Here is a 57,671-nt window from a genome sequence, read left to right as displayed (position 1 = left end):
GCCCCTCCATCAGGATGCGCAGGCACCGCCGGAACTCGTCGTCGACCTGGCGCTTCTTCACGAACGCCACCGAGGCGGGCTCGGCGTAGGCGCCCTTCACCAGGCGGACCCGGCTGCCCGGGTGGGCGAGCCGCCGACAGTCCTCCGCCGTGCGCCGCAGGCACGCCTGGAGGGCGACGCCGACCCACGGGAACTCCGCCCGCAGGTCGCCGAGCAGGGAGAGGGTCGCGTCGACGGTGGTGTGGTCCTCCATGTCGATGGTGACGCCTGAGCCGACGGCCGCGGCGGCGGCGCAGACGTCGCGGATGAGCCGCAGGGCGTGCCCGTACCCGTCAGCCGGCAACGACCCACCGAACGCCGAGACCTTCAGTGAGACCTCGGAGGACGCGGCCAGGTCCGCGGCGTGCAGCGACCACAGCAGCGCGAGGTACGTGTCACGGGTGGCCTCGGCCTGCGCGAGCGCCCTCGTCCCCTCGCCGAGGTGGTCGATCGTGACCTGGAGACCCACCCCGGCGAGCCGCCGTGCCACGCCGACCACCTCACGAGCCTCCTCGCCCGCGACGAAGCGGTGGACGATCCCGCGGGTCAGGGACGATCGCGAGACCAGTGCGCGCATGCGGTCGTTCTCCGCGGCCAGGAGCAGGAGCTTGTTCGGCATGGAACGCCTTTCCGGAGAGCCGAGTCACGAGGCCGTCGCCCGACGGCGGCGGACGGGGTTGGTGCCGCCGGGAGCGCGTCCGCACGCGCCCCCGGCGGACGGGTCACGGGCGGGCCGTGGGGTCCGCGTAGAGCGGGTGCCGGTCGGCGAGGCGGCGGACCCGCGCCCGCAGTTCCTCGTCGCCCTCGGCGGTCGTCAACGCGGTGGCGACGATGTCGGCGACCTCGGCGAAGTCGGCGTCGTCGAAGCCCCGGGTGGCCAGCCCCGGCGTGCCGATCCTCAGTCCCGAGGTCACCATCGGCGGACGGGGGTCGAACGGTACGGCGTTGCGGTTGACGGTGATGTCGATGCTCTGGAGCAGCCGCTCCGCTTGGCGGCCGTCCAGCTTCGCCGCGCGTAGGTCGACCAGCACCAGGTGCACGTCGGTGCCGCCGCCGACCACCCGGATGCCGGCGTCGTGCGCGTCGGCGGCGCCCAGGCGCCCGGCGACGATCCGCGCTCCGCGCAGGGCGCGGCGCTGCTGGTCGCGGAACTCCTCGCCGGCGGCGATGCGGAACGCCACCGCCTTGCCGGCGACGGCGTGTTCCAGCGGGCCGCCCTGCTGGCCGGGGAAGACCGCCGAGTCGAGACGCCGGGCCAGGTCGGTGTCCGCGCTGAGGATGGCGCCGCCACGCGGGCCACCGAGCGTCTTGTGGGTGGTCAGGGTGACCACGTGGGCGTGCGGCACCGGGTTGGGATGCAGCCCGGCGGCGACCAGCCCGGCGAAGTGCGCCATGTCGACCAGCAGGTACGCCCCGACGGCGTCGGCGATGCGGCGGAACCGCGCGAAGTCCAGGGTCCTCGGGTACGCCGACCAGCCCGCCACCAGCATTTTCGGTCGGTGCTCGTGCGCCAGCCGCTCGACGGCGTCCATGTCGACGAGGAGGCTCTCGGCGTCCACTCGGTAGCCCACCGCCCGGTACAACCGGCCCGAGAAGTTGATCCGCATCCCGTGGGTCAGGTGGCCGCCGTGCGCGAGGTCGAGGCCCAGGATGGTGTCCCCGGGGTCGAGCAGGGCCGCCATCACCGCGGCGTTGGCCTGGCTGCCGGAGTGCGGTTGCACGTTGGCGTACGCGGCGCCGAAGAGCCGCCTCGCCCGCTCGACCGCCAGGCGCTCGACGGTGTCGACGTGCTCGCAGCCGCCGTAGTACCGCCGGCCGGGGTAGCCCTCGGCGTACTTGTTGGTGAGGACCGAGCCCTGCGCCTGTAGGACCGCCCGGGGCGCGTGGTTCTCCGAGGCGATCATGCCGAGGGTCCGCCGCTGCCGGTCCAGCTCGGCGGCGACCGCCTCGGCGATCTCCGGGTCGACGTCGATCAGTTCACGGTCGAGCAGGCTCATGCCGCACCCGCCGCGTCGGCGTCGGCCAGGTAGGCGCGGTACTCGTCGGCGGTCATCAGCGCCGGCGCGTCGGTCAGGCGCACCCGCACCAGCCAGCCCGCCCCGTACGGGTCGGTGCCGATCAGGTCCGGGTCGGCGACGACCGCCTCGTTGGTGGCGACGATCTCGCCGCTCACCGGCAGGTACAGCTCGGCCACCGACTTGGTGGACTCCACCTCGCCGCAGACCTCGCCCGCGCTCAAGTGGGTGCCGGGCTCGGGCAGTTCGGCGTGGATGATGTCGCCGAGGGCGGCGGCGGCGAACGCGGTGATACCCACGGCCGCCGGTTCGGCCGTGTCGTCGATCCATTCGTGGTTGCGGCTGTAGCGCAGACGCGCGGGTACGTCCATGGTCGTCACTCCTGGGAAGATGGGCCGGTGCGCGTCAGCGCGGACGGCGGTAGAACGGCAGCGGGGTGGTCCGCACCGGCTCGGTGGTTCCTCGGACGACGACGCCCAGCCGGGACCGGGCCTCGATCGCGTCGGCGTGGACGTGAGCCATCGCAACGGGCCGGTCGAGTGCCGGTGACAGCGCGCCGCTGGTGACCACGCCGACGGGTCGTGCCGGTACGCCGTCTGTCAGCGCGACCACCGGATGGCCGGTCCTCGGTACGCGTCGCCCGGTTCCGGTCAGTCCCACGAGGACGGTGGTGGTCCCGGCGTCCCGGCGCTCGGCCAACGCGGCCCGGCCGACGAAGTCGCCCGGCTTGGCGAAGGACACCACCCGTCCCAGGCCCGCCTCGAAGGGAGTGACGCCCTGGTGCAGCTCGCAACCGTACAGCGGCATCCCGGCCTCGATGCGCAGCGTGTCCCGGCAGGCCAGCCCGGCCGGCGTCAGCCCGTGCCCGGCGCCGGCGGCGAGCAGCGCGCGCCAGACGTCTTCGGCGTCCGAGGCCCGGAGGAAGAACTCGAAGCCGTCCTCGCCGGTGTATCCGGTGCGGGCGACGAGCGCCGGCCGTCCGCCGAGGTCCACGGCGGTGGCGGTGTAGTAGCGGAGTCGGGTCGGCTCCGCGCCGACCACGGCCCGCACCGTGTCGGCCGCACGCGGGCCCTGCACGGCGATGATGGCCCGCTCGGCGGTGTGGTCGGCGACGGTCGCCGCGTGTCCGGCGCAGCGTAGGTGCAACGCGGCCAGCGCGGTGCGGGTGTTGACGGCGTTGGTCACCAGCAGGTACCGGTCGGCGGCGAGCCGGTAGGCGACCAGGTCGTCGAGCACGCCGCCGGTCTCGTCGCAGAGCATGGTGTAGCGGGCACCGCCGACCGGCACCGCCGACAGGTGCCCGACCAGCGCGTGGTCCAGCGCCGCGGCGGCGTGCGGCCCGGACACCTCGAGCTGCCCCATGTGGCTGAGGTCGAAGAGGCCCGCGCGTTCGCGTACCGCGCGGTGCTCGGCGGTCTCGCTGCCGTAGCGCAGCGGCATCGACCAGCCGGCGAAGCCGGTGAACCGGGCGCCGAGTTCGGCGTGCACGGCGTGCAGGGGTGGGTGGAGCAGGGTCGTCGGACCTTGATGCACGGAGGCCTCCCTCGTTCCGACGCGGTCGCGTCGTACGGTCGGTTGCCTCCCGCTCTGTCATCGACCTGAGAGCTTCACCGCCGGTTGGCGGCTTGCACCGTGGGTGAGACGAATGATCGTCTGCTTTCCAGAGTTCGCCTCACCCGAGCGGTAACGGGGCCTGAGAGTTTCTTGGGAGTTTGCTCCTTCGGCGCCCCGACGGACGGTCGGGATCTCTCCCGCGCGGGTTCGAACGGCGTCTATGTAGTTGTGGGTTGCCCGCAGACCGTAGGCGACCCGCCGAGCGACTGTCAACGGCAACGCACCGTAGTCGGATCGTCACGCACATCGATCGCGAGCGATTTCTTTACACGATGTGTGATGTGTGCCATTGTACTGGCCACCCACAGCGCGGACCCCACCTGATCGACGGGAATCGACGCCGCAGCCACTCCGCACCGCCACCCACCCGCCGGCGACCCGGCCGGACCACGAACGCCAGGAGGCGACCCGTGAGAACCACGAGAACACGAAACCGACGCGGCTGGCCCGCCGTCCCCCTCGCACTGGTGCTGGCGCTCGGGCTGGCCCCGACGACCTCCTCCGGCACCGCGCACGCGGCGCCACCGCCCAGGCCGACAGGCGCCGCCCCGAGCGACGCCGGCCTCGGCTCCGGCGCCGGTGACGCCCACGTCCGGCGGGCGCCGCTGCCGCTGAGCGAGCGGGCCCCGCTTCCCTCGTCCCGTGCGGAACTGCGCCGCGACTACGACCGGCCCGACGACGGGGGACGGCGCAACCCCCCGTCGGCGCGCGGGGCGGTCGCCGCGCCCTGCGCGGTCGGCGACTTCACGAGCCGGACCGGCAGCGCCCTGGTGCAGCAGATCAGGGCGTCCACCACCGACTGCGTGAACACCCTCTTCAGCCTCTCCGGAAGCGACGCCTCCCAGGCCTTCCGCGAGGCGCAGATGACAAGCGTGGCGTACGGGCTGCGGGACAACGCCGCCTCCTACGACGGCACCAACGCCACGGGTACCGCCCAGCTCGTGCTGTACCTGCGGGCCGGGTACTACGTGCAGTGGAACCACCCCGCCACCGTGGGCCCGTACGGCTCCGGCCTGCGCACCGCCATCCGCGCCGGGCTGGACACGTTCTTCGCCAACAGCCGCTCCGGCGACGTCAACGACGTCAACGGCGAGGTGCTGGCCGAGGCGGTCACGCTCATCGACAGCGCGGAGGAGAACGCCCGCTACCTGTACGTGGTGAAGCGGCTGCTGACCCGCTACGACAGCTCGTACGACTCGTCGTGGTGGATGCTGAACGCGGTCAACAACGTCTACACCGTGCTGTTCCGGGGCCACCAGGTGCCCGAGTTCGTCAGCACCGTCACCGCCGACCCGAGCGTGCTGGACACGCTGTACGCCTTCGCCACCGGCAAACGGGCCCTGCTCGGCACCGACCGGGGCTACCTGGTCGCCAACGCCGGCCGCGAACTGGGCCGCTTCCTCCAGCACACCGCCCTGCGCTCGAAGGTGCGACCGCTGGCCCGGGGCCTGCTCGACCTGAGCGCGATGACCGGCTCCACCGCCACCCTCTGGGTCGGCGTCGCGGAGATGACCGACTACTACGACAAGGCGAACTGCGCCTACTACGACACCTGCGACCTCCAGGCACGCCTGGCCGCGGCGATCCTGCCGGTCACCTTCGCCTGCGGCAGCACCATCCGCATCCGCGCCCAGCAGATGACCTCCGCCCAACTCGACTGGGCCTGTGCGAGCATGCGCAACCAGGACGCCTACTTCCACTCCGTGGCGGCCGACGAGGGCCCGGTCGCGAACGACCGCAACACGACAATCGAGGTCGTGGTCTACGACTCCAGCGCCGACTACCAGACGTACGGCGGGCCGATGTTCGGCATCGACACGAACAACGGCGGCATGTACCTCGAAGGCGACCCGGCGGTCGCCGGGAACCAGCCGCGGTTCATCGCCTACGAGGCGGAGTGGCTGCGCCCCACCTTCGAGATCTGGAACCTCAACCACGAGTACACCCACTACCTCGACGGCCGCTTCAACCTGTACGGCGACTTCACCGACAACATCGCCACCCCCACCATCTGGTGGATCGAGGGCTTCGCCGAGTACGTGTCGTACTCGTACCGGGAGTTGACCTACGGCGCCGCGATCACCGAGGCCGGAAAGAAGACCTACTCCCTGCGTACGCTCTTCGACACCACGTACAGCCACGACACCAACCGCGTCTACCGGTGGGGCTACCTGGCGGTGCGGTACATGCTCCAGTCGCACCGGAGTGACGTCGCCACGCTGCTCGGGCACTACCGCACGGGCAACTGGAACGCCGCCCGCACGCTGTTGACCGGAACCATCGGCAGCCGCTACGACGCCGACTGGTACGCCTGGCTGGACGCCTGCTCGGCCGGCAACTGCGGCGGCGCCACCAACCCGCCCGCGAACCAGGCCCCGGTCGCGGCGTTCACGTCCACCACCACCGGGCTGAGCGCCACCTTCACCGACCAGTCCACCGACGGCGACGGCAGCATCGCCGCCCGGTCCTGGGCCTTCGGCGACGGCACCACCTCGACGGCGACCAACCCCACGAAGACCTACCGCGCCGCCGGCACGTACCCGGTCACGCTGACCGTCACCGACGACAAGGGCGCCACCGCCAGGACCTCCCGGAACGTCACCGTCACCGGCGGCCCCGCCCCGCTGCCCGAGTGCACCGGCGGCGACGTCCGGACGCTGGGCCGCAACTGCCAGCGCGGCAACCTCCAGGCCACCGCGGGGAACCTGCACTACCTCTACCTCCAGGTCCCGGCCGGCACCGCCAGCCTGAAGATCACCTCGGCCGGTGGCACCGGCGACGCCGACCTGTACTACAGCCCCAGCAGCTGGGCCACCACGAGCATGTACACCCAGCGGTCGGTCACCAGCGGCAACGGTGAGACGATCACGATCAACAACCCGGCCCCCGGCTACCACTACGTGAGCCTGCACGCCAAGCAGGCGTTCAGCGGGGTCACCGTGCGGTCGCAGTACTGAGGACCCGCGCCACGCCGGACGGGTGTGGCCGCCAGCGCTCGCGCGGCGGCCACACCCGCAGGTCGCGCGAGCGGCCGGGCTCGGCCCGGCTCCGAGGAGGCGTCGCCGGTCGCCATGTGACCGGCGACGCCGCGTGGCTCTCACTGTTCGGCGGCGAGTTCGCCGAGCGTGACCGGCTGCGCCAGCGGACGGGACGCGTAGCCGGCCAGGTCGGCCGCACCGGGTGTCCGGCCCACCTCGCGCGCCACCAGGCAGGCGGTCGCGTAGCCGCAGACCCGGCCCTGGCACCAGCCCATGCCGGCCCGGGTCAACAATTTCGCGCCCCGGCCGTCGGTGGCGGACAGCTCCCGCACCGCCCGCCGGACCGCTCCGGCGGGCACCTCCTCGCACCGGCAGACGAGCGTGTCGTCGGCGCACCAGTCCGGCCAGCCGGCTGGCACGGGGTGGACCGCGTGCAGCGCCGCCGCGAACCGGCGCAGCCGACGCCGCGCCCGCAGCAGGCGGTCGTGCCGACGGGCCGACCAGGGCGGCGGACGGCCGAGAGAGAGCGCGGCGGCGCCCCCGGCCAGCTGCCCCTCCACCAGCGCCAGGGCGGCACCGCCGACGCCGGTGACCTCACCGGCGGCGTACACCCCCGGCACCGAGGCCGCCTGGGCGGCGTCGACGGCCAGCACCAGGCATCCGTCGGAGTCCAGCCGGGTCGCGCAGCCCAGGGCCACGGCCAACTCCAGCTGCGGGGTGAACCCGAAGCCCACTGCGAGGCCGTCGCACGCCACCTGAGTGCCGGTGCCGGGCAGCACGGTGCCGCCGGGACCGACCCGGGCGACGGTCACCCCGGTCACGTGGTCGGTGCCGTGCACGGCCACCACCGCCGTCCGGCGGTGGTAGGGCACCGTGTGCCGGAGCATCCGCCAGCCGTACCGGCCGGCCTCGACGAGCTTGCCGGCCGCCCCGGCGACCGCACGCAGTTGGCGGGCGTACCCCGCCGGGTCGTTCGCCTCGTAGACGCCGACGACGGTGCCGCCCGCCTCGGCGAGGCCGGTCGCGACCGGCAGCAGGAACGGTCCCGTCCCCGCCACCACGATCCGCCGCGCGAAGGTCACCCCCTGGCCCTTGAGCAGGGCCTGGGCACCGCCGGCAGTCACCACCCCGGGCAGGTCCCAGCCCGGGAACGGCACGACCCGGTCGTGGGCGCCGGTCGCGACGACCAGCCGGCGCCCGTGCACCGCCCCCGACCGGGTCTGCACCGTGAACTCCGGATCGGCGCGACCCGCCGTGGCCCGGCGGGACTCGACGAACCAGACGGCGGCGTCGGCGCGGTGGTCGACCCGGCCGAGTTGCTCGCGCAGCCGGGCGAACGTCGACCAGTCGGGGTGGCCGCTGCCGTCCGCGTCGGGTTGGTGCCGCCAGAACTGCCCGCCCGGCCGTGGCCCGGCGTCCAGCACCGCCACCCGGCAGCCCGCCCGCGCCGCCGTGGCCGCCGCGGCCAACCCGGCCGGTCCGGCGCCGATCACCACCACGTCGTACGCGGTCACGACCGCGGCCCGTCGTCGTGGGTCTCGACCACGTCCCCCGGGCGGGCGACGACCAGGCAGGCGCGCTGTGCCGACGCCCCGTTGACGCGGACCAGGCAGTCGAAGCAGATCCCGATCCCGCAGAAGACCCCCCGGGGCCGGTCGCCGACCCGGGTCCGCCGCCACGAGCGGACGCCTGCGGCGAGCAGTGCGGCGGCGATCGTCCGTCGCCCGTCGGTGGGGACGGGACGGCCGTCAAAGGTGAACGTCATGGCGCTCCGGGGCGAATGGTCGTAGGTCCACGTCCGGGCGGCGCCCGGTCAGCAGTGCGGCGACGGCGTGCCCGGTGGCCGGGGCGAGACCGATCCCGGCGCCCTCGTGTCCGGCGGCGTGGTAGAGGCCCGGCACCCGGGGGTCGGCGCCGATCGTCGGCAGGTGGTCGGGGCTGTAGGGCCGGAACCCCCGGTAGGCGCGGATCGCCGACACCCGGCCGAGGACCGGGAAGAGCCGGACAGCTCCCGCCGCCAGCCGGCGCAGCGCCGGCAGCGGGAAGGTCGGATCGAATCCCACCCGTTCCCGGGTGGAGCCGATCAGGATCGTGCCCGCCCTCGTGCCCTCCACCACCGGCGACACCTCCAGGTCGCCCGTGCTGCGGCCGACGTTGGCGACGTAGCCGGCCGCGTACACCTTGTGCCGGACCAGTGGTGGCAGCGCCTCGGTGACGAGGATGAAGCCGCGCCGGGGCAGGATCGGCAGCTCGACGCCGGCCAGGGCGGCGACCTCGCCGGCCCAGACGCCGGCGGCGTTGACCACCGCCGTCGTCGGCAGCGTGCCCCGGTCGGTCACCACGCCCCGGACCGCTCCTGCGGCGTCGCGGCGCACCCCGACGACGGTGGTCCCGGTGAGCAACCGCACCCCGACGGCACGCAGCAGGTGGGCGGCGGCCAGCATCGGCTGCACCTGCGTGTCCTGCGGATAGTGCACGCCGCCGGTGAGGTCCCGGGCCAGGTGCGGCTCGAACCCGGGCAACGCGTCGGCGGCCACCTCGTACGCCTCGACCCCGACGGCGCGCTGGCTCGCGGCGAACGCCCGCAGCGCGGCGTGTTCGGCCGGCGAGGCGGCCACCACCAGTCCGCCCTTGTGTTCCAGCTCGATCCGTTCCGCGCCCAGGGTCTCCCCGAGTTCCCGCCACAGGGAGACGGAGTGGCGGGCCAGCGCCAGCTCCGGCCCGGGCGGTTTGTCGGAGACGAGGATGTTGCCCTCGCCGGCGCCGGTGGTGCCGGCGGCCACCCCGCCCCGGTCGACCACGGTGACGGTCAGTCCGGCGCGGGCGGCGTAGTAGGCGCAGGCGACGCCGACCATGCCCGCCCCGATGACGACGACGTCCGGGCTGGCGGTGGTCATGAAGCGATACGGTGCATCCACGCCTCGACGTCGTCCGCGCGGCGGGGCAGGTCGTCGGAGAGCACGCGGTAGCCGTCGTCGGTGATCAGCACGTCCTCCTCGATGCGCATGCCCAACCCGCGCAACTCGGCGGGGATGAGTTCGTCGTCCGGCTGGAAGTACAGTCCCGGCTCCACGGTCAGCACGTGACCGGCCGCAAGCCGGCCGTCCAGGTAGGTGTCGGACCGGGCGGCGGCGCAGTCGTGCACGTCCAGGCCGAGCATGTGGCCGGAGCCGCAGAGGGTCCACCGACGGTGCAGGCCGCAGTCCTCCGCCAACGACTGCTCCGGCGTGCAGGGCAGTACCCCGAGATCCGCCAGCCCGTGCACCAGCACGGTCATCGCCGCCTCGTGGAACGCCCGGAACCGCGCGCCCGGCCGCAGGCACTCCAGCGCGGCGTCGTTGGCCCGCCGGCACAGCTCGTACAGGTCGCGCTGCAAGGGGCTGAACCGGCCGGAGACCGGCAGCACCCGGGTGATGTCGGCGGTGTACAGCGACCGGGTCTCCGCACCGGCGTCGAGCAGCAGCAGGTCGCCGTCGCGGACCGGCCCGTCGTTGTCGTTCCAGTGCAGGGTCGCCGCGTGCGCGCCGGCGGCCACGATGGAGTGGTAGCCGACGTCGTTGCCCTCCAGGCGGGCCCGCTGCCAGAACACCCCCTCCAGGTACCGCTCGGACGTACGCATCGCCATCGGCAGCGCCCGCACCACGTCCTCGAAGCCACGGGTCGTGGTGGCCACCGCCTGCTCCAACTGGGCGATCTCCCAGGGATCCTTGACCAGGCGCAGCTCGGCCAGCACGGCGGCGAACTCGGCGTCGCCGGCCGTGGGCCCGCCGCCGAGCAGCGCGTCGACGCCTCGGTCGACGCCGCGCAGCACCCGGGTCGGCGTGTGCGCACCGGCCAGCGCCGGCGCCAGTTCGGCGACGTGGCGGGTCGGCAGGGCCAGCCGGCGGCTGCTCTCGCCCAGCGTGGGGCGCCGGCCGGCCCACAGCTCGCCGTAGACCCGGTCGCGGAAGAACTCGCCGTCCTTGCGCCCGGAGCGGGGGCGCAGGAACAGCGTGACCTCCCCGTCGGGCTCGACCACCAGGACGCCGTCGGAGGACTGGTCGCCGGTCAGCCAGGTGTACGCCGAGTGGGGCCGGAAGGGGTAGTTCTGGTCGTTGGAGCGCTGCTGGTAGCCGCCGGCCGGTACCACCAGGCGCTGGCCGGCGAACAGTTCGTGCAGCCGTGCGCGTCGCCGCGCCGCCCAGCCGGCGACCTCGTCGACCGGCAGGTCGTACTGCTCGGTGTCCGTCCAGCCGGACGACATGAACTCCTCGAGCGCGGGGCTGACCGGCAGGTCGTGGCTGCCGGTACGCAGGTCGGCGCGGGTCACAGCGGCTCCTTGACGGGGATGGTGGGTGGATCGGGTCAGCTGGGTCGCGGCGGTGCCGCGAAGGTGACGGTGCGGACCGAGGTGTAGAAGTGCAGGGCGGCGGTGCCCTGTTCGCGCGGCCCGTAGCTGGAGGCCTTCTCGCCGCCGAACGGCGCGTGGAAGTCCACTCCGGTCGTCGGCGCGTTGACCCGGATCAGGCCGGTGTCGATCCGCCGGGTGGCGTCGAGCAGCGCTCCGACGTCGCGGCCGTGCACGGAGGTGACGAGCCCGTAGCGCACGTCGTTGACCAGGTCGATGGCGCCGGCCAGGTCTGGCACGGCCAGGATGGTGGCCAGCGGTCCGAAGGTCTCCTCCCTGGCCACGGGGTGGGCCGGGTCGAGCCCGTCGATCAGCACCGGCGCGACGTACCAGCCGTCGTCGGCGGCGGTCGGGCCGCCCGTACCGCCGGTGAGCAGCCGCGCCCCGCTGGCCCGCGCGGCCTCGGCGGCGTCGAGAACCCGGCTGCGCGCCGCCGCGTCGATCACCGGGCCGGCGACCACGGTCGCCTCGGCCGGGTCGCCGAACCGCAACGACGCCACCGCGGCCACCAGCGCCTCGGTGAACTCCCGCGCGTCGCCCACCACGACGATCCGCCGGGTCGCGGTGCACTTCTGCCCGGCGTACCCCATCGCGGCGTTGGCCAGCAGCGCGGCGGTCTGCCCGAGGTCCGCGTCGGGCAGCACCAGGGCCGCGTTCTGGCCGCCCATCTCCGCCTGCACCGGCAGCCCGGCGTGGGCGGCAGCGACCGCGACCTGGGCGCCGACGGTTGCGGACCCGGTGAACGAGACGACGTCGCTCGCCTCGACGACCGCCCGCCCGGTCTCCGTCCCGCCCGGTACGACGTGCAGCAGCCCGTTCGGCAGCAGCCACTCGAACAGCCCACCGACGGCCTCGCCGCAGGCGAGCGCGTCCGGGGAGGGTTTGAGCAGCACGGCGTTGCCGGTGGCGAGCGCCGGTGCGGCCTTCCACAGCGGGATCGCCAGCGGGAAGTTCCACGGCGTGACCAGCCCGGCGACGCCGCGCGGGCGGCGTTCGGTGAAGAGCAGGCCGGGCTGGTGCACCGGAAGCGAGGGTGCCAGCACGTCACCGGTCGCGGCATAGCAGGCCTGCGCGTAGTAGTCCAGGATGGCCGCGCTGCGGTCCACCTCGGCGCGCGCCTCGCTCGCCGGCTTGCCGACCTCGCGGACGATGAGGTCCGCGAGGGCGTCGGCCCGGTCGCGCAGCCGGTCGGCCGCCGCGCGCAGGGCCGAGGCGCGGCCGGCGGGCCCTTCCCGGCACCAGCCGGCCTGTGCGGTACGCGCCTGCGCGGCCAGTGCGCGCACCTCGTCGGGGGACACCGCGGCGCGTTCGGCGACCACGTCGCCGGGGCACTGCGGGGAACGACTCCGGAGCATCTCGGTCACCACAGGAATCCTGCCGGGAAGGGGTCGTCGGGATCGAGGAAGTGCTGGGCGGTGCCGGTCAGCCAGGCCCGCCCGGTGACCGTCGGCACCACCGCCGGGCGGCCTGCGACGGTGGCCGTGTCGACCAGCCGTCCGACGAACCGGGTGCCGAGCAGGGACTCGTTGACGAAGTCCCGGTCGAGCGGCAGCAGGCCCCGGGCGTGCAGCTGCGCCATCCGCGCCGACGTGCCGGTGCCGCAGGGTGACCGGTCGAACCAGCCGGGGTGGATCACCATGGCGTGCCGGGAGTGGCGGGCGTCCGAGCCCTCCCCCGCCAGGTACACGTGATGGCAGCCGGCGATCTCCGGCTGCCCGGGATGCACCGGCCGGTCGGTGGCGTCGACCGCCGCCATGATGGCCAGCCCGGCGTCCAGCAGCCGCTGCTTGTGGGCCCGGTCGAGGCCGATTCCCAGCTCGGTGAGGTCCACGATGGCGTAGAAGTTGCCGCCGTAGGCCAGGTCGTAGCGGACCCGGCCCAGGCCGGGAACGTCGACCACGGCGTCCAGCGCGACCGTGAAGGACGGGACGTTGCGGATCGTGACGGCGGTGGCGCGGCCGTCGGTCACCGCGACCGACGCCACCACCAGGCCGGCGGGGGTGTCCAGGCGTACGGTGGTCACCGGCTCGGTGACCTCGACCATCCCGGTCTCGACCAGCACGGTGGCCACGCCGATGGTGCCGTGGCCGCACATCGGCAGGCAGCCGGAGACCTCGATGTAGATCACGCCGAAGTCGGCGTCCGGTCGGGTCGGGGGTTGCAGGATCGCCCCCGACATCGCCGAGTGGCCCCGGGGCTCGTACATCAGGAACGTGCGCAGGTGGTCGAGGTGGGTCATCAGGTGTTCGCGGCGCTGCGCCATGGTGGCGCCGGGGATCACCGGGACTCCGCCGGTGACCACCCGGGTGGGCATCCCCTCCGTGTGCGAGTCGACCACGTGGATGACGCGGTTGGTGCGCATCAGCGGTGCCCCGCCGCGAGCAGCCGCCCGGTGGTCTCCCGGATCTCGGCGGCGACGGTCGCGGGCAGGGGCTGGCGCGGCTGGCGGCTGGGGCCGCCCGCCCGGCCGGCCACGTCCATGGAGAGCTTGATCGCCTGGACGAACTCGGAGCGGGAGTCCCAGCGCAGCAGCGGGTGCAGCGTCCGGTACAGCGGCACGGCGGTTGCGGCGTCCCCGGCGACGGCGGCCGTGTAGAGGCGGGCGCAGCTGTCCGGGATGGCGTTCTGGTAGCCGCCGATCCAGCCGACCGCGCCGGCCATCAGCAGTTCGAGGGCCACGTCGTCGGCGCCGGCCAGCAGGTCGAGGCCGGGGGCGAGTTCGGCGATCTCGTACGCGCGGCGGACGTCGCCGCTGAACTCCTTGACCGCGACCACGAGCCCCTCGTCGAAGAGCCGGCGCAGCAGGGCGGGGGTGAGGTCGACGCGGGTGTCGAGCGGATTGTTGTAGGCGACGATCGGCAGGCCGACCTTGGCCACCTCGCGGTAGTGGGCCAGCACGGCCGCGTCGTCGGCGCGGTAGGCGGTGGGCGGCAGCAGCATCACGGCCTGGCAGCCCGCCTCGGCCGCCTGCTCCGCCCAGCGTCGCGCCTCGTCCGCCCCGTACGCCGACACCCCGGGAACCACCGAGAAGCCGGCCGGGGCCGCCTGCACCGCGGTCCGCACGACGGCCTCGCGTTCCCCGGCGCTGAGGACCTGGTACTCCCCCAGGGAGCCGTTCGGGACGACGCCGCGGCAACCGTTCTCGGCGAGCCACCCGACGTGCGCCGCGTAGGCGTCGAGGTCGACACTCAGGTCACGGGAGTCGAACGGCAGGGCGGTGGCCGCCAGGACGCCCCGCCACGGAATCTGTTCCACGCCACCTCCAGTAAAATGTTACATGTCACCGTAGCACGGTTGTCGGGGCCGTCACCAGGTGCGAACGGTGTTCCTCTTCCGGCCGGGGCGCCCGTCGTCGGCGCGGTGATTTGCCGGCAGCGGACCGCCACAGGCCGGCCCGCGGAGACGCGCGCCGGCTAGCGCTCGGGTCGGTCGGCCCAGATTCCGCGCACGTGCCGCAGGTGGCTGCGCATCAGGTCCACGACCCCGTCCCGGTCCCCCGCCTCGAACAGCTCCATGAGCTGGACGTGCTCGCTGGCCGAGTCGACCAGCCGACCGTCCCTGACCAGTGCGTCGAGCCCGTACAGGCGGGTGCGGTTACGCAGGTCGGCCACCGTCTCCACCAGCCGCAGGTTGCCGCCCGCGCGCAGCAGGGTCAGGTGGAACTCGCTGTCCGCCTCGATGTACGCCACGACGTCGCCCCGGCTCGCGGCCCTGACGATGGCCTCCGCGAGCACCCGGAGCTCGCGCAACTGCTCCGCCGAGAGCCGGCCCACCTGGTCGGCCACCACCGGGATCTCCAGCAGTTCCCGGATCTGCGTGATCTCGTCGAGTTCGCGCTCCGACAGGGAGCGGATCCGGAAGCCCTTGTTCTTGACGATCGTGATCAGGCCCTCCTTGGCCAGATCGAGGATCGCCTCGCGCACGGGCGTCGGGGAGACCCCGAACTGCGTCGCCAGGGTGGGCGCCGAATAGATGGTGCCGGGCCTGATCTGGCCCGCCACGATCGCGGCGCGCAGCGCGTGCGCCACCTCCTCGCGCAGGCTCTGCCGACCCTGGATGGCCGCCAACGCCAGTCCTGACCCGGCGGCGCCGGAACCGCCCGCCTGCCAGTCGGCCGTCACAACCACTCCACCCTGCTCAACTCACCGGGGGCGGTGAGCTCACCCCTCGTCCCGACGAACACCGGTCGACACACGTACGCCGAGATTGGAGCTTACCGGTCGACGCGGCACCGGCCGGGCACCTCCTCGCCCGGCGTCACGTCGGTGCGAACGGCGACCGCCGCCGCCGAGCGGCTGAGCCGTCGAGCAGCCGGCCCCGCGGCGTCAGCCGCCCGTACGCGCCAGGATCTCCGCAGCCGCCCGCTCGCCGGCCTCGATCGCCCCGTCCAGGTAGCCCGCCCACCGGGTGGCGGTCTCCGTGCCGGCCCAGTGCACCCGTCCCACCGGCTGGCGCAGCTCCGGGCCGTAGCCGCACCAGGAGCCGGGGGTCGGCGCCCCGCAGAAGCAACCGCGCGTCCACTCGTCCGCCGACCAGTCGTACTCGACGAACTCCTCGGGCCGCCGGGCGGCCGGGCCGGCGACGGCAGCGAGGGCGTCGAGCAGGCTCGCCCTGCGGTCCCGCGGCGGCATCCGGCGCAGCGCGTTCGCCTCCGGGCCGTAGCTGAACGCGGTGAGCACCCCGCGCGGGGAGGCCGGGGTGCTGTTGTCCACCGTCTCGGTGACCGGCCCGGCGAGGCAGAACGCGACGCCGGAACGGCCGTCGGCGCGCCAGAACGGTTCCGGGTAGACCGCGTGCACCTTGATCGCCGAGCCCATCGGCATCCGCTGGGTGAGCGCGTCGCGCAGGGGCGGCATCGGTGGGTCGTACCGGATGCGCCCGGCCAGCGTCGGCGGCACGGCGACCACCACCGCGTCCGCCTCGACGCGGTCGGTGTCGGTGTGCACGACCACGCCGGCACGGTCCTGCGCGATGGCCCGCACGGGCGCGGACAGCCGCACCGCGTCCGGGCCGAGGGCGGCGGCCAGCGCCTCGGCCAGCACCGGCGGCCCGCCGACGATCCGGTCCTGCTGCGCGCCGCCGGCCATCGCCAGCAGCGCCCGGCTGCCGCCGCCGGAGCGCAGGTAGAACGCCAGTTGGAGCATGGAGATCTCGTCCGGGCCGGCGGCCAGCAGCCCGCCCGCGAGCAGCCGCCCGAGGTACCGGGCGGTGGCCGGGTCCGGCGCGGCCGTGCGCAGCCAACCGGCCAGCGTCGTACGGTCCCACTCGGCGGCCTCGGCCCCCGCCCACGGCGCGACCGGATCCACCCGCTCGGCGTACGCGTCGAGCAGGTCGAGGACCCGCGCGGCGCCCTCGGGGGCCCCGGCGTGCCGGCCGTCGGGGAAGATCACGGGCGACGCGCCGTGCGCGGCGGACGGGAAGGTGTCGATCCCGTACCGGGCGAGGAGCCCGTTGACCCGGTCCTGGGTGGGGCCGACCCACTGGGCGCCCAGGTCGAGCTGGGTGCCGTCGGCCAGCCACCGGGTGAGCACCCGCCCGCCCACCCGGTCGCGCGCCTCCAGCACCCGCGTCCGTACCCCGGCGCGGGCGAGCGCGAGCGCGGCGGCCAGCCCGGAGAAGCCGGCACCGACCACGGCGACCTCGGTTCCCATGCGACGGCATACCCGTTTACGCCGCCGCCATGACCTCGACGCCGGATCGCGGCAGCCGGCGGCGGGGGCGGGCGTGGAGCCCGGCGATCGAGCGGGGTCGACCGCCGACGGTCGATGCCCGCGCCGATTGTCGGTATCGAGACACATGAGCGTGCCGGGGCTGCGCGGACGGCCCGGACGGGCCACCCTTGTCCGGTGCGGCGGCCGCCCGTCCTACGACGGTGGCTGCGGTGCGCGGACCGGAAGACAGTCGAGGACACGAAGGAGGATGCCGTGCGCTACGTCGACGGCCCGGCGGTCGAGTGCGACCTGCACGTGGCAGCCGATCCCGCCCGGGTGTGGGAGCTGGTCACGGACATCGAGCTGCCCGCGCGGTTCAGTCCGGAGCTGCGCCGGGTGCGGTGGCTGGACGGCAGCCGGGGGCCGACACTCGGCGCCCGGTTCGAGGGGCACAACCACCATCCGGCGCTGGGCGAGTGGCGCACCATCTCGCACATCGTGCGGTTCGACGAGCCGCGGGCCTTCGGCTGGGTCGTGCTCGACCCGGACAACCGCTTCGGCGGCGGCCCCACCGACCCCGCGCAACCGGGTGCCACCTGGCAGTACCGCCTCACCGCAGAGGACGGCGGGTGCCGGCTGTCCCACTCCGTGCGGATCGGACCCGGCCGCACCGGGCTCAGCCTCATCATCGACCGGGCCCCGGAGAACGAGGAGCAGGTCATCGCCCGCCGGCTGGACGCCCTGCGGGACGCCATGACCGGCACGTTGCAGGGCATCCGGGACCTCGCCGAGCAGCCACGCTGACCACGGCGCCGGCGGGCTGAACAAGCCGGTGGACAGGGCGGCGGTGGCGGCCTGAACAACGGTGGCGGTGAACGGCGGTGGCGGCTGCGCGGCCACCGCCGGGCCGGGTCTCGGCGCGGCGTCGGGCCGGACCACTCAACCCCGACGGGCGTCGCCCGCCGGCCCCGGCGCGGACGTGCCGAAGCGTGCTGCGAACGCGCCGTACACGGGCGTACCCGACAGGTTGTCGCGGATGGCGAACACCACCCGGTCGAACCGGTCGACCACCCGCAGCGCGTCGGCGAAGGCGTCCGCCACCGTGGCGGGGTCGTTGCGGAACACCCCGCACCCCCACGCGCCCAGCACGATCGTCCGATGCCCGTGCGCGGCGGCCACCTCGAGCACCCGCCGCGCACGCCGGCGCAGCACGGCCGGCACGTCGGGGGCGTGCGCGGGCTGGTTGCGCACGATCGCGCCGAGGTTCGGCGCCGCGGCGGTGAGGAACGACGTCTGGTACGCCACGTCGAGCAGCCCGCCCTTGTCGTCGCGGAACACCGGCACCCGCGGGGAGTAGACGACCCGGTCGCTGTACCGCAGGTCGCGTTGGCGGCGGTGGAACGCGTAGAAGTCGGGCGCGGCGAGCAGGCACGGGTAGAGCGCCGACGATCGCGCGACGCTCTCCTCCTGCGCCTTCGCCCCGCCGAGGAACCCGCCGCCCGGGTTCTTGGCCGACGCGAACACCAGACACGCCGCATCCGGGCCGAGCCGGCGGGTTGCCTGCAACGTCGACTCGTACGTCACCTCGACGTCGCCGGCCCCGACCCGCGTGTCGCCGATCGTGAGCGTCCCGTCGGGAAGGTGGTGGCGGGTGCCGGCGACCGCGGCCCGCACCTGCGCACCGATGACGACCTCGTCGCCGGCGCCGTTGCGGTACCGGCCCGACTCGGCGATCGCCACCGTCTGTCGGGCGATCTCACGAAGGCGGCTGCTCACCGGCGCACCCGGCGCATCCGCCGGCAGATGGCGTGCACAGCCAGCAGGCTAGGCCGCCACCCGTTCCGCCGACAACCGCTTTCCGCGCAGCGCGCGGCGGGCCCGCTCAGTGCGCGGCCAGGACCACCCCGTCCGGCTCCAGGCCTGCCAGCCGGGACGGTCGCACGACGACGAACAGGACCGCCGTCGCTGCCAGCATGCCCCCCGCGACGACGACGGACATGGCGACCGCGCCGGTGCCCAGGACGCCCACCAGGGGCGCGGCCAGCGCACCGACGCCGAACTGCACGGCGCCGAGCAGGGCGGAGGCCGTGCCGGCCGCCTCGCCGTGGCGGGACAGGGCCAGGGCCGGCGCGTTCGGCATCGCGAGGCCCGCCGCCGCGAGCACCACCCACAACGACACCAGCAGGGCCGGCAGCCCGCCGAAATTGGTCACGGCGAAGGCGAGCAGTGCCAGTCCGGCCACGCTCCCCGCGGCAAGGGCGACGACGAGGATCCGCTGCGGCGGGTGGCGGCGCAGCAGCCGTACGTTGAACTGGGTCGCCGCGATCAGCCCGACCGCGCCCGCCCCGAAGGCCAGGCCGAACTGCTGCTCGTCCAGGCCGTACTGGTCCTGGAAGACGAACGACGACCCGGCGACGTACGCGAACAGGGCGGCCATGGCCAGCCCGGCGACCAGGACCAGGCCCACGAACGTACGGTCGCGTAGCAGCGAGCCGTAGACGCCGATCGTCGCGACCACGCCGCCGCGTCGGCGCCGCTCGGCGGGCAGCGTCTCGCGCAGGCCGAACGCGGCGACCACCACGAGCAGCACGCCGAAGGCGGCCAGCGCCACGAACACGCCGCGCCAGTCCGTCCAGCGCAGCAGCCCGCCGCCGAGGGTCGGCGCGAGGATCGGCGCCGCCCCCATGACCAGCAGCAGCCGGGAGAGCAGCTTCGCGAAGGCCGCACCGTCGAACAGGTCACGGACGACGGCCATCGCGACCACCGAGGCCGCGGCGACGCCGAGGCCCTGCACCACCCGCAACGCGCCGAGAACCGTGATGTTCGGCGCGACGACGCAGAGCAGCGACGCCACGACGTGCAGCGCGATGCCGGCGATCAGCGGCGCGCGCCGGCCGACGGCGTCGGACAGCGGGCCGATCAGCAACTGGCCGAGGGCGAGGCCCGCCAGCGTGCCGGTGAGGGTCAACTGGACCGCCGCCGACGTGGTCCGGAAGTCGTCGACGATCGTGGGAAGCGCGGGCAGGTACATGTCGATGGTCAGCGGACCCACCGCGATCAGCGACCCGAGGACGAGGACGAGCCGCAGGCGTTGCCGGGGGCTCATCAGGTCACCGGGCGTCAGCGGGGCTGCCGGTCCCTTGGGGGCGTCGACGGCGGCCGTCACCGGCTCGCCGCCGGCCGGTCGGTGCGCAGCCGGGCTGGGAAGAGTGCAGGAGTCACATCTGGCTCCAAATCCGGATCCGGTGATCTCATTCCCGCTCGCTGGCGAGGTAACGGAGTTCACAGTCGGGCGGCGGCGGCCGAACGGCGACCGGAGCCGCTGCGCACGGCCCGGTCCCGTCGGTCGGGCCCTCGCGCCAGCACCATGTTGTCACCCGTGGCAGCTAGTCTGCGCGGGTGTGGGAGACGATGGTGCGGAGCGACCCCGATGGCTGACGCCGACGACGTCCGGCACCTGGCGCTGGCGCTGCCGCACGTGGTCGAGATCGACAGTGAGGGCTTCGACTTCCGGGTCGCCGACAAGGGGTTCGTCTGGTCCTACCCCGAGCGCAGACCCGGCACGTCGCGCCTGATCCGGACCGACGTCGCGGTGCTCTACGTCGGCGACGAGGCGGAGAAGCAGGCGTTGCTCCTCGGCGAGCCCGAGGTCTTCTTCACCACGCCCGCCTACGAGGGGCTACCCCTGGTCATGCTGCGGCTGGCGCAGGTCGACGTCGACCGCCTGACGGAACTCGTCACCGACGCGTGGCGGATGCGTGTTCCGGGCCCGCTCCTCGGCGACCTCGACGGCGGCACCGGTCCCCGCTGAGGCCCTGTCGCGACACCGGTCGACACGAACCCGCCAGTAACATATGTGCACCCCGGGCGCACCACCCTCCCACGAAGTGGACGGACGCAACACATGCCGGGAAACGATCACGGTTGCGTCCGGCGTCTTGGCTGGTCAACGCCGTAACATCGTCCGTTCGCCGAACGGATTCGGACCCCTGACCTTTTGATCCACAGGCACGAGGGTGGACACTGCCGAAGGTGCCGCCGCGTCGCGGCCCCCGCATCATTGGTCTAAAAGGAGGGCTCGATCGGTGTTCAGTCGTGTCGCCATCGTCAACCGTGGTGAGGCCGCCATGCGGCTCATCCACGCCGTACGGGACATCGCCGCGGAGACCGGGACACGGATCGAGACCGTCGCCCTGCACACCGACGTCGACCGTACGGCCACCTTCGTCCGCGAGGCGGACCTGTCCTACGACCTCGGTCCCGCGTCCGCGCGCCCGTACCTCGACCTGAAGGTGCTGGAGCGCGCCCTGGTGGAGTGCGGGGCCGACGCCGCGTGGGTCGGCTGGGGCTTCGTCGCCGAGGACCCGGCGTTCGCGGAGCTGTGCGAGCGGATCGGCGTCACCTTCGTCGGACCGAGCCCGGACGCCATGCGCAAGCTGGGCGACAAGATCGGCGCGAAGCTGATCGCCGAGGAGGTCGGCGTGCCGGTCGCGCCGTGGAGCCGCGGCGCGGTCGAGACCCTGGACGCCGCCCTGGCGGCGGCGGCCGAGATCGGCTACCCGCTGATGCTCAAGGCGACCGCGGGCGGCGGCGGGCGCGGCATCCGCGTGATCACCAACGAGGCCGAGCTCGCCGACGCCTACGAGCGCACCAGCCAGGAGGCCGCGCGGGCGTTCGGCAGCGGCGTCGTGTTCCTGGAACGCCTGGTCACCGGCGCCCGGCACGTCGAGGTCCAGGTGATCGCCGACGGCCAGGGCACCGCGTGGGCGCTCGGTGTCCGCGACTGCTCGGTGCAGCGGCGCAACCAGAAGGTCATCGAGGAGTCGGCGTCGCCGGTGCTCGGTCCTGAGCAGACGGCCGAGCTCAAGGCGTCGGCCGAACGGCTCGCCGTCGCTGTCGGCTACCGCGGCGCGGCGACCGTCGAGTTCCTCTACCACCCCGGCGACCGGCTGTTCGCGTTCCTGGAGGTCAACACCCGCCTGCAGGTCGAGCACCCGATCACCGAGTCCACCACCGGCTTCGACCTGGTCAGGGCGCAGCTGCACGTGGCCTCGGGCGGGCGGCTCGAGGGCGAGCCGCCGGCGGAGCGCGGGCACGCCATCGAGGCCCGGCTGAACGCCGAGGACCCCGACCGCGACTTCGCGCCCTCCCCCGGCCGCATCGCGCGGCTGGACCTGCCCGCCGGGCCGGGCATCCGCGTGGACACCGGCGTCAGCGAGAGCGACACCATCCCCGCCGACTTCGACTCGATGATCGCGAAGATCATCGCGTACGGCCGCGACCGCGACGAGGCGCTCGGCAGGCTGCGCCGGGCGATGGCGCAGACCACGGTGATCATCGAGGGCGGCGCGACGAACAAGAGCTTCGTGCTCGACCTGCTCGACCAGCCCGAGGTGATCGACGCCAGCGCGGACACCGGCTGGATCGACCGCGTCCGGGGCGAGGGCAGGCTGGTCACGCACCGCCACTCCGCCGTCGCGCTGGCGGCCGCCGCCATCGAGGCGTACGAGGAGGAGGAGCGCGTCGAGCGGCAGCGGCTGCTGTCGACGGCGTTCGGCGGACGCCCGCAGGTGCAGCACGAGAGCGGCCGGCCGCTGGACCTCAAGCTGCGCGGCGTCGACTACCGCGTGCGCGTCGCGCGGGTCGGCGCACACCGGTTCCGCGTCGGCGTGGAAGCGGGTGGCGCCGTGCGCACCGCCGACGTCGAGCTGGACCGCTTCGACCGGCACACCGGGCAGGTCGTCGTCAACGGCACCCGCTACCGGCTGCTCATCGGCACGCACGGGCCGATCCACCTGGTCGAGGTGGACGGCGTGGCGCACCGGGTCACCCGCGACGAGGGCGGTGTCCTGCGTTCGCCCAGCCCCGCGCTCGTCGTCGCCACGCCGTTGAAGGTCGGCGCCGAGGTCGAGGCGGGCGCGCCGGTGCTGGTGCTGGAGAGCATGAAGATGGAGACGGTGCTGCGGGCGCCGTTCAAGGCGCGGCTGAAGGAATGCGTCGTCTCCGTGGGCACCCAGGTGGAGACCGGCGCGCCGCTGCTGCGGCTGGAGCCGCTCGCCGACGACGCCGAGGCCGGGGAGACCGCGGCGACCGAGTCCGTCGAGCTGGACCTGCCCGAAGCGCCCGCCAGGATCCCGGCGCGGGAGCGCGCCACGCGCGGCCAGGAGGACCTGCGCAGCCTGCTGCTCGGCTTCGACGTCGACCCGCACGACGAGCGCCGGCTGCTCGACGACTACCTCGCCGCGCGCCGGGCGGCCACCGAGGACGGTCACCGGCCGCTGGCCGAGGAACTCGGCCTCATCGACGTGTTTGCCGACCTCACCGAGCTCAGCCGCAACCGGCCGACGGGCGAGGACGGCGGCGGCGCCGGCCACGTGCCGAGCGCCCGCGAGTACTTCCACACCTACCTGCAATACCTGGACGTGGACCGGGCCGGGCTGCCGGAGGCGTTCCAGGCCAAGCTCGCCAAGGCGCTCGGGCACTACGGCGTCACCGAGCTGGAGCGCTGCCCCGAGCTCGAAGCCGCCGTGTTCCGGATCTTCCTCGCCCTGCAACGCGCGTCCGCCGACGCCACGGTCGTTGCGACGCTGCTGCGCGCCTGGCTGCGGGAGCCGCCGCCGGACGAGTCGCTGCGCGAGCCCGCCGGTCTCGCGCTGGAGCGGCTGGTGGCCGCGACGCAGGTCCGCTTCCCGGTGGTCTGCGACCTCGCGCGCGGCGTGGTGTTCGCCTGGTTCGCCCAGCCGCTGCTGCGCCGCAACCGGGCCCGCGTCTACGCCGACGTGCGCCGGCACCTGCGTCACCTCGACGCGCACCCGGACGCGCCGGACCGCGCCGAGCGCGTCGCCGAGATGGTGCGCTCCACCGAGCCGCTGGTGCGGCTGCTCGGCCAGCGGCTCGTTCGCGACGACGTGGACAACGCGGTCATGCTGGAGGTGCTGACCCGGCGCTACTACGGCAACAAGGACCTCACCGGCGTACGCACCAGCGAGGTCGAGGGCTGCACGTTCGTGGTCGCCGAGCGGACGGGCTCGTGCGTGGTCTCCGCCGCCGTGGGCTTCGACGCGCTGGGCAGCGCGCTGCGCGGCCTCGCGGAGCTGGCGAGCGGCCACGACGCCATCGACGTCGACATCTATCTGGCGTGGGAGAACCAGCCGGCGGACTTCGACGCGATGGCGGCGGCGCTGCACGAGGTCGTCAGCGCGCACCCGCTGCCGAGCCAGGTACGCAGGCTCACCACCACCGTCGCGGGTCGCAGCGGCGCGGTGATGCACCACCACTTCACGTTCCGTCCGTCGACCATCGGGATGATGGAGGAGCGGCTGATCCGCGGCCTGCACCCCTACATCGCGCAGCGGATGCAGATGGAGCGGCTGAGCAAGTTCGACCTCACCCGGCTGCCGTCGTCGGACGAGGAGGTCTACCTCTTCCAGTGCGTGGCGCGGGAGAACCCGTCGGACGACCGCCTCGTCGCGTTCGCGCAGGTGCGCGACCTGACTGAGCTGCGCGAGCACGACGGGCGGCTGGTGGCGCTGCCCACCGCCGAGGACGTCCTCGCCACCTGCCTCGACTCGATCCGTCGCGCGCAGTCGCGGCGGCCGTCGAGGAAGCGCTTCAGCACCAACCGGATCGTGGTCTACGTCTGGCCGCCGAGCGACCTCACCCGCGCGGAGCTGGAGATGATCGCCCGGCGCGTGCTGCCCACGACCGCGGGCGCCGGGCTGGAGGAGATCCTGTTCATCGCGCGGCAGCGCGACCGCCGGACCGGCGAGCTGACCAAGATCGCCGTACGCGTCTCGTTCGACGCCACGGGCGGCACCGCGCTGACCGTCGGCGAGCCGTCGGACGAGCCGGTCGAGCCGCTCGACGACTACCGGCAGAAGGTGCTGCGCGCGAGCAGCCGCAACGCGGTCTACCCGTACGAGCTGACCGGCCTGCTCGGCACCTTCGTCGAGCACGACCTCGACGACGAGCACGCGCTGGTGCCGGTCGCGCGGCCGAAGGGGCGCAACAGCGCGGCGATCGTGGCGGGCGTGGTGACCACGCCGACCCGGCGGCACCCGCAGGGCGTCACCCGGGTCGTGCTGCTCGGCGACCCGACGAAGGCCCTCGGCGCGCTGTCGGAGCCGGAGTGCCGCCGCGTGATCGCCGCGCTGGACCTGGCCGAGCGGATGCAGGTGCCGCTGGAGTGGTACGCGCTGTCCGCGGGCGCCCGGATCTCCATGGAGTCGGGCACGGAGAACATGGACTGGGTGGCCGCCGCGCTCAAGCGCATCGTCGAGTTCACCCAGGACGGCGGCGAGATCAACGTCGTGGTCGCGGGCATCACCGTCGGGGCGCAGCCGTACTGGAACGCTGAGGCGACGATGCTGATGCACACCAAGGGTGTCCTGGTGATGACGCCCGACTCGGCGATGGTGCTCACCGGCAAGCAGTCGCTCGACTTCTCCGGTGGCGTGTCGGCCGAGGACAACTTCGGCATCGGCGGCTACGACCGGGTGATGGGCCCGAACGGGCAGGCGCAGTACTGGGCGCCGAACCTCACCGCGGCGCGGGACGTGCTGATGGCGCACTACGAGCACACGTACGTCGCGCCCGGCGAGCAGGGGCCGCGGCGGGCGCGGACGACCGACCCGGTCGACCGCGACGTCTCCACCTTCCCGCACGTCGTGGCGGGCAGCGACTTCACCACCGTCGGCGAGATCTTCTCCGCCGAGGCCAACCCGGACCGCAAGAAGCCGTTCGACATCCGGACGGTGATGCGGGCGCTCTCCGACCAGGACCACCCGGTGCTGGAACGGTGGGCGGGCATGGCCGACGCGGAGACCGTGGCGGTGCAGGACGTACACCTCGGTGGCATGCCGGTGTGCCTGATCGGCATCGAGTCACGGTCGGTGCCGCGGCGCGGCTTCCCGCCCACCGACGGCCCGGACACCTACACCGCGGGCACGTTGTTCCCGCGGTCGTCGAAGAAGGCCGCGCGGGCGATCAACGCGGCCAGCGGCAACCGGCCGCTGGTGGTGCTGGCCAACCTGTCGGGCTTCGACGGCTCGCCGGAGTCGATGCGCAATCTCCAGCTGGAGTACGGCGCCGAGATCGGCCGCGCGATCGTGAACTTCCGCGGGCCCATCGTGTTCTGCGTGATCTCGCGGTACCACGGTGGCGCGTTCGTGGTGTTCTCGAAGGCGCTGAACCCGAACATGACCGTGCTCGCGCTGGAAGGCTCGTTCGCCTCGGTCCTCGGCGGCGCCCCCGCCGCCGCAGTGGTGTTCTCCGGCGACGTCAACGCCCGCACGGCGGCCGATCCGCGCGTGCGGGAGTTGGAGGCCCGCGTCGCGGCGGCCTCCGGCACCGACCGCGCGGCGTTGACCGCGGAGCTCGACGAGCTGCGCTCGTCGGTGCGCGTGGAGAAGCTGGGCGAGGTGGCCGCCGAGTTCGACCGGGTGCACAACATCCAGCGCGCGGTCGAGGTCGGCTCCGTCGACGCCGTCATCCGCGCGGCGGAGCTGCGCCCGCGCATCATCGACGCCATCGAGGGCCGCCTGCGCTGACTCGGTGACACGCCACGGCGAGGTCCTCGCCGTGGCGCGTCACCGGCGCGTCTACCGCAGGACGCCCTCGTGCAGCGCCCGCAGCACCGCGTTGGTGCGGTCCCGGGCGCCGAGCTTGAGCAGGATCGCCGACACGTGGTTCTTGACCGTCCCCTCCGCGAGGAAGAGCAGGCCGGCGACCTCCCGGTTGGTGTAGCCCTCGGCGACCAGCCGCAACACGTCCAGCTCCCGCTCGGTGAGTTCCTGCGCCGGCGGGGCGCTCACCCCGACCGGGGACGGCGCCGAGCGGATGGCGCGCAGGAGCCGATCGGTGATCGACACGGCGATGAGCGTTCCGCCCGCGGCGAGGGTCTCGACCGCCCGGGTCAGCTGCTCCAACGTGACGTCCTTGAGCAGGTAGCCCCGCGCTCCGGCGCGCAGCGCGTCGAGGACGAGGGTGTCGTCGTCGAAGGTGGTGAGCACCAGCACCGGCACGTCCGCCCCGCGCTCCCGGAGCCGTCGGAGGACCCAGATGCCGTCCCGGCGCGGCATGCGCAGGTCGAGCAGGACGACGTCGGGCCGGGTCGCGTCGATCGCGGCCAGGGCCGCCTCGCCGTCGTCGGCCTCGCCGACCACCTCGATGCCCGCCATGTCGAGCAGGGTGCGGATGCCCTGCCGGACCAGCGTCTGGTCGTCGACCACGACCACCCTGGTCATGTCGCCTCGGCCGCGCGGGCCGGCCGGATCGAGCATGCCGGTCACCGGGCCGGCATCCGGGCGGTCACCCGGAAGCCCGCGCTGCCGTCGTACGCGATCTCCCCGCCGAGTGCCGCGAACCGCTCCGCGAGGCCCCGCAGCCCGTTGCCGGGGACCACGCCCCGCGCGCCCTGTCCGTCGTCGACCGCCGTCAGTCGGATCGCCTCACCGTGGCGGACGATCGTGACTCGCAGCTCGCCCGCGCAGGCGTGCCGCAGAGTGTTGGTGATGATCTCCTGTACGGCCCGCACGAGCGCCGCGGTCTGTTCCTCGTTCGGCTCGACGTCCTCGCCCACCTCGACCGTCACGTCGAGCCCGGGGATGTCGCGGCCGACGTCGCGCAGCGCCTCGGCGAGGTCGGCGGCGGACCCGGCGCGCAGCGCGCTGACGGTGTCGCGCACGTCGGCGAGCACCTCCCGGGCCACCCTGCCGGCCCGTTCGACGTGCTCCCGCGCCGGATCGCCCGCACGGTGCCGGGCCGCCTCCAGCTCCAGGGTGAGGACGGTGAGCTGGTGACCGAGCAGGTCGTGCAGCTCGCGGGAGATGCGCAGTCGTTCCGCCGTGCGGGCGGACCCGGCCAGCAGCAGGCTGGCCGCCCGCAGCTCCACGTGCGCCCGGGCCAGCTCCCGACGGTGCTGCTGCTCCCGGCGGACCGCGGTCACGCTGAACGTCGTGGCGATCTGGATCAGCCCGTAGAACACCCCGGACACGAGCGGCGCGACCGGGTCGTCGTGGACCCGGCCGACGGTCAGGGCGATCACGGCCGTGTTCAGCGCCACCACCAGCAGGTTGACCGGCAGCCGTAGGGTCTCCGGTCCGAGCGCGGCGATCACCACCAGCAGGATCGGCAGCATGCCGGCGCGGGGGGCCGTCGCGACCACGCCCCAGCCGGCGACCACCGCCGTGCCGTAGGCCGCCCACCTCGTGCGGGGTGCTCCCCGTTCGGCCACGGCGCCGAGCGCCGCGCCCAGGGTGACGACGAAGAGCCCCACCCAGACCGGCGCCGGGATGTCCGGCTCGACCAGGCCCAGCATCACGGGCGACCCGACGCCCACGCACACGACGAGCATCACCAGGCCGGACCACTCATCGAGCCCGAGCCGCCGCATGCGGCAACCCTAGCCGCCACGGCCGGCGGGCCACGGGTGCCGAAAGTCATGGCCGGCGGGGCTGACCTCCGGCACAGGCGGCGGGCGGGTGGCGCCGACCAGCATGGGGAGCATGAGCCAACCCGCCATCGAGGTCGAGAACCTGCACAAACGGTACGGCGACGTCGTCGCCGTCGACGACGTCAGCCTGACGGTGGCCCCCGGTGAGGTGCTGGGCGTCCTGGGCGTCAACGGGGCCGGCAAGACCACGATGATCGAGCTGATCGCCGGCCTGCGGATTCCCGACCGGGGACGCGTCCGGGTGCTCGGGCGGGACCCGCGCCGGGACCGCGCCGCCGTCCGCCAGGTGCTCGGCGTGCAGTTGCAGCAGGCCGAGCTGCACGCCGCCCTGACCGTCAGTGAGCTGCTCGGCCTCTACCGCAGCTTCTACCCCGATCCGCGCCCCGCCGACGAACTGCTCGACCTGGTCGAGCTGCGGGGGCAGGCCGGGACGCGGTTCGAGAAGCTCTCCGGCGGCCAGCAGCAGCGCCTCTCCATAGCCCTCGCCCTGGTCGGCCGACCACGGGTGGTGATCCTCGACGAACTCACCACCGGGCTCGATCCCCGGGCCCGCCGGCGCATCTGGGCGGGCGTGGAGGGGCTGCGCGACGAGACCGTGCTGCTGGTCAGCCACGCGATGGACGAGGTCCAACGGCTCTGCGACCGGGTCGTGCTGCTCGATGCCGGCCGGATCGTCGCCCTGGACACCCCGACCGGGCTGGCCGCCAGGGTCGGCGCCGCGAACCTGGAGGAGGCGTTCGTCCGCCTCACCGGCAAGGAACTCGTCACGGAGGAGGACGCATGAACGAGGTGACCGTACGACGACCCGGGCCGGGCTCGTGGCTGATCCTGATCGGGTGCGAGGCGAAGATGGTCGTCCGGGACACGGCCGGGCTGGTCGTACCCATAGGGCTGCCGCTGTTGATCCTGGTCATGAACGCCGCTGCCGCCGGTGACCAGGAGGTCGCCGGCGGGCGCTCGGCGCTGGACCTGTTCGTCCTTCCGCTGGTATTCACCATCGTCCTCGCCACGATCGGCATCGTGAACATGCCGAGCTTCCTGGCCTACTACCGCCGCAGCGGGGTGCTGCGCCGCCTCGCGGTCACCCCGGCGTCGCCGGCGATGGTGCTCGTCGCCCAGCTGGTGGTGAGCCTGGCGCAGGCGGTGCTGGGGATCGGGCTGGCGTACGCCGTCGCCGTCATCGGCTTCGGCGCCCGTCCGCCGGCCGACATCGGCATGGCGCTCGCCGTGGTCGGGCTCTCGGTGGCCGCGATGTACGGGCTGGGCCTGATCGTCGCCTCGGTGGCGCCCACCCCGAACTCGGCGGTCGCCATCGGCCTGATCGCCTTTTTCGCCCTCGGGGCCGTCGGCGGCCTGTTCGGCGGCACCGCCTCACTGCCGGAACCGGTGGCCCGGGCCGCCTCGTGGCTGCCGTTCGGCGCCACCGTCGAGGCGCTCTCCAGCGCCTGGGCGGGAGCATCGGTCGACGCGTCGAACCTGGCGGGTCTGGCGATCACCGCAGTCGTCGGTGCGACCGTCGCCGCACTCCTGTTCCGCTGGAACTAGTGTGGCGGCGGTGGACACGGCGGGCGGCCGGGACCGGCCCGCCGCGCCGGTTCAGAAGGCGTAGAGGTCCAGTGCGATCCCGTCCGGGCCCCCGGAGTGGCTCACCGCGACCCAGTCGTCCCCGGCGCCGGCGAGCCAACCGGCGTACCGGCCGAGCTGGCGACCGGTCGACACGTCGTAGATGAGCACGACCGGTCGTTCCTCCACCGCGCCGCTGACCGCCACGAGGCGGCCGGTCACGCTCGACCGCCAGCTCGCCGAGGTGCCGGACAGTCCCGGGTCCGGCGCGCTCCACCGGGCCGCGCCGGTGGCCATGTCGAGCAGGGCCAGCTCGCCCTCGTCGGCGGTGCGCCGCACCAGCACGGACCGGTCGTCCCCGTCGATCGGCACGCCGGGGGCGACGCCCTCCCACTGCGTCCTGCCGGTGCGCAGGTCGACCACCTGCGGCCGGCCGGCGTCCGTGACAGCGACGAGCCGGGTGCCGGCCCCGATCAGGGTCAGCCCGCTGCGGTCGTGCGCCAGTCGCTTGGCGCACTCGCCGTCCTCGCGTCGCCCGCTGAAGACCTCGCCGGACCAGCCTCCGGTGCCGGTGGCCGCGTCGACGGTGGCGATGCTGACGGTGCACCGCCGGTCGCCCCGAGGCGGATCGTGGTCGGTGGTCACCAGCAGGTTGCCGGCCACGAAGCCGTGCCAGGCCCGGCTCGGCAGGCGTCCGGCGCCGGCCTTGCCGGTGGTGGGTGAGACGCTCGTGTAGGTACGCCCGTTCAGCCGCACCGACACGTACCGCTGGGTGGGCGCGGCGTACGGCGCGCGGACGCCGAGCGCCTCGTCGCTGACCCGGGCGAACCGGTCGGCGGGCAGTTTCCACAGTTGGCGACCGTCGCGGACGTCCCGGGCGATGACGACACACTTCGCGGACTGTCCGGTGCCGACGCACTCGCGGTCGTACACGACCTGTTGCTGGACGACGACGCCCTGGGTGTTCTCGGCCCGCCAGCGGGTGGCGCCGGTGGCCGCGTCGAGCACCTCCAGCGGCCCTCCGTTGCTGGCGCTGACCACGATCAGGTCGCCGGCGACCGCGTACTGGTAGGCCATCGGGAACGGGCGACGCCAGCGGTCCTGCCCCGTCGAGCGGTCCACCGCCCGCAGTTCCCGCCCGTCCGGCACGACGACGACCCGACCGAGCTGCGTCAACGGCTGGTCGAGCCGGCTGGCCGTCACCGACCAGGTGGGCTCCGGGCCCTCCCCCTCCGTTGCGGTCCCGCCGCCGCGCAGGCTCTCCTGGGTCACCGCGATCCCCGGCGCCGGCCGCTCGGGCGGCTCCGCCCGTGGCGCGGTGCAGGCGGCGAGCCCGACGAGCAGGCCCAGCGCCGCCCCTGCGACGCACGAACGGGGCGGGCGGTGCGACGGTGACAACGGTCTCTCCCTCGATCGGTGGCAGAGCCCACCATAGGATCCGCCCGCACCCCCGACGTGGGGGCGGAACGGAGAAGGGCCAGTCCCGGCGGGACTGGCCCTTCTCGACGATCAGCGCGGTGGGGTGGTCAGCTGACCGACTTGTTGTAGCTGTCGATGGCGCCCTGCACGCTCGCCGCAGCGTCCTTCATGGCCTGCTCGGCCGGCTTGCTGCCGACGATGGCCGCCTCGAGGCCGTCCTCGGATGCCTTGCGGGCCTGCGGCATCACGCCCAGCAGGCAGCCGGCCGACGCGACCGACGGCGGCAGCGCGTGCAGCTGGTCTACTGCGGTGCGGAACTGGGGAAACTTCGCCATCCAGTCCTTGTCGATCTGCTCGTCGAGCGCCTTGGCGTTGATCGGCACGTACCCGGTGCTGGTGTGCCACTTGGCCTGCTCGACCGGGCCGGAGGCGAACTTCACGAACTCCCAGGCGGCCCGCTTCTCCTTGTCGTCGTGGCCGACGCCGTTGATCCACAGCGAGGCGCCACCGATGATCGGTCCGCCCGTGGAGGAGGCGCTCACCTTCGGGTACGGGGCGGTGAGCACGGTGAACTTGCCCTTCGCGGCGTCCACGTAGCCGCGCAGCACGCTTGTGGACTCCAGGTGCATGGCGACCGTGCCCGACTTGAAGGCGGCCTGGGCGTCGTCGGTCTTGCGGCCCGTGTTCGTCGCGTAGCCGCCCTTCACCAGGTCCGTCCACCACTGCGCGACGCGCACGGCCGTCTCCTGGTCGAACTGCACCTTCGTGGCCAGGCCGCTGCGCCCGTTGCCCTTGTCGCAGTACTCCTTGCCGTCGGTGGCGAGCAGCTGCTCCACCAGCCAGCCGTAGATGGCGGCGTTGAAGCCGTACTGGACGGTCTTGCCGCTGGCGTCCTTGACGGTGAGCTTCTTCGCCAGCTCGCCGATCTCGTCGAGGTTCTTCGGCGGCTTCGTCGGGTCGAGCTTTGCCCGCTCGAACGCCTCCTTGTTGAGGTACAGCAGGGGCGTCGAGGAGTTGAACGGCATCGACCAGAGCTTGCCGTCGACCGAGTAGTAGCTGGCGATGTTCGGCTCGATGTCGCCGGCGTTGAAGCCGTCCTTCTCGATGAACTTGTGCATCGGCACGACCTGCTTCGAGTCGACCATGAAGCGGCTGCCGATGTCGTAGATCTGCACCAGGGCCGGCGTGCTCTTCTGCTGCACCGACGCCTTGTACTTCGCGATCGTCTCGTCGTAGCTTCCCTGGAAGACCGCCTTGACCTCGACCTTGCCGCCGCTCTGGGCGTTGAAGTCGGCCACGAGCTGGTCGACGGCGGTGGCGTTGGCCCCCTTCATCGCGTGCCAGAACTCGATCGTGGTCTTGTCCGTGGCCTTCTCCAGCACCTCGGCGCCGGGCGCGTCGAGCGCGCCGCTGCCGCCGTCGGTGCCGGACCCGGAGTCGCCGCAGGCCGTGAGCGCGGCGGCGGCCACGACGGCGACGAACGCCGCCGCGGTCCGGCGGAGCCGAGGTCTTCTCATTGGTTCTCCTTCTCGATGGTTCAACGCAGCGCCCCGGCGGTCAGCCCGCGGACGATGTAGCGCTGGCCGAAGATCACGACGGCCAGCGTGGGAAGCAGCGACAACGCGACGCCGGCGAGGACGAGGCCCGGCTGCGCCGCCTCGGCGTCGTTGAGCTGGGAGATGCCGATCTGCAGCGTCTGGAACTCGGTGTCGCGGATCAGGATCAGCGGCCAGAAGTACTGGTTCCACGCCGAGAGGAAGACGTAGACCCCGACCGCCGCGATGGAGGGCTTGGACAGCGGCACGATGACCCGCCACAGCAGCCGCCAGTGGCCGCACCCGTCGATCACCGCGGCGTCGCGCAGCTCGGTCGGGAACTGCAGGAACGCCTGCCGCAGCAGGAACGTGCCGAACGCCGAGGCGAGGAAGGGCAGCACCAGGCCGAGGTACGTCAGCCCGCCGCGCGTCAGGCCCCAGTCGGAGATCGCCAGGTAGTTGGGGATGATGATCGCTTCCCACGGCACCATGAGGGTGGCGAGGAAGAGACTGAACGTCGCCGCCTTCGCCGGCAGGCGCAGGAACGCGAAGGCGTACGCGGCGAAGATGCTGGTGACGACCTGCGCCACGGTGATGATCCCGGCCTGCACGGCGGAGTTCGCGTAGAAGCGGCCGAGCGGCACCGAGCGGAACACGTCGGTGACGTTCTGCCAGTGCAGCGCGCTCGGCACCAGCGCGGGCGGATAGGTCGCCAGGTCGCCGGGGCCCATCACGGCACCGACGAACCCGTAGTAGACCGGGAACAGCACGGGGATCGCGGCCAGGCCGAGCACGACGTAGACGGCGACCCGGCCGAGGTTGAGCTTTTTCATCGGTAGTGGACCCGCCGTTCGAGGACGCCGAATTGGACGGCCGTGCAGCCGAGCATGATGACCAGCAGCACGACGGCCTGCGCGCTGGCCGCGCCGAAGTCGGAGGAGCCGAAGGCGAACGCCTTCTCGTAGATCGAGTAGACAAGCGTCGTCGTCGCCTGGTCCGGCCCGCCCTTGGTCAGGATGTGGATCTGCCCGAAGCTCTGCAGGGCGTGGATCGTGGACACCACGACGAGGAAGAACAGCTGCGGGGAGAGCAGCGGCACCGTGATCCGCGTCGCCAGCCGCCACCCGGTCGCGCCGTCCAGCCGCGCCGCCTCGACCACCTCGGGCGAGATCGCCGAGACCCCGGCGGAGAGCACGAGGATGTTGTAGCCGAAGTTCATCCACACCGTCGCGGCGCAGACGGCGGGCAACGCGATCGACGGGTCGGTGAGCCAGTTGACCCGGTCGAAGCCGAGGGAGCCGAGCAGGCCGTTCGCCACCCCGATCGCCGGGTTGTAGATGACGGCGAAGATGACCGACGCGGTCGCCACCGAGAACGCGAACGGCAGCGCGAACGCGGTGCGCAGCGCCCGTACGCCCCGGATGCGCGCCTCCAGCAGCAGCACCACGAAGAGCGCGCCCAGCACGGCCGGCACCACCGAGAAGAGCGTGAACAGCGCGGTCGTGGCCAGCACCTTGCCGAACTCGCCGGACAGCATGTCCCGGTAGTGCGCCGCGCCGACGTACTCCGACGCGGCGCCGAAGATGTCGTTGCCGTGCACCGACAGGTACAGCGTCCGCCCGAGCGGCCAGAACACGAACAGGGCGAAGACCCCCACCGAGGGCAGCAGCATCAGCCACGCGAGACCGGACTCGCTGAAGCGTGCGCGCCGCACCTGTCGGGCGGTGGAGGGGGTGGATTCTGAGGTCAGGGAGCGGTCGCCCGGTGGCGCGCCGACGGTGGCAGGGGGAGGCACCGCAGCACCCTACCAACGACATCGAAAAATGCACATCATTCGGGAGTCAGTTCCCGGGAGGCATCCGACGGGCGCCGGCGGGCCAGAGGATCGTGGTCGGGATGCCGAGGAGCCGCGCCCGGTCGACGGTCCGGTCCGTCGACGCCGCGTGGCAGCCGGGTTTCCCGTCCCACACCGCCACCAGTCGCTGCACCCGTCGCACCAGTTCCCGGTTGGCGGCCACGTAGGCGGCGGTGTTCGAACGCTCGTAGCCGGTGTGGACGATCGCCGCCGCCCCGGCAAGCAACTCGTCGAAGGTCGCCCGGTTGCCCGGGCCGATCACGGCGGTCCGGTAGTCGAGGGCCGGGAGGATCACCTCGTACGTGCCACCCAGCTCCAGAACCGCGCGTACGAAGAGCTGATCCGCACCGGCCGCCAGGCAGGTGACGCCGTGTACCGGCCGGTCGCTGATCCGACGCAGCTCGACGCGCAGCGCGTCGGCGACGAGCAGCTCGGTGTCGCGGGTCAGGTTGATGTGCCCGGTCACGCCGACGCGCAGCGGTGCGGGATCAGCCGGCATCCCCCGGTCCTCTCCGCTGCACGGGCACCGCAGGTGCCAGCCGGATCAGTTCGAACCCGCTGTCGGACAGCACGTCCGGCAGCGCCCGGATCTCCGCGCGGTTCTGCTCCTGGACGTCAAGGGGCAGTTCGTCCCAGGGCCGCAGGGCGGGATGCCGCCGCCGGACGTCGTCGCGGGGCTCGCCGTGCGTCCAGCCCTCCCCTCGCCGTTCCCGGCACCACCGTTCGTGCTCGAGGCGGGCCAACTCCTCGATCCGGTCGTCGATGACCTGCCCGGCGGCGGCGTCGCTGGTGCCACCGCGCCGGGGCGCCACGACGCAGCCGAGATTCAACAGCTTCGCGGCGATGTCCTGGACGTGTGCCCGGTTGGCCCGCCGCAGCGACTCGGGCAGTCGCGACCAGTCCACCATCGCCGGCGCGTCGCCGGGGCGTACCCCGGCGCGCTGCTGGGCCAGCAGGTACCGCTCGTGGATCAACCGGGCGAGCCGCTCGGTGAGGTCCTCGGCGATCAGCCGGGCATCGCAGGCGCGGGTCAGCACCGGGTAGAGGCGCAGCTTGCCGTGCACCTCGTCGAGCAGGTCGTGACGGGAGTCGCCGTGAAAGGCGGCGGCGAGCGCCGCCTGCTGGTAGACGGGTACGAAGACGGAACTCTCGGCGCGCTGCCAGAGGGCGGGCGTGTCCAGCACGTACTGCAGGCCGCTGGTCTCGTCCGGCGCGCAGACGTAGATGCGGTCGTAGCGGTCGCCGTCGAGCTGGTCGAGCCCGACGAGGCCGTCGAGGTCCAGGTCGTACGCGGTGAGCCGGCAGGCCGTGGTCAGGAACGGGTAACGCGACGCCGCGACGGCCAGCTCGGCGCCGGCGTCCGGGGCCACGAGGTCCACCCGCAGGGGCGGCGCGACGTGCCCGGGTGGGCAGTCGGCCTGCCGGGCCCGCCAGTGCCGCGCGGTCTCCACCAGCAGGGCCCGGCGGAAGGTGCCGGTGCCGGCGATGAGGATCTTGGTGGGGCGGCCGGTGGCGGGCGGCAACGGATGGTGCCGGTGCAGCGCGCGGGCGGCGATGTCGTCGACGTGGAAGTAGTCCAGCCTCAGCCGGCTGGATCCGGCGGCGCCGAGTCGTCGGGCCTGCAACGACAGGCACATCTCGAAGTCGTGGACCAGCACGTAGACCCGGGGTGGCTGCCGCTTGTCCTTGACGAGCCGGCTCGCGGTGTTGGCGATCGCGTGGTTGCGGTCGTCGTCCTCGCTGCAGGCGTAGATGGTGTGGGCGCGGGGCAGGCCGGCGCCGCGCAGCACCTGAGGGCTGGCCGGGTCGCCCATGACGCCGAGGTACCGGCGTAGCCGGTATTCCAGCGGTCCGAACGGTTCGGAGCGCACCACGACCACGCGTTCGCCGTCGGCGAAGAGCCGGTCGGCGAGCATGTGCGCGAACGGGGAGTCGCCGCAGACCAGGACATGGCCGCGGGCTCGCCGGGCCCGCAAGCGGCGACTCTCGGCGGCCAGCAGCAGCCGGCTGGCCTCGGCCACGGCCAGGAGGGTGAACAGCGGGGCGGCGAACCGGGCGATTTGCAGCTGCCACGGGTACGGCCCGGCGTTCTGGAAGGGTTCGGCGCCGAAGACGAAGAGTTGCAGATCGTAGTAGAGCACGTCGTACGGGTCGTGTGCGGTGTCCGGCCGGGCCTTCAGCAGGCGGTCGAACCCGATGTAGCCGAGGATGAAGGCGGCCAGCCCGATGACTCCGAACACGGCTCGGAGCCACCATTCGACCAGGTGGCGCGAGGTGGCGACCGGGTCTGTCATGACGGTCATGATATTTGACCAGGTCGATCGGAACCGGGCTCGGCGCGCGCCCACCGGGTCCGGTCACGGGAAGTCGTCGGGCCTGGTGTCGGGCAGGGCCGCCAGCAGCTGCCCGGCCAGCCGCCGTACGCTGCCGTCGTCCTCCTGGCGGGCGAGCCGCACGAGCACGGCCCGGGTGTGGGCGTCTCCGGAGTAGTGCCGGGTCAGGCCGAGCAGCGCGGTGCGGCGAATCTCCCAGTCTTCGTCGTCGGCCAGCCGCAGCAGCAGCTCCCGCACCCCCACCCGGTCGGCCAGCGTGGCTCCCAGCTGTTCCACGGCCCGGCGCCGGACCTCGAGGTCGGGATCGTCGCGGACCAGGCCCACGAGCAGTACCCGGACCTCCGGGTCGGCCCCGAAGTGGGCGCCGAGCGCGGCGGCGATACGGGCGCGGATCGCCGGGTCCTGGTCCGCCAGACGGCGTAGGAGCCGCAGGGTCACCGCCATGGATGCCGAGCCCTGCTCGGCCAGGCAGCACACCGCCGCGTCGAACACGGTGGGGTCGGTGTCCGACTCGACGCACTCCAGCAGCACGTCGGTCACCGTGTCCGGGCTCCCGTACGCGCAGAGGGCCTGCACGGCGGCCAGCCGGATGCCGACGTAGCTGTCCCGGCGGGCCCGCCGGCACAGCGTCTCCATCAGGGCGTCGGCCTCGCCGTGACGGGCGAGCGCCTGGGCGGCCGCGCGCAGCACGTTCGGGTCGGGATCCCGGCTGACCTGGTCGGCCAGGCACTTGAGCACCTCGGGGTCGGCCTGTTCGGCGAGGCGGGTCAGGCGAAGGGTGACCCGCAACCGGACGATCGCGTCCCGCTCCTGGGACGCGCGGCTGATCAGCAGGTCGCGGGTGGCCCGGTCGAGTAGCGGCCAACCGGTGAGCAGGTCGACCGCGGCGAGCCGGACGCTCGCGGTGGGGTCGCCGTGCGCCTTCTCCAGCAGCAGTTCCCCGGTGCGGTGGTCCGGGTACGCCTCGGCCAGCGCGCGTACCGCGGCGAGGCGCACCGTCGCGTCCTCGTCGGCGCGAGCCGCGTTGGCCACCACGGCCCACCCGGTGTCGTCGGCGCGGTCCCGGTCGATCAGCGCGGTCACCGCGGCGGCGCGCACGGAGGCTTCCTCGTCCTGCTCGATCTGATCGACCAGCCGGGCCCGGCAGCGCCCCTCCGGGTCGGGCACGAGCGCCAGCCGCTGCACGGCGACCGCGCGGAGCCGCGCGGACGGGTCCGAGCCGGCCAGCTTCAGCAGCAGTTCGGTGTTGTCCGGACTCGGCCACGCCGGCAGCAGCTCGGTCACCACGCAGCGCCGTACCTCGTCCGGGGAGTCGCCGGTCACCCGCTGCAGCGCCCGGGTGCGGGCGGTCTCGGCGTGCTGCGGCAGGGCCAGCAGTCCCTGCAGCGCGCGCTGCACCACGCCGGGGTCGGTGTCGTTGGCCAGCAGCCGCTGCAGTGTCCCGGGGGCGTCCGGCAGGTCGGCGCAGCGCGTGCTGAGCACGGCGGTGGCGGCCCGCCGTACCGCGGTGGCGGGGTCCTCGGCGGCTCTGACCAGCACCTGGCTGTCCTTCTCGGACAGCTCGCCGCGGCCGCCGAGGGACTGCACGGCCAGCGCCCGCACTGCGAGGTCGGGTGAGCGAGCCAGGTCGCGCAGCACGTCGACGTGGTCGTGATCGGTGCCGAAGTGCGCGACCAGAGCCCGTACGGCCGCCTGCCGGACCGTGGTGGAGACCTCGGCCCGCGCCTGGGCGAGCAGGAGGTCCCGGCATCGGCGGCGGCTGGGGCTGGTGGTGCCCAGGCGGCCGGCGGTCTCGGCCAGCCCTGCCACCAGGGTGAGGTGCCCCTGCCGCTCACGGCTCTGCCCGAGTTCCTGGACCAGCAGCTCCTCCAGCCGTTCCTCATTGGTGGAGAGCACCGCGGCGATGCGGGTGGCGAACGCGGAGCCGGAGCGCCAACTGGTGCGCACCCCGCGGCGGCGATACCAGTTCAGGAAGGCCTGCCGGCCGGGCCAGCTCGACCCGAGCGCCCGGATCGAGGACAGCAGCTCCTGCTCGGTGAGCTCCACGAGGTTGGGGTCGTCGGCGGAGATGCCGTGTTCGAGCAGCCGCACGACCTGGCACAGCACCGCGTCGCCCGCGCCGGCCAGCTCGGCGGGCTGCGGCGCCTCCGCCACGCACTGCGCGGCCAGCACCAGGTTCCACGGCGGGCCCGTCAGGTTCAGCGGCGGCCAGGGCTGGTTGACCCCGGTGGCGAGCAGGACGACCAGATCGTTGGCGGTCGGGGCGGGTAGGGCGCTGGCGACGAGCCGGAGCACCTCACGCCAGGACGGGTCGGCCCAGTGCTCGCGGAACAGCGCGCGCAGCCGGTCGACATCCCAGGCGTCCCGATCGCGCTTGAACCTGTCCACGATCTCCTCGGCGCAGAAGAACTCCAGGAACGTGCGGTGCACGAACCCGAACAGCCGCAGTCCGTACCGTTCCAGGATGAAGCTTCGCTGGCGCAATTTGTCGATCATCGAGTAGGCCATGGCGAGTGCCCGCTCGTTCTCGAAACCGTAGAACGCGACGAGGTCGTCCCGGAAGATGCGCGCCATTTCGTCGGGTTCAATGTAGTTTCCGGCCGGGCCGGACTCCCGGAACTGCATCCAATACGCCAGGTGGCGCACCAAACGGCGTTTCGCCTGCAGGTCCAGCAGCGGCACGTCGCCGTGGCTCTCACGCAGCTGTTTGGTGACGTCCCATTCGGAGATCAGGACGTCGGTGACGTGTGCGTAGAGCCGGTGCCGGTTGCGGGGCAGCGGGTGGCCCCGGCCGACGATCGCCATGAGCATCAGCAGCAGCGGGTTGCCGGCGATCTCGTGCATGGCCCGGGACCTGCGCACGACGTCGAGGATCTGTCCACGCTGCCGGTCCGCCTCGGCCGCCGGTGTGGGCATCACGTAGCGGTACCAGTTGCCGAGGAATCGGGCGATCCGCTCGTCGTCGAGATCCTCCAGGGTGAAGTGGTCGAAGCCGGCGTTGGCGAAGGTGTGCCGCAGGTATCCGGCCGCCCGCGAGGTGACCATCGTGCGCACCCCCGGGTACTCGCTGGCGAAGGTGGCGATCTGTGCGGCCACCTCCTCGCGCTGCGCGGGGTCGAACACCTCGTCCAGGCCGTCGAACAGGAAGAGCGCCTGGCCGCCCTGACGCAGGTACGCCTCCAGCACGCTCTGTTCGATCCCGGCCAGGCCCTGCTGGTGGCGGTGGCCCATGTAGTCCAGCAGGCCGTCGCATCGCCCGTCGCCGCAGTGCGCGGCGTAGGAGCGCAGCTCGATCAGGACGGGGAGGTGGCGGTCCAGCGCCGCGAGCCGGGGCTCGGTGCACACCCCGGCCAGCGCCAGCGCCAGGTACTGCGCGGCCGCCGACTTGCCGGAGCCGGGGTCGCCGAGCAGCACGATAGCTCGCCGGCCCGGGTCGCTCACCACGTCGAACAGGGCCAGCGCGTCCTTGGCCGCGTACTCCTCCCAGAGCCGCTCCACCTCCTCCGGGTCGACCACCCCGGGCAGCCCGCCATCGTCGTCGGCCGTGGAGCTGGCCCAGCGCCACCAGGCCAGCGGCATCTCGGGCCGGGTGTCCTCGTGCACGCGGGGCTCGACGAACATCTTCGGTAGGCCGAGCGTCAGATATCCGATTGTGGGTTGCGGGGAGACCGCGTCCAGCGGGACGGCCTGGTACCTCAGGGCCAACTGCTTGTGGTATTGGCTGCGCACGGATTCCGGCAGGGGGGTGTCCGGGTCGGCGAGCTCGCGGGCCGGCGACCGGCCGCTGCGCACCTCGGCCAGCGCCATGGTCACCTTGGCGGAGAGGTCGTCCACCCCGGAGAAGAAGGCACAGAGGTGGCGCTCCTTGAGCTCCCGGCGCAACGCGACGATCTGCTGCCAGTCGGCGTCCCGGTCGATCATGTCGACCGGCCAGGGTGTCTCCTCGTCGAGCAGGAAGATCAGGCAGGGCTTCCCAGCGGTGAGCGCCTCCCGGTACTCCAGTTCGGTGATGGAGGACTCCTGGCCGGGCGGGCGGAACCCGTAGCGCCAGGCGAACAGGCCCACGTAGAGGTCGCACCGGCGCACGTCGGTCAGGCAGCGTTCCAACGGCGGCCGCACGTCGGCCCCGTACGCCTCCATGGCCACGTCCTCGATCTCCAGACGACGTGCCACGACGTGCACGGCAGCACGATATTCCAGCAGGTCTTTTTGGGTGGCCGAAATGTAGACCTTCATCAACGGCAAACTCCAGGGGGTGGCTGGCGACCGCACCAATGAAAATATCAGTTGCCTTCACACCCCTATGCCCCGCGACCACTGCCCACGCGTGGGAATCCCGTCAGCGGTCGGCCTATGATGACCGCAGGACGGAGACGGATCCGGCAAGCCGCATTCCGGCTCTCACGAGTAGTTTCGGTAATCCCCCCAACGGATCCCGTGTCGGTGCAGGTCACGGCGGCGTACGTCAATCACCATGGGACCGCGTCCCGCGGGGCGACCGCGGACCGGTGCCTGCGATGCGGAGGAAGCGATGCTCACGGTGGGTGAGGTGCATACCAGCCTGCTGCAGCACAGCACGGCGCTGGCCCAGGAGCAGAGCTCGGAGGTGCTCAGCCTGGTCGAGGGCGAGGTCGTGCTGACCTCCCGACGCCCCTCGCTCTACGCGGTGTCGCCCGACGTCCGCACCGGCGTGGACTGCTGGCTGCCCAGCGCCAGGAACCGCCAGCTGCGCGGGGTGGGTGCGGTGGTCACCCGGGCCATCATCACCGGTGGCCGGATCGTGCAGGCTTCCTCGGTCATCCAGGTCGTCGCCGGCGAGCGCCGCCAGCCATGGTCGCACTACCTGGCCAACCCCGGCGTCCTCGAAACAGTCGGCAAGCTGGACGCCGCAGACCTGACCGCCGGCTTCCTGCACGGCAACGACGCGGACGTGCTGAACCTGGAGGCGATCACCGGCCGGGTGCTCGACGGCGTGCAGATGTCGGGCCTGCTGGACCGGCACCCGCCGCTGCGCGCAGCGCGCACCCGGCTGCGCTGGACCGCGCAGGTCGACCCGCAGCCGGGACCGGACGTCTCGGCGGTGGTCACCGTGGACTCCCCCACGCTGCGCACGGTCGAGCTCGTGGTCGGCCCGCAGGACGTGCCGGCCGCGGTGGCCGGCCTCTGCGAGGATCTCGCGCTGCACGACTGGCTGCTGACCATGCTGTCCTCCCTGGTGGAGGCCGCGGTCACCCGACCGGCCTCCGGGGGGCACGAGCACATCGAGCGGCTGCGGCCGGTGCTGGAGCACCTGCTGCACCTGTGGCTACCCGGTGCCCGGGTCCACCCGCGGCTGCGGCCGATCTGGGACCGCCTGGAGCAGGTGCCCGGGTTCAGCCGGCAGTGGAAGTCGTCGGTCAACTGGATCCGGGATCAGATCAGCGTGAACAACATGGCCCTGCTGCGGGACCTGGCCCACCGGGTAACGGCCCAGCAGCCGTGTGGGCGCTGACCACGCTCACTCGCCGATGAACACGTAGCTCAACCGGTCGACCAGCTCGCTGGGCAGCCGCAGGCCCTCGCCGGCGGCCCGCTTCGCGACCTGCTGCGCGACCGCGGACGGCACCGCCACCTGGCCGAGGATGGTGCGTACGGCCAGCTCCACCGGCAGGTAGTGGGTGTTCATGAGGGTCAGCGTGCGGTACGCGCAGAACGGCGCGGCGGCCGGATTGAGCTGGACGATCGCCGGCAGCTCGTCCCAGTCGGTCGGCAGCTCCCCGACGAGCTGGCACGGCTGCCTGACCGTCTCGCCACGGTGCCGCAGCACGCCCAGCCGGGTCAGCTGCCAGACCGAGGCGAGCAGCGCGCAGGCCCACACCCGGGTCTTCGGCTCGTCGGACCACAGCTCGATGTCGACGAAGATGGAGTGCTGGGGGTCTCCGGACTGCACCGGCGGGGACCACGGCCGGGGCAGGGTCATCGCGGGGGCGTCGGCGTGCCCCGGCGAGCGTTTGCCGTTGGACAGCCAACCCGACTCACTCAGCGGTGGACGGCTCCCGGTGGTGTTCCGGGGCGGCTCCACCACCAGCGTGTCGACCACCAGCTGGGCGAGCTCGACGCCGTCGTGCCGCGCGAAGCTCGACTCCCGGGCCACGTAGTCCAGCGTCAGGCCGTGCTCCGCCGCCGCGCTCTGCACCTGCGGGATCACCTCACGCGGGGTGCCGAAGCGGTTGAAGTAGTCGTCGACCATGAAGCAGGTGCTGATCCGCGGTTGCCGGTGTGGCGGCAGCCCTCGCCGGGCCAGGGTCGGGATCGCGGCCGAGAAGTCCGCGATCCGCTCGAACTTGCGTCGCAGCTCCTCACACCGGTCGCCGAAGTCCCTGGCGTAGAAGTGCCCCAACTCCACCGACAGATGCGAGTACCCCACGCTCTCCGTACGTCGCACCGCAGCGGCCTCCTGGAACCTGACATCCACGCCAATCACACGGTCTCCCATGCCGTCTCGTCGAAGAGCTTCTCGGTCAGATCCACGAAGGCGTCCACGGTCCTGACATTCGCGATCTTGCTCTGCACGTCGTGGTCCGAGATGAGCTGCTCACGCCACTGCAGCAGGGGATCCAGCGGCACCGCGCCGAACAGCGTGGTCCGCCCGACGCCCCGCCGCCGGGCCAGCTCCGACAACTCGGCGTCGCACTTGCGCAGGAACGCCTGCTGCGCGAGGTCGAGATGGCCGACCTCGGGGCCGCGCGAGTCGATCACGGCCGTACGGACGAAGCGCAGCGACTCTCGCAGCCGGTCCGGCTCGTGGCCGTACTCCTTGCCCATGGCCACGATCCCGCCTGCCTCGAAGGCCAGGTCCGCGGCCGCGGTGACGTGCTGGGGAGTCCACCTGTGGAAGACCAGCCAGCGCACGGTGACCTTGCGCAGGGTCGCGATGGCGGTGGCCGCCAGCGCGATCTGGCTGGCGTACGACCGGCCGGCGCTGAGGTCCACCAGGGTCAGGTCGAACTCCTCCTCCAGCCGCAGGAAGAGCTCGGCGCAGCGCTTGGCGATGTCGTTGGTGAACCCGAACTCGCTGCCGTTGCGCTGCCCGGGCAGGAGCACCAGCGGCCCGGAGCCGATGGGCCGCTGGCGCAGGCTGGCCCGCTCCGAGGTGCCCCACACGTCCAGTTGCTCCGGAGACGGGATCTCGCCGCGCAGATACCGGTGCAGGCCGCCGCCGTTGGGTCCGGCGCCCTCCACCCCGTTGACGGCCTGCGGGATCTGGAACGTGATGCCGGCCGTCGGCGAGCCGAAGTCGTAGTCCAGGTAGCAGGTGGGGCGGCCGGACAGCGCGCTGCGGTAGGCGATGTTAGCCGCGGTGACCGAGCGCCCGGTGCCGCCCTTGTGCGACGTGACGAAGACCAGCATTCAGATCCCCTCGCTGGCTTTCTGCTGCCCGGTGGCGATGTCGTTGAGCAGCAGCAGCAGGGAGTTAGCCAGGGCGGCCGCCGTGCCGGGGCGCTCGTCCACCAGCGACTGCGCCCGGCGCAGGCTGGCCCGGATGCTGCGCATGCTGCGCTGCATCGCCTCACCGGCGAACGTGCCGCGCATCAGTTCCCGGTCGAAAAGATATTCCGCCTCGTCGATGAGGTCCTGCGCGTACGAGGCGAGCCGGCCGGCCCGCGGGAACGGTCGCTCCCAGAGCAGCTGGCCGGCGCTGACCAGCGCTCCCACGACCCGCTCGGTCAGGTACCAGGAGGGCGCGTCCGGCTTCGGCGCCAGCCCGGGGAAGGCGCCCCCGGCGTGGTCCCACAGGCCCCGGTGCTGGCCGTCGGGGATACGCCGCAGCAGCAGGTGGTCCCACACCTCGTCCGCCAGTTCGAGCAGCTCGCTGCGTCGCCGGGCATTGCTCAGCAGACCGGCGACGGTGGTCGCCCGCTGGAGCAGCACCGTGGAGTATTCGTTCACGTTCCACGTCATGATCGGTTTCGACGTGTCGTCGTTCAGGGTCACCCGCTTGCCGGGCGCGTGCACGAGCAGCGCCGGCTCGTCGGGCGAGGCGCGCCGGGTGATCCGCGCCCGCTGCGCCAGCTCCACCAGCACCGCGGCGATCCGGCCGAACTCCTCGTCAGCGCCCCGCCCGCCGGCGACCAGGCCCTTCACCGCCAGCGACGTGGCCTGGAGGGTGTAGTAGTCGGTCCGGTCGCCGTCGGTCGTCCGCCAGGGAATGTCCTCGATGGGCCACCGCCGCCGGTTGCCGAAGGTTGCCACCGTCGCCCAGTAGGTCCGGGTCAACTCCCAGCGCAGCTGCAGTGCCCGGGACAGCCGCTGCTGCTCCTCGTTGAGCAACCCGAGCAGCCGGGTGCGTTCGGAGTTCAGGTCCTCGATGGCATCCATCGCGATGACCGTGAAGTAGAGGTAGGGAGCGTTCTCCGCCGAGCCGTCGCGTTGCAGGCCGATGGGCTCGGTGGTCGGGACGTCCTCGGCCCCGGCGATGATCCCCCACGACCAGCCGCATTCGAACAGCATCTCGCTGTTGTCCAGGTCCTCGGTCACCCGGCCCGACCCGATGACGACGCTGCGCAGGCTCGCCATGGTCTCCCGCAGCTGCTCGCGCAGCGCGGCCACGAGTTCGCGGCGCGGCAGCTCGTCCTGGTTGATCATGTCGCACAGCCGGAGGCCGTACTCGTCTGTCGCGGTGAAGACGAAGGTGCTGAAGCTGCGGAGCAGGCCGACCATGGCGGCGGTGAGTCGCGCGCTGGCCATCGCGTCCAGGGCGTCCAACTGCGCCAGCAGGTCGCGTCGCCTGGTGGTGCCACGGTAGACCTTGACGAAACCGATCGTCGCCAGGGTCAGCGTGACCGACACCGCGAACGAGTCGACGATGTCCAGTGAGCGTTGCTCGTCGGTGAGCTCCGCGCCGTCCCTCAGCGGGGTGAGGTAGCTTCCACCGCTGAAGATCGGGGTGCCGGTCTCGTCGGTGTACCGCGTGAAGTATTCGGTGATCACGCTGATCAACCGGCGGGGAATTTCGATCGCGCCGCCGAGCGGGCTGAGCGCCTCGATGACCTCTTCGTCGGCGCGATCCGGGTCGTCGAGCGACAGCACGGGGACCTTCGCCGCCGGAAGCAGGATGGTCAGCAGTTGCTCGGCATCACTGATCGAGTTGCTGCCACTTCGGCCGCCCCAGCGCCATTCGCCGTTCTGCCAGCAACTACGTACCGTGGCCCGCCAGATGTCGAGGATCTCCTGGCGTGGCTGTATCCGCACGATCCACCGCCATCTGCTGTAGTCGTCGACCCGAAACCGCTGGTATTGCCGCTCACGCGATGATCCACGGTGCTCCACAATGACGTGCAACAACATCGTAGCGGTCCAGTCGAGCCCCACTCGAACGGCTTCGACGGCCGCGTGTCGCCATGCCGACCCTTCGGGCACGAGGTAATTGTCGTGCCGGCGGACGGGGCCGATCACGCTGCCGGCGCCTCCCGGCGCCAGACATCGGCGTCAATCGCGGGTACGGCCGGTGACCAGCAGCATGCTGCGGTACCCGTCCCGCAGCGGCGGCGTGAGCCGCACCTCGTGGACGTCCAGGTCGTACGCGCCGGTCGCGACACTGGCCATCACCTCGGCGCGTTGCAGCGCCACGGCCGGGAAGAGGCGCTGGCCCACCCGGTAGCCCCGGGAACCGAGCATGACCGCCACGGCGAAGGGCGAGCGGGGCCGCAGCGCGTCGAGGAACCGACCGATCGCGTGTTCGGCCTCCGCGCGATCGGCCGATATGGAGCAGGCCACGAAGAACATGGTGCCGGCGTCCCAGGCGTGCCTCGGCAGGTCGAAGACACTGGTCCTCAGCACCCGTCCCACCCGCGCCAGGCGGCCGCGCGGATCGGTCAGCGCGGAGTACGCCGGGCGCTCCGCGCACAGCTGCCAGTACGGGTCCCAGAGCTCGTCGTAGCTGTGGACCTGCGTACGCAGCCAGTTGACGTTGGCTGCCGACCAGTCACACAGGTCGACCCTGCGGGCAAACGGCAGAAGCGACAGCGCCGGATAGAGGTTCGCCCCCGACCCCACGTCGACACAGTCCGCGCCGGAGAGCCTCGCCCCGGCGAGAAAGTCCCTGGTACGGCAGAGGATCTCCCGATCGTCGGCGCGCAGCACCGCGTAGTTGTGCCGAACGTATGCCTGGGGGTCGAAGCTGTCCCACTCGACGTCGGAATTCACCGGCCGTAGAGACCGGATCGGCGGGGGTGGCATCGACGGCTCGCCGCAACCGCCGCCAGCCGCCGGGGTCAACGCCATGGACGTGCCTCCATCGATGTCGGCGAATCACATTGGTCGTGCCGGCGCGCTTCTTCTCGCTGCCCATTGTGCATCGGAGGTGGTGTTGACGCGCAAGCAGCCGCTCTTACCCACCTCCAGGGAGTGACGACCTGACGGCCTTCACTCAGCCCTGCCCAGGTTGACCACCGCCGATGCGTGGATCCGAGCCGGTTGGCAGAAATCCGATATCGGGAATCGGCGGAAGCAGGCCGTCGTGCTCGGTGCGGAGAGACAGCGGGTCGCTCTCCCGATCCTGGCCAGGAGGGCTCCCTACGGCCCCCGCCCTGGGGCGGCGCTGCGCGTCCGACCCGACACGCCCGCCACCGACGGCACACGATGAAGGTCCGGCGCGCGGCGACTTCAACCGAATCGGACGGCTCAACCGCCCAATGCTCGGCTGCTAACGTTCGGTGCCGTGTGGACCGAGCAGATCGTGGCCGGGCGTCCGGCCTGGCGGCACACCGCGTCGGGCGTGCTGTTCCGGGAGGTGCCCGGCGGCACGTTCCGCATGGGTCTGTCCGAGGCGGAGTTGGAGGCCGTACGCGCCATCGAACGCGACGGAGGAGTCGAGGACACCCTCGAGCCCTTCTTCGCCGCCACCAAGGACGCCCAGCCGGTGCGGGAGGTGCGGGTCGCACCGTTCCTGATCGCCCGGCACCCACTGACGGTCGCGCAGGTCCGGCACTGGCTGCCCGACTACGAGGACTTCTACGCCGACGAGGACACCAACACGGCCCGCATCGAGGGCGACCTGGACGACCTGCTCGACGCCCTGCCGTTCCGGCTGCCCAGCGAGGCCGAGTGGGAGTACGCGGCCCGCGCCGGCACCACCACGCTGACCTTCCGTGGCGACGGCAAACCCGACGAGGACCAGATCCTCGACGACTTCGGCGACGAGCAGCGCACGGCCGCCGGGGAGAACGCCTTCGGCCTGGCGGCGATGGGCTCGGCTGGGGAGATCTGCGCCGACGTGTGGATCCCCGGCTTCGCGGACGCGCCGGCGGACGCCCGGCCACGCACCGGCGACGGGCCCCGCACCGTACGCGGCGGCGCCGCCGACCTCCACCCGTGGCAGGGCTGCGACGAGTGGCTGCTGCTTCTCTCCGCCACCCGGTACGAACACTCCCAGTTCACCGCGGTCCGCCCGGCCGCCCCACTGCCGTCCCGGTAGGTCGCGTCCTGGCTGGTCGACGGATGCGCGGAGAAGCCCGCGGCCGTACGCCCGTCGACCGCCGCGGTTTCCCTGCAACCCTTGACGAGGGATTCCTACGGCGCGGGCCATGTCGACCGGCGGCCGGCGAGCCAGTCCCAGGGCGCCCGCCGGTCGTTCGTCGCCGCTCAGTGACCACTGTGGCGGGTTGGACGCCGTCCTGAACGGATGGTGAGTCGCATTCACGACAGGACAAAGCCGCGATGACCGGCGCACGGCCTCCCATCTGCCCATTACGCTGACCGCCGCCGCCCGAGGGACGGTGCGCTGCGGATCACTCGACGCGGGCCGTCCTGAGCTACTTTCCCCGCCCCACTTCAGGAGCCGACGATGGACGACGAGATCCAGCTGATCAGTGACGGCGACGGCTTCGCGGTCATCGGGAGTCCGGCGGCTGTCGACCGGTTCCTCACCTCTGAGCGGCTGCCGTCGAAGGACCTCGGGCTGGGGCGACTCCGGTCCGCCCTGAGTGCCGGGTCCAGCGTCGCGAAGGCAGGTGCCGAGATCTCCGCCAACTCGGGCCGCTGGGTGAAGCTGACCGAAGAGTCCGCACGGGCGATGAAGCAGTTCCCTCTGATGAAGGGTTCGGAGTCGGACTTCAGCCGGGCCGTGCTGACCGAGAACGGCAGGATCAAGGGACTCCTGGAGATCGTCACGACTCCCGGGGCGCTGCTGAGCAACCCGGCGCTGCTGACCGGTGCGGCGGGGCTCATGGCGCAGCTCGCGATGAAGCAGAGCATGGAGGAGATCACCGAGTATCTGGCGTTGATCGACGAGAAGGTGGACGACGTGCTCCGCGCCCAGAAGGACGCCGTGCTGGCGGACATGGTCGGGGTGGACCTCGTGATCGGGGAGGCCATGACGATCCGGGACCGGGTGGGCCGGGTCTCCGAGGTCACCTGGTCGAAGGTCCAGGCCACGCCGGTGACGCTCGCCCGCACCCAGGCGTACGCGCTGCGTCAGCTCGACGCGCTCGCGGAGAAGATGGAGCGGAAGACCAAGGTCGCCGATCTCGCCAAGACCTGTAGGGAAGCCGAGTTGACGGTTCAGGAGTGGCTCGCCGTGCTGGCTCGCTGCTTCCAGCTTCAGGACGCGATCGCCGTGCTCGAACTCGACCGCGTGCTGGACGCGTCTCCGGAGGAGATGGACGAGCATCTCCTCGCGCTCCGGGCGGCGCGGCAGAACCGGCTGGAACTCATCTCACGCAGCACCGAGCGGCTGATGGCCCGAATGGATGCGGCTGCCGGCACGGCCAACACGAAGGTGCTGTTGAACCCCACCTCGTCCCGGGCGACGGTGCAGTCGAGGAACCATGTCGCGACCGTCGTCGTCGACTTCCACGACAGGCTCGGCATCGTGCGCGACCGGCAGTCGCTGGATGCGCGACGGTGGCTGGACGCGGCTGTGGAGGTGCGGGACAAGGTCCTCGTGACGGGCGTGGAGGTGCGGGACAAGATGCTCGTGACCGGCACGGAGGGCGTCGACGCCGCCAAGCACTTCGGCGTGGAGACCTTCGGCCGGACCAGGTCGGTGGTGGGCAGGCTCTCCAGCGGAATCGCCGAGCGTACGCAACGCCAACGCGGGGACGACGATAAGAGCTGAGTGCGCCGCCGGCAACACCCCGAGATGCACGCGAGCCCGCGCACGCAATCAGCCGTCACTCCTCGGCGTCGGACGATTCCTCGTCGGGCGGCAGCACCGACACATCCGGACGCAGCGGGGCGGGCGTGGGCAGGGCACCGAGGCCGACACGCTCCAACTCCTTGTGCAGGCTGCCGCGCAGTTCCTTCACCACGTCCTCCCGGGCCTGCCGATAGGCCAGCTGCGCAGCCGCACGCGCCGCGTGACCGGCATGCCGGTAGCCACCCCACCACTCCAACCGCCGATAGGTCCCGTTCTCATTCCTGATACGTACGACCCAAAAGGTCGAGCCGTGCTTACGCACCGTCCAGTAGCTGCCGTCGGCGGTGTAGCTCCCGTATGCCATGCGACCAACCTATCGATCGTTCATACTCCAGGCCTCGGCCATCTGTCTACAATGGATTGGTCGCTACGCCGACCAGGGGTTGCAGTCCGGTCAATTGCCGAAGGAAGCAAGGCGTCGGTCGCCGAAAGGGGCACGGCCGGATCCGCCGCGAGTCGGAAGATGCCCCGCCAACGCAGGACCGTCGAGCACCACGGCAGAAGCCGCGGCAGGGCAACTTCAGCGGAACACCACGCAGCGCCACCGATTGATAACGTGGCGGCGACACCGACCGGTCGGCGTCGATGCCCTGGGGAGGGTCAGGCATGTGGGCGGACGAAGCCGCGCTGGACGAGGCGACGCGCCGGCTCGACGACTGGGAAGCGTCCATCGCGGACCGGGCGGCCCGGGCCAAGGAGCTGGCTTCGCGGGTGCAGGCGATGAGGGGCACGGCGACCAGCCCCGACCGGACGATCGAGGTCACCGTCGACTCCTCGGGCCTGCTGGTCGACCTGCGGCTGGACGAACGCACCCGACAACACTCCGCGGCGCACACCGCCCGGCAGATCCTCGAAACCACCCGAGCCGCTCACGCCGACCTCCTGAGCAGGATCACCGAGGCGACCACGGGCGTCCTCGGTGCCGAGGATCCGACAGCGACGGCGCTTGTCGAGTCGTACCGCCGCCGGCTGGCTCCCGACCGGGACACACCGGATGGCCGGCGCTGAGGGCATCCAGGTCGACCCCGACGACCTGACCCGCCACGCCGCACGCCTCGAACGCCGCGCCGACAGCCTCGACACCGCCCGCCAGGCCGGCCAGCACGTCCGGTTGGGAGCCGAGGCGTACGGGAGGCTCTGCGCGATCATGCCGGCGCTGCTCGACGGCCTCCAGCAGACCCTGGTCCAGGGCATCGGCACCGCGGCCGGCTCGGTGCGCGACACGGCCGACAGGCTGCGGACCGGCGCCAACCGCTACCGCGCCGCCGACGCTCGGGCCGAGCGGTCGCTACAGCGGACACGGCACAAGGAGTGACCACCAACCCGCTCGTCGCCGCCGCTGCCGACACCCCACCCAGCGCCTGGGCCGGCATCTGGATCTGCGAGGACATCGAGCTCATCGCCCAGGGCGTCCGCAACGGCAGCTGGATCGACGGCACCCTCGGCGTGGTCAGCGCCGGCCTGGACGCCCTCGCCTTCGTCTCCGACCCGGTCGGCGCGCTGCTCCAGTACGGCATCGCCTGGCTGATCGAGCACGTCAAACCGCTCAGCGAGGCACTGGACTGGCTCGCTGGCGACCCGGCGCAGATCACCGCCCACGCCCAGACCTGGCGCAACGTCGCCGCCTCGCTGCGCAAGGAAGCCGCCGACCTGGCCGCCGCCGTCCGCACCGACGTCGCGAGCTGGGGTGGCGGTGCCGGCCGCGCCTACCGGGCCTGGGCCGCCGAGCAGCAGCAGGCCATCGGCGGGCTGGCCCAGGGCGCCGACACCCTCGCCGCCATCACCGAGGGAGCCGCCGGCCTGGTGGCCGCCGTCCGGCTACTGGTCCGCGACGCCATCGCCACCTGCGTCTCCCGGCTCATCGTGTACGCCGGCGAGCTGATCGTCACCGGCGGGTTCGCCGCGCCGCTGGTGGTGGAGCAGGTGACGACGTTGGTGGCGTCATGGGCGGCGCGGATCGCGCGACTGCTGCGGGGGCTACTAGCGAGCCTGCGACGGCTGATGCCGGAGATCCGGCGGCTTGGTGACCTCATCGAGAAGCTGAAGCAGGCGCTGAGCCGACTTGGACGGTCGGGGGTCGAACCAGACGCCCTGAATCGGGTACGTCGGAGGGGGTCCGGGCCGCGAATGCCCATGACGATGGAGTCGGTGCACACCATCGCCGCGAAGTACGGCATCGACCTGTCCGGCGTACGGCTGACGATCAACAACCGCCTCTCAGGTCTATGCGGTGTCACCCGCGCGGATCTCTCGGTGATGCTCTGCCGGGAGGCCTTCCGCAGCGAGGAAGACCTTGCGCGCACGCTTGCCCACGAGCGCTTCCACGTCTCGGAGCTTCGAGAGGGCCGCCCCTACCCCACCAAGGAGCACGACTTCGAGGCGTTCGAGGATCGCGCCTATGCTCACGAAGAGCAGTGGTGGAACAGCCACCCAGTGAGGCCGGAGGGAACCAACTGATGGCCACCTTTGAGCAGTGGCTCGACGCCTACGACATCGTCTACCGAGCCCTGCCCGCCGCGTCGAACCAGCCGTGCCCGAACTGCCGCCGGCAGGCTCTTCGGCTTGTTTTCACCGGGCCGCCCGGGTCCGGGTACGGCTATGCATCCTTCTGGTGCGACGCCTGCCTGGAAGGAATTCATCTCTCGCGGGTGCCAGTCCCAGACGGGGTCGTCGCGCGCTCCCTCGCTGATGCACCGGAAACGCGTCGACCCACCGTCCCCAACTACCGCGTGGTCAGCTAGCGGTTTCGACTCAGGGTGAACCCCGACGACGCTCACAACTCAGGTAAGCGAGTTACCGGGGGCACTTCACCGGACACTGGCCTATTGGCCTCACCGGGGCAGGCGGCCGGAGCAGGGGCCGTCGTGGGCGGCGCGGAGCAGGCAGCGCCGGCCGCCGGGCATCCGCAGGTCACAGAAGACCCGGTGGCGTACGTGCTGGTTGTCCTCTTCAGAAACGGTGCTCTCCCCCGGGTCGGCCTGCGGCAGCACCAGCAGCCAACGGCTGATCACCCGGGCCAGCCGTTGCGCGGCCGGCAGGTCGGCGGCGGCGACGGGCAGGTGAATGACGTACCGCTGGGTCATGCCTGGTCTCCCCGGTCGGCGCCGGCGCGGGCCTGCTCGGACCGCCAGCGGCGCAGCGCATCCTTGAGGACGGCGGTCTCCCGGCGGCTCGCGGCCAGGGCGGCGTAGACGTTGGCCATGTCGCCGACGACGCGGTCGAGGAAGTCGTAGACGTCAGCCGGTTCCAGGCCGCGGCGTCCGAGCCCGACCGGCTTGAAGCGTCGCTCGCGCACCTGCCACGGCAGCAGACTGGTGTACGCCGAGGAGCGGTAGGTCGCTCCCGGTCGCTGGTTGCGGACGCGCATCTGCTGCCTGCCTCTCCCTCGTGGACTGGAAGGGGTGGCCCGTCCACCCTCCCCGCGCGCACGGGCCACCCCGCCCTGCCGCCGCAGCTTCGATCAGCGGTACGACACCAGGGCCTGTGGTCATCCTGTGACGGTGCGCAGCATCGAAGCAACGTTCCACACCAGAATTCTTCACAGAAGTATTGACTTTCCTAGCTGCCACAGATAGCTGTTACATGGCAAGGTGACGCAGCGTTGCGCGATGGAATCAGGGAGTGTCCGGGTGACCGAGGATGTCGGATCGACCGTGCCGCGCCGGCAACTCGGCCGGCTGCTACGCCAGTACCGCACCGAGGCGGGCGTGACCCTCGACGCCGCCGCTGAGGCCCTCGAATACAGCCGACAGAAGATCTGGCGGATCGAATGCGGCATGGGCCCGGTCCGGGTGCTCGACGTCAAGGCGATGTGCGAGCTGTACGGGGTGTCCGCCGAGATGACCGAGGCGATGCGCGGGCTCGCCACGGAGACGAAGTCCAAGGGCTGGTGGCACGCGTACGGGGACGCGGTCCCGAGCTGGTTCGAACTGTACGTAGGCCTGGAATCCGCCGCCGCTCACCTTCGCCGGTACGACGAATCGCTGATCCCCGGGATCCTTCAGACCAAGGAATACGCCCACGCCCTCTACCGTCTTGGCGGCCGGTTGAGCGACGAGGAACGCGAACGGGCGGTGCAGGTTCGACTCCAGCGACAGGCACTTCTCATCCGACGGCTACCGGCGGCACCCCGACTTGATGCCGTGCTGTCGGAGGCGGTGCTCCGGCGGGTTCTCGGCGGTCCCGAGGTGATGAGCCTCCAACTCGACCAGCTCATCAGGCTCTCAGACCTTCCAAACGTGTCAGTCAGGGTGCTGCCGTTGGGGGCGGGCCCTCAGCCCGGCGCGGTGGCCGGGTCTTTCGTCATCCTCGACTTTCCACCGACCAAAGGGGGCCGCGCCGCCCCGGAACCATCGGTCGTCTACAGCGAGTCCCTGACCGGAGCGCTCTACCTCGACAAGCCGGACGAGTTGGCCGCCTACGACCGCGTCTGGAGGGGTCTGGATGCGCTCGCCCTCGGCGAGGCAGAATCGAGAGACATGCTCAAGGGGCTCATCGGGGAGATGCGACATGACTGACCTGACCGGCGCCGTCTGGCGCAAGAGCACCCGCAGCGGTGACAACGGCGGCGACTGCGTCGAGGTCGCCACCAACCTCCCCGGCGTTGTCGCGATTCGCGACTCCAAGGACGCCCAGGGACCGGTCGTCACCATCGATCCACCGGCCTGGTTCGCTTTCATGCGGGATCTCAAGGCCCAGCGTCTGTCAACTGACACCGGAGTGGCGGTTCCGTAGCCGGATTGACGGCTGGCAGGATAGGCCGATGGAGCAGCTCGAGGCCCACGAACACCCTCTGCACAAGATCTTTTGCAGCGACTACGACTTCCGGATTCCGGACTATCAGCGTCCGTACGCATGGGGCAAGGAGCAAACCAGCCAGCTTCTCGACGATCTTGTCGAGGCGCTTGACAGGGGCGGAGATGAGCCCTACTTCCTCGGCTCGATCGTCCTCGTCAAGCGCAAGGGCCACATGGAAGCCGACATTATCGACGGCCAACAACGCCTTACCACGTTGACCATTCTCCTCGCCGTCATCCGTGATCTAACCACGGACAATGCACTACGCGCCCATCTCAGCATGATGATAGTCGAGCCCGGCAACCCCATCCTCAAGTTGGGACCCAAGCCACGACTCTCACTTCGCCGGCGCGACGCCGCTTTCTTCGAGACCAACGTGCAGACAGCAGGAGCAATCGCCAACCTCCTCGAAGTCAAGCCCGACGGCCTCAAGACCGATGCGCAGTTGTTTGTGCAAGAGAATGCGCGCCTGCTGCACGACAGGCTGATTTCTTGGTCGGAGGAAAGGAGGCTGCGACTACTGCAAATGTTGAGTAGCCAGACCTTTCTGGTCGTCGTCAGCACGCCCGACCTGCATAGCGCCCATCGCATATTTAGCGTCATGAATGCCCGTGGTCTTGACCTCTCGCCTGCCGACATCTTCAAATCCCAGATCATCGGCGCCTTGGACGACCAGACGTCGGACGCCTATGCCGCCAAATGGGAGGATGCCGAACAAGCACTCGGCCGTGACGACTTCGCCGATCTCTTCCTTCACGTCAGAATGATCTTTGCCAAGAAGCGCGCCGAGCGCGAACTTCTCAAAGAGTTCCCTGACCAGGTACTAGCCAACTACGTTCCCGACGACGCTGCGGGGTTCGTCAACGACGTTCTGATCCCGTACGCGGACGCCTATGAGCAAATCAGAGATAGAACCTACACGTCGGCTTCGGGAGCCGAAGCTGTAAACTGCTGGTTTCGGCGCCTTGCTCAGATCGACAATAACGACTGGCGTCCACCGGCCCTGTGGGCGCTACGACACCACTACGACGACCCCACATGGCTCGACATGTTCTTTCGGTCCTTGGAACGCCTGGCCGCCAGCATGCTCATCAGGCGCGTCTACGCGACGCCCCGCGCCCTCCGCTACGCCGGATTGCTACGCGAACTGGCGGATGGCATGGGACTGCAGGCACCTTCTCTTGAACTTTCCAGTGCCGAGAAGTACGACACCATGTCGCGCCTTGACGGCAACCTCTACCTAAGCGGCAAGGTTTGCAAGTATGTACTCCTGCGCCTCGACGAGGTCGTTGGGAAGAACCCGGGTGTGACATACGACCACCCACGGATCACCGTCGAACACGTGCTACCCCAGCGCCCCTCTCCCGCTTCACAGTGGCGCAGCATCTTCGACGACGAAGAACGCACCGAGTGGACCGATCGCCTCGCGAATCTTGTGTTGCTTAACCGCACTAAGAACTCACAGGCCCAGAACTATGACTTTGAAAAGAAGAAGAAGCTCTACTTCCAGAGCAAGAATGGCATTCCCACATTCGCAATCACAATCCAGGTGTTGTCCACAGCAGAGTGGACTCCCGCCCTACTCGACAAACGCCAGAACGAACTCCTGCTCGAGTTGCAACAAGAGTGGTCGCTGGCGTAGAACTGCGGGGGGCGAGAGCCGGGGCGGATGGAGAGAGTGATGCTTCGGCTCCGCCCGACTCGCCGAACGGTGCTGACGGCAGGGTCCCGTCTCGCTAGGTGGGTCGTGACCTGCCGTCGGCTGGGACGGCTGTACCAGAAGTCCAGCAGGCTGGCGCATGAATTTGTATCAACAATGAGAGGTAGCGGGATTGGTCAGATGCCGTCCGATATATCCCACGTAGATCACACCATTGCTGGCAGAAGCGTCATGAAAATGCAGCCTCGGAGATACGGTCGCGAGGGTACCGAGCCTGATGTGAGCGCCCATGAAGATATTCCCAGAGCGTGCGATCTGCCTTGGCACTGGGAGGGTTCGCTCGGCGGAGAACCGTCTGGTGTTACGTACTGTCCCTGACTCGTCCCTGGCGACCTTGCCGGTGGAGATCACCCGACCGCCGTCACCGGGCGACTCGCACCAGTGCTTGAAGTCCCCGCCAGTCCAACCATCCTGTTTGGCCTTCGCGTAGTCGGCAAGAGCCGACATGGCCTGCCACGCCAATTGGGCCCAGTTGGAGTGTGCGGGGTGTTCGTCGAGGTCCAGGGCCGGACCCTTGTCGCCGGTGAAGACGACGAACGGCGCCAGGCTGTCTAGTCGATCGAAGAGGTCGGCAAACGACGTGGGCAACGGGTCGGGATGCTCTGCCGGCGCATAGGCCTCGGCATGCCGATCTAGTGCGGCCAGCCGCTGCCGTAAAGCGCGGATCGTAGCGTCGCGCGCTTCGAGTTCATTCCGGGAAAATTCAAGATCCGCTGTCAGATCCAGCAGCTCATCTTGCTGCCGACCGATGACCTCCTTTGACCGCCGGTCAGCGTCATCAGCAGTTTCCAGAAGGGCCGTCAGGATTCGCACCTCTTCAGCGAGGGCTGCAGCCCTGTCATCGTCCGCGGAGCGTCTGGTGCCACGGGTGAAGTCCCGCAGCGAAAGTTCGAGGCCCTTCACCGCCGCCGGGGGCAATGAGTTGGCGGCCAGTTGCCGCGGCAGTGCGGACAACACCCGCGCCGCGCGGTGCGGCTCGGACTCGATACGCCGGCGACTGAGCACTCGGTGCCGCAGACTATCCTCGATAAGGGCGGGATCAACATCGGGAAGGTAAGTCCGGATACTGCCCGCACCGATCCAGTGCGTCGATCCAATACCCTCGTTGAACGCCTGTACGGCAGCAGGATCGAGAA

48 protein-coding genes and 2 riboswitches (2 of these 50 cut by a window edge) are annotated in these 57,671 nt (G+C 71.8%); of the genes, 16 read left to right on the top strand and 32 right to left on the bottom strand.

Annotation, left to right across the window (positions count from 1 at the left end):
- From ACN27A_RS03090 to gcvT, 4 genes are all read right to left on the bottom strand, one after another.
- Positions 1-658 carry the 5' portion of a proline dehydrogenase family protein gene (locus ACN27A_RS03090; RefSeq protein WP_421449645.1) on the bottom strand. It extends 278 nt beyond the left edge of the window, so only the first 658 of its 936 coding nucleotides appear in the window; it begins with the start codon at positions 656-658; its stop codon lies off the left edge, out of view.
- A gap of 103 nt (positions 659-761) precedes the next feature.
- The gene (glyA, locus tag ACN27A_RS03085) at positions 762-2,036 is read right to left on the bottom strand and encodes a serine hydroxymethyltransferase (protein ID WP_421449643.1); all 1,275 of its coding nucleotides are present in this window, start codon (positions 2,034-2,036) and stop codon (positions 762-764) included.
- Entirely contained in the window at positions 2,033-2,425 is a 393-nt protein-coding gene (gene gcvH / locus ACN27A_RS03080; protein WP_421449642.1) for a glycine cleavage system protein GcvH, read from the bottom strand. Before gcvH ends, glyA begins: the two co-directional genes overlap by 4 nt.
- A gap of 34 nt (positions 2,426-2,459) precedes the next feature.
- The gene (gene gcvT / locus ACN27A_RS03075) at positions 2,460-3,587 is read right to left on the bottom strand and encodes a glycine cleavage system aminomethyltransferase GcvT (RefSeq protein WP_421449640.1); all 1,128 of its coding nucleotides are present in this window, start codon (positions 3,585-3,587) and stop codon (positions 2,460-2,462) included.
- A gap of 52 nt (positions 3,588-3,639) precedes the next feature.
- Positions 3,640-3,720, bottom strand: a riboswitch (glycine riboswitch).
- Between the two features lie 5 nt (positions 3,721-3,725).
- Positions 3,726-3,818: riboswitch (glycine riboswitch) on the bottom strand.
- 260 nt (positions 3,819-4,078) lie between these two features.
- On the opposite strand from gcvT, the gene ACN27A_RS03070 reads away from it, so the two are divergent.
- Positions 4,079-6,625, top strand: coding sequence for a collagenase (locus ACN27A_RS03070; RefSeq protein ID WP_421449638.1), 2,547 nt, complete (start codon positions 4,079-4,081; stop codon positions 6,623-6,625).
- A gap of 140 nt (positions 6,626-6,765) precedes the next feature.
- Here the strand turns inward: ACN27A_RS03070 and ACN27A_RS03065 are convergent, their stop codons facing one another.
- The 9 genes from ACN27A_RS03065 to ACN27A_RS03025 all read right to left on the bottom strand — a co-directional run bounded on the left by ACN27A_RS03065 (position 6,766) and on the right by ACN27A_RS03025 (position 16,684).
- Positions 6,766-8,160, bottom strand: coding sequence for an NAD(P)/FAD-dependent oxidoreductase (locus tag ACN27A_RS03065; RefSeq protein WP_421449636.1), 1,395 nt, complete (start codon positions 8,158-8,160; stop codon positions 6,766-6,768).
- Positions 8,157-8,411 carry a (2Fe-2S)-binding protein gene (locus ACN27A_RS03060; RefSeq protein WP_421449635.1) on the bottom strand — a complete coding sequence of 85 codons (255 nt, stop codon included), beginning with the start codon at positions 8,409-8,411 and terminating at the stop codon, positions 8,157-8,159. Before ACN27A_RS03060 ends, ACN27A_RS03065 begins: the two co-directional genes overlap by 4 nt.
- Positions 8,395-9,543 carry an NAD(P)/FAD-dependent oxidoreductase gene (locus tag ACN27A_RS03055; protein WP_421449634.1) on the bottom strand — a complete coding sequence of 383 codons (1,149 nt, stop codon included), beginning with the start codon at positions 9,541-9,543 and terminating at the stop codon, positions 8,395-8,397. The genes ACN27A_RS03060 and ACN27A_RS03055 overlap by 17 nt, the downstream gene beginning before the upstream one ends.
- Complete coding sequence (locus ACN27A_RS03050) at positions 9,540-10,955, bottom strand: aminopeptidase P family protein (protein WP_421449632.1); 1,416 nt, start codon at positions 10,953-10,955, stop codon at positions 9,540-9,542. The genes ACN27A_RS03055 and ACN27A_RS03050 overlap by 4 nt, the downstream gene beginning before the upstream one ends.
- A 35-nt stretch (positions 10,956-10,990) precedes the next feature.
- Complete coding sequence (locus tag ACN27A_RS03045; RefSeq protein ID WP_421458358.1) at positions 10,991-12,388, bottom strand: aldehyde dehydrogenase family protein; 1,398 nt, start codon at positions 12,386-12,388, stop codon at positions 10,991-10,993.
- A 5-nt stretch (positions 12,389-12,393) separates the two neighbouring features.
- Positions 12,394-13,395 (bottom strand): proline racemase family protein, encoded by a 1,002-nt coding sequence (locus ACN27A_RS03040; protein ID WP_421449630.1) that lies wholly within the window; start codon positions 13,393-13,395, stop codon positions 12,394-12,396.
- Positions 13,395-14,288, bottom strand: coding sequence for a dihydrodipicolinate synthase family protein (locus ACN27A_RS03035; protein WP_421449628.1), 894 nt, complete (start codon positions 14,286-14,288; stop codon positions 13,395-13,397). Before ACN27A_RS03035 ends, ACN27A_RS03040 begins: the two co-directional genes overlap by 1 nt.
- 158 nt (positions 14,289-14,446) lie before the next feature.
- On the bottom strand, positions 14,447-15,154 hold the full coding sequence (locus ACN27A_RS03030; RefSeq protein WP_421449626.1) for a GntR family transcriptional regulator: 708 nt from the start codon (positions 15,152-15,154) through the stop codon (positions 14,447-14,449).
- 204 nt (positions 15,155-15,358) lie between these two features.
- Entirely contained in the window at positions 15,359-16,684 is a 1,326-nt protein-coding gene (locus tag ACN27A_RS03025) for a flavin monoamine oxidase family protein (RefSeq protein WP_421449624.1), read from the bottom strand.
- Between the two features lie 273 nt (positions 16,685-16,957).
- Between ACN27A_RS03025 and ACN27A_RS03020 the strand changes: the two genes are divergently transcribed.
- Positions 16,958-17,488, top strand: coding sequence for an SRPBCC family protein (locus ACN27A_RS03020; RefSeq protein ID WP_421449623.1), 531 nt, complete (start codon positions 16,958-16,960; stop codon positions 17,486-17,488).
- Positions 17,489-17,623: 135 nt separating this feature from the next.
- On the opposite strand, the gene ACN27A_RS03015 is transcribed toward ACN27A_RS03020, so the two are convergent.
- Positions 17,624-18,460, bottom strand: a complete 837-nt coding sequence (locus ACN27A_RS03015; RefSeq protein ID WP_421449622.1) for a TIGR02452 family protein — start codon at positions 18,458-18,460, stop codon at positions 17,624-17,626.
- Between the two features lie 106 nt (positions 18,461-18,566).
- Positions 18,567-19,790 (bottom strand): multidrug effflux MFS transporter, encoded by a 1,224-nt coding sequence (locus ACN27A_RS03010; protein WP_421458357.1) that lies wholly within the window; start codon positions 19,788-19,790, stop codon positions 18,567-18,569.
- A gap of 324 nt (positions 19,791-20,114) precedes the next feature.
- Here ACN27A_RS03010 and ACN27A_RS03005 point away from each other — a divergent pair, with 324 nt between their 5' ends.
- Together ACN27A_RS03005 and ACN27A_RS03000 are read left to right on the top strand one after the other, a co-directional pair.
- Positions 20,115-20,495 carry an MmcQ/YjbR family DNA-binding protein gene (locus ACN27A_RS03005; RefSeq protein ID WP_421449621.1) on the top strand — a complete coding sequence of 127 codons (381 nt, stop codon included), beginning with the start codon at positions 20,115-20,117 and terminating at the stop codon, positions 20,493-20,495.
- A gap of 274 nt (positions 20,496-20,769) precedes the next feature.
- On the top strand, positions 20,770-26,232 hold the full coding sequence (locus ACN27A_RS03000) for a carboxyl transferase domain-containing protein (protein ID WP_421449620.1): 5,463 nt from the start codon (positions 20,770-20,772) through the stop codon (positions 26,230-26,232).
- Positions 26,233-26,283: 51 nt separating this feature from the next.
- Here the strand turns inward: ACN27A_RS03000 and ACN27A_RS02995 are convergent, their stop codons facing one another.
- Both ACN27A_RS02995 and ACN27A_RS02990 read right to left on the bottom strand, forming a co-directional pair.
- The gene (locus ACN27A_RS02995; RefSeq protein WP_421449619.1) at positions 26,284-26,928 is read right to left on the bottom strand and encodes a response regulator; all 645 of its coding nucleotides are present in this window, start codon (positions 26,926-26,928) and stop codon (positions 26,284-26,286) included.
- 41 nt (positions 26,929-26,969) lie between these two features.
- The gene (locus tag ACN27A_RS02990) at positions 26,970-28,076 is read right to left on the bottom strand and encodes a sensor histidine kinase (protein ID WP_421449617.1); all 1,107 of its coding nucleotides are present in this window, start codon (positions 28,074-28,076) and stop codon (positions 26,970-26,972) included.
- A gap of 112 nt (positions 28,077-28,188) precedes the next feature.
- On the opposite strand from ACN27A_RS02990, the gene ACN27A_RS02985 reads away from it, so the two are divergent.
- Both ACN27A_RS02985 and ACN27A_RS02980 read left to right on the top strand, forming a co-directional pair.
- Positions 28,189-28,920 carry an ABC transporter ATP-binding protein gene (locus ACN27A_RS02985; protein WP_421449616.1) on the top strand — a complete coding sequence of 244 codons (732 nt, stop codon included), beginning with the start codon at positions 28,189-28,191 and terminating at the stop codon, positions 28,918-28,920.
- Positions 28,917-29,681: an ABC transporter permease gene (locus ACN27A_RS02980; RefSeq protein ID WP_421449615.1), complete on the top strand. Its 765-nt coding sequence runs from the start codon at positions 28,917-28,919 to the stop codon at positions 29,679-29,681. The genes ACN27A_RS02985 and ACN27A_RS02980 overlap by 4 nt, the downstream gene beginning before the upstream one ends.
- A 51-nt stretch (positions 29,682-29,732) precedes the next feature.
- Here the strand turns inward: ACN27A_RS02980 and ACN27A_RS02975 are convergent, their stop codons facing one another.
- The 7 genes from ACN27A_RS02975 to ACN27A_RS02945 form a co-directional block, all read right to left on the bottom strand.
- Positions 29,733-31,097, bottom strand: a complete 1,365-nt coding sequence (locus ACN27A_RS02975; RefSeq protein WP_421449614.1) for a PQQ-binding-like beta-propeller repeat protein — start codon at positions 31,095-31,097, stop codon at positions 29,733-29,735.
- Between the two features lie 128 nt (positions 31,098-31,225).
- The gene (locus ACN27A_RS02970; RefSeq protein WP_311414102.1) at positions 31,226-32,635 is read right to left on the bottom strand and encodes an ABC transporter substrate-binding protein; all 1,410 of its coding nucleotides are present in this window, start codon (positions 32,633-32,635) and stop codon (positions 31,226-31,228) included.
- A 20-nt stretch (positions 32,636-32,655) separates the two neighbouring features.
- The gene (locus ACN27A_RS02965) at positions 32,656-33,486 is read right to left on the bottom strand and encodes a carbohydrate ABC transporter permease (protein ID WP_132239145.1); all 831 of its coding nucleotides are present in this window, start codon (positions 33,484-33,486) and stop codon (positions 32,656-32,658) included.
- Entirely contained in the window at positions 33,483-34,448 is a 966-nt protein-coding gene (locus tag ACN27A_RS02960) for a carbohydrate ABC transporter permease (protein ID WP_207914510.1), read from the bottom strand. Before ACN27A_RS02960 ends, ACN27A_RS02965 begins: the two co-directional genes overlap by 4 nt.
- Before the next feature lie 46 nt (positions 34,449-34,494).
- Positions 34,495-35,007 (bottom strand): hypothetical protein, encoded by a 513-nt coding sequence (locus ACN27A_RS02955; RefSeq protein ID WP_421449613.1) that lies wholly within the window; start codon positions 35,005-35,007, stop codon positions 34,495-34,497.
- Positions 34,997-36,802, bottom strand: a complete 1,806-nt coding sequence (locus ACN27A_RS02950; protein ID WP_421449612.1) for a RyR domain-containing protein — start codon at positions 36,800-36,802, stop codon at positions 34,997-34,999. Before ACN27A_RS02950 ends, ACN27A_RS02955 begins: the two co-directional genes overlap by 11 nt.
- Before the next feature lie 63 nt (positions 36,803-36,865).
- Positions 36,866-41,077, bottom strand: a complete 4,212-nt coding sequence (locus tag ACN27A_RS02945; RefSeq protein WP_421449611.1) for a HEAT repeat domain-containing protein — start codon at positions 41,075-41,077, stop codon at positions 36,866-36,868.
- Between the two features lie 295 nt (positions 41,078-41,372).
- Here ACN27A_RS02945 and ACN27A_RS02940 point away from each other — a divergent pair, with 295 nt between their 5' ends.
- Positions 41,373-42,332 carry an SCO2521 family protein gene (locus ACN27A_RS02940; protein WP_421449610.1) on the top strand — a complete coding sequence of 320 codons (960 nt, stop codon included), beginning with the start codon at positions 41,373-41,375 and terminating at the stop codon, positions 42,330-42,332.
- A 6-nt stretch (positions 42,333-42,338) separates the two neighbouring features.
- Here the strand turns inward: ACN27A_RS02940 and ACN27A_RS02935 are convergent, their stop codons facing one another.
- The 4 genes from ACN27A_RS02935 to ACN27A_RS02920 all read right to left on the bottom strand — a co-directional run bounded on the left by ACN27A_RS02935 (position 42,339) and on the right by ACN27A_RS02920 (position 47,026).
- Positions 42,339-43,316: an SCO2522 family protein gene (locus ACN27A_RS02935; protein ID WP_393168553.1), complete on the bottom strand. Its 978-nt coding sequence runs from the start codon at positions 43,314-43,316 to the stop codon at positions 42,339-42,341.
- Positions 43,301-44,230: an SCO2523 family variant P-loop protein gene (locus tag ACN27A_RS02930; protein ID WP_393168555.1), complete on the bottom strand. Its 930-nt coding sequence runs from the start codon at positions 44,228-44,230 to the stop codon at positions 43,301-43,303. Before ACN27A_RS02930 ends, ACN27A_RS02935 begins: the two co-directional genes overlap by 16 nt.
- Positions 44,231-46,072 carry an SCO2524 family protein gene (locus ACN27A_RS02925; RefSeq protein WP_421449609.1) on the bottom strand — a complete coding sequence of 614 codons (1,842 nt, stop codon included), beginning with the start codon at positions 46,070-46,072 and terminating at the stop codon, positions 44,231-44,233.
- 237 nt (positions 46,073-46,309) lie between these two features.
- On the bottom strand, positions 46,310-47,026 hold the full coding sequence (locus ACN27A_RS02920) for an SCO2525 family SAM-dependent methyltransferase (protein ID WP_421449607.1): 717 nt from the start codon (positions 47,024-47,026) through the stop codon (positions 46,310-46,312).
- Positions 47,027-47,540: 514 nt separating this feature from the next.
- Between ACN27A_RS02920 and ACN27A_RS02915 the strand changes: the two genes are divergently transcribed.
- Both ACN27A_RS02915 and ACN27A_RS02910 read left to right on the top strand, forming a co-directional pair.
- Positions 47,541-48,296 carry a formylglycine-generating enzyme family protein gene (locus ACN27A_RS02915; RefSeq protein ID WP_421449605.1) on the top strand — a complete coding sequence of 252 codons (756 nt, stop codon included), beginning with the start codon at positions 47,541-47,543 and terminating at the stop codon, positions 48,294-48,296.
- 369 nt (positions 48,297-48,665) lie between these two features.
- Positions 48,666-49,937 (top strand): hypothetical protein, encoded by a 1,272-nt coding sequence (locus ACN27A_RS02910; protein WP_421449603.1) that lies wholly within the window; start codon positions 48,666-48,668, stop codon positions 49,935-49,937.
- A 55-nt stretch (positions 49,938-49,992) separates the two neighbouring features.
- Here the strand turns inward: ACN27A_RS02910 and ACN27A_RS02905 are convergent, their stop codons facing one another.
- Entirely contained in the window at positions 49,993-50,322 is a 330-nt protein-coding gene (locus tag ACN27A_RS02905) for a hypothetical protein (protein ID WP_327028236.1), read from the bottom strand.
- A 302-nt stretch (positions 50,323-50,624) separates the two neighbouring features.
- On the opposite strand from ACN27A_RS02905, the gene ACN27A_RS02900 reads away from it, so the two are divergent.
- Genes ACN27A_RS02900 through ACN27A_RS02885 form a run of 4 tightly spaced genes read left to right on the top strand, consistent with a single transcriptional unit; the run spans position 50,625 to position 52,759 of the window.
- A complete protein-coding gene (locus tag ACN27A_RS02900) occupies positions 50,625-51,026 on the top strand; it encodes a YbaB/EbfC family nucleoid-associated protein (RefSeq protein WP_421449602.1) in 402 nt (133 codons plus the stop codon).
- Positions 51,013-51,333 carry a type VII secretion target gene (locus ACN27A_RS02895; protein ID WP_421449600.1) on the top strand — a complete coding sequence of 107 codons (321 nt, stop codon included), beginning with the start codon at positions 51,013-51,015 and terminating at the stop codon, positions 51,331-51,333. Before ACN27A_RS02900 ends, ACN27A_RS02895 begins: the two co-directional genes overlap by 14 nt.
- Positions 51,330-52,475: a WXG100 family type VII secretion target gene (locus ACN27A_RS02890; RefSeq protein ID WP_421449599.1), complete on the top strand. Its 1,146-nt coding sequence runs from the start codon at positions 51,330-51,332 to the stop codon at positions 52,473-52,475. Before ACN27A_RS02895 ends, ACN27A_RS02890 begins: the two co-directional genes overlap by 4 nt.
- Complete coding sequence (locus ACN27A_RS02885) at positions 52,475-52,759, top strand: hypothetical protein (protein ID WP_421449597.1); 285 nt, start codon at positions 52,475-52,477, stop codon at positions 52,757-52,759. Before ACN27A_RS02890 ends, ACN27A_RS02885 begins: the two co-directional genes overlap by 1 nt.
- A 90-nt stretch (positions 52,760-52,849) precedes the next feature.
- Here ACN27A_RS02885 and ACN27A_RS02880 read toward each other — a convergent pair whose 3' ends face one another.
- Positions 52,850-53,101: a hypothetical protein gene (locus ACN27A_RS02880; protein WP_421449596.1), complete on the bottom strand. Its 252-nt coding sequence runs from the start codon at positions 53,099-53,101 to the stop codon at positions 52,850-52,852.
- Positions 53,098-53,385 (bottom strand): DivIVA domain-containing protein, encoded by a 288-nt coding sequence (locus ACN27A_RS02875; protein WP_421449594.1) that lies wholly within the window; start codon positions 53,383-53,385, stop codon positions 53,098-53,100. The genes ACN27A_RS02880 and ACN27A_RS02875 overlap by 4 nt, the downstream gene beginning before the upstream one ends.
- A 262-nt stretch (positions 53,386-53,647) precedes the next feature.
- Here ACN27A_RS02875 and ACN27A_RS02870 point away from each other — a divergent pair, with 262 nt between their 5' ends.
- The 3 genes from ACN27A_RS02870 to ACN27A_RS02860 are packed head-to-tail and all read left to right on the top strand — an operon-like array spanning position 53,648 to position 56,457.
- Positions 53,648-54,535 (top strand): helix-turn-helix domain-containing protein, encoded by an 888-nt coding sequence (locus tag ACN27A_RS02870; RefSeq protein ID WP_421449592.1) that lies wholly within the window; start codon positions 53,648-53,650, stop codon positions 54,533-54,535.
- Positions 54,528-54,752: a DUF397 domain-containing protein gene (locus ACN27A_RS02865; RefSeq protein WP_421449591.1), complete on the top strand. Its 225-nt coding sequence runs from the start codon at positions 54,528-54,530 to the stop codon at positions 54,750-54,752. Before ACN27A_RS02870 ends, ACN27A_RS02865 begins: the two co-directional genes overlap by 8 nt.
- 28 nt (positions 54,753-54,780) lie before the next feature.
- A complete protein-coding gene (locus ACN27A_RS02860; RefSeq protein WP_421449590.1) occupies positions 54,781-56,457 on the top strand; it encodes a DUF262 domain-containing protein in 1,677 nt (558 codons plus the stop codon).
- 168 nt (positions 56,458-56,625) lie between these two features.
- Here ACN27A_RS02860 and ACN27A_RS02855 read toward each other — a convergent pair whose 3' ends face one another.
- Positions 56,626-57,671, bottom strand: the 3' portion of a protein-coding gene (locus ACN27A_RS02855) for a hypothetical protein (RefSeq protein ID WP_421449588.1). 625 nt of this gene lie beyond the right edge of the window; only the last 1,046 of its 1,671 coding nucleotides appear in the window; the start codon falls outside the window, past its right edge; its stop codon occupies positions 56,626-56,628.

This window comes from Micromonospora sp. WMMD737 (assembly GCF_049179055.1).
GTDB classification, from domain to species: Bacteria; Actinomycetota; Actinomycetes; order Mycobacteriales; family Micromonosporaceae; genus Micromonospora; species Micromonospora reichwaldensis.
This window is presented reverse-complemented; position numbering and strand designations above follow the sequence as displayed.

Coding starts and splice junctions, on each gene's coding strand:
- glyA (WP_421449643.1), bottom strand. CDS start 2,036: ATGAGCCTGCTCGACCGTGAACTGATCGACGTCGACCCGGAGATCGCC.
- gcvH (WP_421449642.1), bottom strand. CDS start 2,425: ATGGACGTACCCGCGCGTCTGCGCTACAGCCGCAACCACGAATGGATC.
- ACN27A_RS03060 (WP_421449635.1), bottom strand. CDS start 8,411: ATGACGTTCACCTTTGACGGCCGTCCCGTCCCCACCGACGGGCGACGG.
- ACN27A_RS03055 (WP_421449634.1), bottom strand. CDS start 9,543: ATGACCACCGCCAGCCCGGACGTCGTCGTCATCGGGGCGGGCATGGTC.
- ACN27A_RS03045 (WP_421458358.1), bottom strand. CDS start 12,388: ATGCTCCGGAGTCGTTCCCCGCAGTGCCCCGGCGACGTGGTCGCCGAA.
- ACN27A_RS03040 (WP_421449630.1), bottom strand. CDS start 13,395: ATGCGCACCAACCGCGTCATCCACGTGGTCGACTCGCACACGGAGGGG.
- ACN27A_RS03025 (WP_421449624.1), bottom strand. CDS start 16,684: ATGGGAACCGAGGTCGCCGTGGTCGGTGCCGGCTTCTCCGGGCTGGCC.
- ACN27A_RS03010 (WP_421458357.1), bottom strand. CDS start 19,790: ATGAGCCCCCGGCAACGCCTGCGGCTCGTCCTCGTCCTCGGGTCGCTG.
- ACN27A_RS03005 (WP_421449621.1), top strand. CDS start 20,115: ATGGCTGACGCCGACGACGTCCGGCACCTGGCGCTGGCGCTGCCGCAC.
- ACN27A_RS02995 (WP_421449619.1), bottom strand. CDS start 26,928: ATGACCAGGGTGGTCGTGGTCGACGACCAGACGCTGGTCCGGCAGGGC.
- ACN27A_RS02990 (WP_421449617.1), bottom strand. CDS start 28,076: ATGCGGCGGCTCGGGCTCGATGAGTGGTCCGGCCTGGTGATGCTCGTC.
- ACN27A_RS02985 (WP_421449616.1), top strand. CDS start 28,189: ATGAGCCAACCCGCCATCGAGGTCGAGAACCTGCACAAACGGTACGGC.
- ACN27A_RS02980 (WP_421449615.1), top strand. CDS start 28,917: ATGAACGAGGTGACCGTACGACGACCCGGGCCGGGCTCGTGGCTGATC.
- ACN27A_RS02970 (WP_311414102.1), bottom strand. CDS start 32,635: ATGAGAAGACCTCGGCTCCGCCGGACCGCGGCGGCGTTCGTCGCCGTC.
- ACN27A_RS02965 (WP_132239145.1), bottom strand. CDS start 33,486: ATGAAAAAGCTCAACCTCGGCCGGGTCGCCGTCTACGTCGTGCTCGGC.
- ACN27A_RS02955 (WP_421449613.1), bottom strand. CDS start 35,007: ATGCCGGCTGATCCCGCACCGCTGCGCGTCGGCGTGACCGGGCACATC.
- ACN27A_RS02950 (WP_421449612.1), bottom strand. CDS start 36,802: ATGACAGACCCGGTCGCCACCTCGCGCCACCTGGTCGAATGGTGGCTC.
- ACN27A_RS02945 (WP_421449611.1), bottom strand. CDS start 41,077: ATGAAGGTCTACATTTCGGCCACCCAAAAAGACCTGCTGGAATATCGT.
- ACN27A_RS02940 (WP_421449610.1), top strand. CDS start 41,373: ATGCTCACGGTGGGTGAGGTGCATACCAGCCTGCTGCAGCACAGCACG.
- ACN27A_RS02935 (WP_393168553.1), bottom strand. CDS start 43,316: ATGGGAGACCGTGTGATTGGCGTGGATGTCAGGTTCCAGGAGGCCGCT.
- ACN27A_RS02930 (WP_393168555.1), bottom strand. CDS start 44,230: ATGCTGGTCTTCGTCACGTCGCACAAGGGCGGCACCGGGCGCTCGGTC.
- ACN27A_RS02910 (WP_421449603.1), top strand. CDS start 48,666: ATGGACGACGAGATCCAGCTGATCAGTGACGGCGACGGCTTCGCGGTC.
- ACN27A_RS02905 (WP_327028236.1), bottom strand. CDS start 50,322: ATGGCATACGGGAGCTACACCGCCGACGGCAGCTACTGGACGGTGCGT.
- ACN27A_RS02900 (WP_421449602.1), top strand. CDS start 50,625: ATGTGGGCGGACGAAGCCGCGCTGGACGAGGCGACGCGCCGGCTCGAC.
- ACN27A_RS02895 (WP_421449600.1), top strand. CDS start 51,013: ATGGCCGGCGCTGAGGGCATCCAGGTCGACCCCGACGACCTGACCCGC.
- ACN27A_RS02885 (WP_421449597.1), top strand. CDS start 52,475: ATGGCCACCTTTGAGCAGTGGCTCGACGCCTACGACATCGTCTACCGA.
- ACN27A_RS02880 (WP_421449596.1), bottom strand. CDS start 53,101: ATGACCCAGCGGTACGTCATTCACCTGCCCGTCGCCGCCGCCGACCTG.
- ACN27A_RS02875 (WP_421449594.1), bottom strand. CDS start 53,385: ATGCGCGTCCGCAACCAGCGACCGGGAGCGACCTACCGCTCCTCGGCG.
- ACN27A_RS02865 (WP_421449591.1), top strand. CDS start 54,528: ATGACTGACCTGACCGGCGCCGTCTGGCGCAAGAGCACCCGCAGCGGT.
- ACN27A_RS02860 (WP_421449590.1), top strand. CDS start 54,781: ATGGAGCAGCTCGAGGCCCACGAACACCCTCTGCACAAGATCTTTTGC.